The sequence below is a fragment of the Lysobacter niastensis genome (genome assembly GCF_015453285.1).
Lineage (GTDB): Bacteria > Pseudomonadota > Gammaproteobacteria > Xanthomonadales > Xanthomonadaceae > Lysobacter_J > Lysobacter_J niastensis.
In genome coordinates, this window is sequence record NZ_JADLZT010000002.1 from 454,235 (window position 1) to 503,427 (window position 49,193).

At 69.1% G+C, this 49,193-nt stretch carries 44 protein-coding genes (1 of these 44 cut by a window edge); 18 read left to right on the plus strand and 26 right to left on the minus strand.

Annotation, left to right across the window (positions count from 1 at the left end):
- Positions 1-1,209, minus strand: partial view of a DNA polymerase I gene (gene polA, locus IU514_RS04805; RefSeq protein ID WP_194929930.1) — the 5' portion only. Its footprint begins 1,581 nt before the window's first position; the window shows 1,209 of its 2,790 coding nt (coding positions 1-1,209); the start codon lies at positions 1,207-1,209; its stop codon lies beyond the left edge, outside the window.
- A gap of 82 nt (positions 1,210-1,291) precedes the next feature.
- Here polA and IU514_RS04810 point away from each other — a divergent pair, with 82 nt between their 5' ends.
- From IU514_RS04810 to IU514_RS04820, 3 genes are all read left to right on the plus strand, one after another.
- Entirely contained in the window at positions 1,292-2,215 is a 924-nt protein-coding gene (locus IU514_RS04810; RefSeq protein WP_194929931.1) for an aspartyl protease family protein, read from the plus strand.
- 86 nt (positions 2,216-2,301) lie between these two features.
- Entirely contained in the window at positions 2,302-2,607 is a 306-nt protein-coding gene (locus tag IU514_RS04815) for a DUF2782 domain-containing protein (RefSeq protein WP_194929932.1), read from the plus strand.
- A 10-nt stretch (positions 2,608-2,617) separates the two neighbouring features.
- The gene (locus IU514_RS04820) at positions 2,618-3,073 is read left to right on the plus strand and encodes a GNAT family N-acetyltransferase (RefSeq protein ID WP_194929933.1); all 456 of its coding nucleotides are present in this window, start codon (positions 2,618-2,620) and stop codon (positions 3,071-3,073) included.
- Positions 3,074-3,137: 64 nt separating this feature from the next.
- On the opposite strand, the gene IU514_RS04825 is transcribed toward IU514_RS04820, so the two are convergent.
- The 20 genes from IU514_RS04825 to uvrD all read right to left on the minus strand — a co-directional run bounded on the left by IU514_RS04825 (position 3,138) and on the right by uvrD (position 22,889).
- Entirely contained in the window at positions 3,138-4,010 is an 873-nt protein-coding gene (locus IU514_RS04825) for a hypothetical protein (protein ID WP_194929934.1), read from the minus strand.
- Positions 4,011-4,040: 30 nt separating this feature from the next.
- Positions 4,041-5,276: a beta-ketoacyl-ACP synthase gene (locus tag IU514_RS04830; RefSeq protein WP_194929935.1), complete on the minus strand. Its 1,236-nt coding sequence runs from the start codon at positions 5,274-5,276 to the stop codon at positions 4,041-4,043.
- Positions 5,273-6,022: a 3-oxoacyl-ACP reductase FabG gene (fabG, locus tag IU514_RS04835; protein ID WP_194929936.1), complete on the minus strand. Its 750-nt coding sequence runs from the start codon at positions 6,020-6,022 to the stop codon at positions 5,273-5,275. Before fabG ends, IU514_RS04830 begins: the two co-directional genes overlap by 4 nt.
- On the minus strand, positions 6,022-6,483 hold the full coding sequence (locus IU514_RS04840) for a hotdog family protein (protein ID WP_194929937.1): 462 nt from the start codon (positions 6,481-6,483) through the stop codon (positions 6,022-6,024). Before IU514_RS04840 ends, fabG begins: the two co-directional genes overlap by 1 nt.
- Position 6,484: 1 nt before the next feature.
- Positions 6,485-7,669 (minus strand): beta-ketoacyl-ACP synthase, encoded by a 1,185-nt coding sequence (locus tag IU514_RS04845; protein WP_194929938.1) that lies wholly within the window; start codon positions 7,667-7,669, stop codon positions 6,485-6,487.
- Positions 7,666-8,238: a DUF3261 domain-containing protein gene (locus IU514_RS04850; protein ID WP_194929939.1), complete on the minus strand. Its 573-nt coding sequence runs from the start codon at positions 8,236-8,238 to the stop codon at positions 7,666-7,668. The genes IU514_RS04845 and IU514_RS04850 overlap by 4 nt, the downstream gene beginning before the upstream one ends.
- Complete coding sequence (locus tag IU514_RS04855) at positions 8,226-9,479, minus strand: NAD(P)/FAD-dependent oxidoreductase (RefSeq protein ID WP_194929940.1); 1,254 nt, start codon at positions 9,477-9,479, stop codon at positions 8,226-8,228. Before IU514_RS04855 ends, IU514_RS04850 begins: the two co-directional genes overlap by 13 nt.
- Positions 9,480-9,551: 72 nt before the next feature.
- Positions 9,552-11,900 carry an MMPL family transporter gene (locus IU514_RS04860; RefSeq protein WP_194929941.1) on the minus strand — a complete coding sequence of 783 codons (2,349 nt, stop codon included), beginning with the start codon at positions 11,898-11,900 and terminating at the stop codon, positions 9,552-9,554.
- A complete protein-coding gene (locus IU514_RS04865; RefSeq protein ID WP_386760559.1) occupies positions 11,893-12,528 on the minus strand; it encodes an outer membrane lipoprotein carrier protein LolA in 636 nt (211 codons plus the stop codon). Before IU514_RS04865 ends, IU514_RS04860 begins: the two co-directional genes overlap by 8 nt.
- Complete coding sequence (locus IU514_RS04870) at positions 12,528-12,947, minus strand: acyl-CoA thioesterase (RefSeq protein ID WP_194929942.1); 420 nt, start codon at positions 12,945-12,947, stop codon at positions 12,528-12,530. The genes IU514_RS04865 and IU514_RS04870 overlap by 1 nt, the downstream gene beginning before the upstream one ends.
- A complete protein-coding gene (locus IU514_RS04875; RefSeq protein ID WP_228760476.1) occupies positions 12,937-14,490 on the minus strand; it encodes an HAL/PAL/TAL family ammonia-lyase in 1,554 nt (517 codons plus the stop codon). Before IU514_RS04875 ends, IU514_RS04870 begins: the two co-directional genes overlap by 11 nt.
- Entirely contained in the window at positions 14,471-15,430 is a 960-nt protein-coding gene (locus IU514_RS04880) for a lysophospholipid acyltransferase family protein (RefSeq protein ID WP_194929944.1), read from the minus strand. The genes IU514_RS04875 and IU514_RS04880 overlap by 20 nt, the downstream gene beginning before the upstream one ends.
- The gene (locus tag IU514_RS04885) at positions 15,427-16,167 is read right to left on the minus strand and encodes a glycosyltransferase family 2 protein (RefSeq protein WP_194929945.1); all 741 of its coding nucleotides are present in this window, start codon (positions 16,165-16,167) and stop codon (positions 15,427-15,429) included. The genes IU514_RS04880 and IU514_RS04885 overlap by 4 nt, the downstream gene beginning before the upstream one ends.
- Positions 16,164-17,846, minus strand: coding sequence for an ApeI family dehydratase (locus IU514_RS04890; protein ID WP_194929946.1), 1,683 nt, complete (start codon positions 17,844-17,846; stop codon positions 16,164-16,166). Before IU514_RS04890 ends, IU514_RS04885 begins: the two co-directional genes overlap by 4 nt.
- A complete protein-coding gene (locus IU514_RS04895; RefSeq protein WP_228760477.1) occupies positions 17,839-18,321 on the minus strand; it encodes a COG4648 family protein in 483 nt (160 codons plus the stop codon). Before IU514_RS04895 ends, IU514_RS04890 begins: the two co-directional genes overlap by 8 nt.
- A 106-nt stretch (positions 18,322-18,427) precedes the next feature.
- Positions 18,428-18,679, minus strand: a complete 252-nt coding sequence (locus IU514_RS04900; protein ID WP_194929947.1) for an acyl carrier protein — start codon at positions 18,677-18,679, stop codon at positions 18,428-18,430.
- A 19-nt stretch (positions 18,680-18,698) separates the two neighbouring features.
- Entirely contained in the window at positions 18,699-18,956 is a 258-nt protein-coding gene (locus IU514_RS04905) for a phosphopantetheine-binding protein (protein WP_194929948.1), read from the minus strand.
- Positions 18,943-19,719: a lysophospholipid acyltransferase family protein gene (locus IU514_RS04910; protein WP_194929949.1), complete on the minus strand. Its 777-nt coding sequence runs from the start codon at positions 19,717-19,719 to the stop codon at positions 18,943-18,945. The genes IU514_RS04905 and IU514_RS04910 overlap by 14 nt, the downstream gene beginning before the upstream one ends.
- Positions 19,712-20,449 (minus strand): beta-ketoacyl synthase chain length factor, encoded by a 738-nt coding sequence (locus IU514_RS04915; protein ID WP_194929950.1) that lies wholly within the window; start codon positions 20,447-20,449, stop codon positions 19,712-19,714. Before IU514_RS04915 ends, IU514_RS04910 begins: the two co-directional genes overlap by 8 nt.
- Positions 20,450-20,708: 259 nt before the next feature.
- Complete coding sequence (gene uvrD / locus IU514_RS04920) at positions 20,709-22,889, minus strand: DNA helicase II (RefSeq protein WP_194929951.1); 2,181 nt, start codon at positions 22,887-22,889, stop codon at positions 20,709-20,711.
- 51 nt (positions 22,890-22,940) lie between these two features.
- Here uvrD and IU514_RS04925 point away from each other — a divergent pair, with 51 nt between their 5' ends.
- Positions 22,941-23,948 (plus strand): M61 family metallopeptidase, encoded by a 1,008-nt coding sequence (locus IU514_RS04925; RefSeq protein ID WP_194929952.1) that lies wholly within the window; start codon positions 22,941-22,943, stop codon positions 23,946-23,948.
- A 24-nt stretch (positions 23,949-23,972) separates the two neighbouring features.
- Here the strand turns inward: IU514_RS04925 and IU514_RS04930 are convergent, their stop codons facing one another.
- Positions 23,973-24,578 carry a TIGR00645 family protein gene (locus IU514_RS04930; protein ID WP_194929953.1) on the minus strand — a complete coding sequence of 202 codons (606 nt, stop codon included), beginning with the start codon at positions 24,576-24,578 and terminating at the stop codon, positions 23,973-23,975.
- A 113-nt stretch (positions 24,579-24,691) separates the two neighbouring features.
- Between IU514_RS04930 and IU514_RS04935 the strand changes: the two genes are divergently transcribed.
- Both IU514_RS04935 and IU514_RS04940 read left to right on the plus strand, forming a co-directional pair.
- Complete coding sequence (locus IU514_RS04935; RefSeq protein ID WP_194929954.1) at positions 24,692-25,384, plus strand: glutathione S-transferase N-terminal domain-containing protein; 693 nt, start codon at positions 24,692-24,694, stop codon at positions 25,382-25,384.
- Between the two features lie 44 nt (positions 25,385-25,428).
- Positions 25,429-27,645: a S9 family peptidase gene (locus IU514_RS04940; RefSeq protein WP_194930009.1), complete on the plus strand. Its 2,217-nt coding sequence runs from the start codon at positions 25,429-25,431 to the stop codon at positions 27,643-27,645.
- Between the two features lie 81 nt (positions 27,646-27,726).
- On the opposite strand, the gene IU514_RS04945 is transcribed toward IU514_RS04940, so the two are convergent.
- The gene (locus IU514_RS04945; RefSeq protein ID WP_194929955.1) at positions 27,727-33,405 is read right to left on the minus strand and encodes an alpha-2-macroglobulin family protein; all 5,679 of its coding nucleotides are present in this window, start codon (positions 33,403-33,405) and stop codon (positions 27,727-27,729) included.
- A 157-nt stretch (positions 33,406-33,562) separates the two neighbouring features.
- Between IU514_RS04945 and IU514_RS04950 the strand changes: the two genes are divergently transcribed.
- The gene (locus IU514_RS04950; RefSeq protein WP_324187784.1) at positions 33,563-35,380 is read left to right on the plus strand and encodes a DUF885 domain-containing protein; all 1,818 of its coding nucleotides are present in this window, start codon (positions 33,563-33,565) and stop codon (positions 35,378-35,380) included.
- A 144-nt stretch (positions 35,381-35,524) separates the two neighbouring features.
- Entirely contained in the window at positions 35,525-36,772 is a 1,248-nt protein-coding gene (locus tag IU514_RS04955; RefSeq protein ID WP_194929956.1) for a cation:proton antiporter, read from the plus strand.
- Between the two features lie 4 nt (positions 36,773-36,776).
- On the opposite strand, the gene IU514_RS04960 is transcribed toward IU514_RS04955, so the two are convergent.
- Positions 36,777-37,271: a hypothetical protein gene (locus tag IU514_RS04960; protein ID WP_194929957.1), complete on the minus strand. Its 495-nt coding sequence runs from the start codon at positions 37,269-37,271 to the stop codon at positions 36,777-36,779.
- A 175-nt stretch (positions 37,272-37,446) separates the two neighbouring features.
- On the opposite strand from IU514_RS04960, the gene IU514_RS04965 reads away from it, so the two are divergent.
- The 8 genes from IU514_RS04965 (at position 37,447) to hemB (ending at position 45,656) form a co-directional block, all read left to right on the plus strand.
- On the plus strand, positions 37,447-38,460 hold the full coding sequence (locus tag IU514_RS04965) for a chorismate transformation FkbO/Hyg5 family protein (RefSeq protein ID WP_194929958.1): 1,014 nt from the start codon (positions 37,447-37,449) through the stop codon (positions 38,458-38,460).
- A 69-nt stretch (positions 38,461-38,529) separates the two neighbouring features.
- Positions 38,530-38,778, plus strand: a complete 249-nt coding sequence (locus IU514_RS04970; protein WP_194929959.1) for a hypothetical protein — start codon at positions 38,530-38,532, stop codon at positions 38,776-38,778.
- A 310-nt stretch (positions 38,779-39,088) separates the two neighbouring features.
- Positions 39,089-40,450, plus strand: coding sequence for an OprO/OprP family phosphate-selective porin (locus tag IU514_RS04975; RefSeq protein WP_228760479.1), 1,362 nt, complete (start codon positions 39,089-39,091; stop codon positions 40,448-40,450).
- Positions 40,451-40,454: 4 nt separating this feature from the next.
- A complete protein-coding gene (locus tag IU514_RS04980) occupies positions 40,455-41,504 on the plus strand; it encodes a sulfate ABC transporter substrate-binding protein (RefSeq protein WP_386760311.1) in 1,050 nt (349 codons plus the stop codon).
- 182 nt (positions 41,505-41,686) lie between these two features.
- Entirely contained in the window at positions 41,687-42,553 is an 867-nt protein-coding gene (gene cysT, locus IU514_RS04985; RefSeq protein ID WP_194929962.1) for a sulfate ABC transporter permease subunit CysT, read from the plus strand.
- Positions 42,554-42,581: 28 nt separating this feature from the next.
- Positions 42,582-43,433, plus strand: coding sequence for a sulfate ABC transporter permease subunit CysW (gene cysW / locus IU514_RS04990; RefSeq protein WP_228760480.1), 852 nt, complete (start codon positions 42,582-42,584; stop codon positions 43,431-43,433).
- Between the two features lie 115 nt (positions 43,434-43,548).
- Complete coding sequence (locus IU514_RS04995) at positions 43,549-44,589, plus strand: sulfate/molybdate ABC transporter ATP-binding protein (RefSeq protein WP_194929964.1); 1,041 nt, start codon at positions 43,549-43,551, stop codon at positions 44,587-44,589.
- Positions 44,590-44,660: 71 nt separating this feature from the next.
- Complete coding sequence (gene hemB, locus IU514_RS05000; RefSeq protein ID WP_194929965.1) at positions 44,661-45,656, plus strand: porphobilinogen synthase; 996 nt, start codon at positions 44,661-44,663, stop codon at positions 45,654-45,656.
- Positions 45,657-45,699: 43 nt separating this feature from the next.
- Here hemB and IU514_RS05005 read toward each other — a convergent pair whose 3' ends face one another.
- Positions 45,700-46,614: a TolB family protein gene (locus tag IU514_RS05005; RefSeq protein WP_194929966.1), complete on the minus strand. Its 915-nt coding sequence runs from the start codon at positions 46,612-46,614 to the stop codon at positions 45,700-45,702.
- Positions 46,615-46,660: 46 nt separating this feature from the next.
- On the opposite strand from IU514_RS05005, the gene aroE reads away from it, so the two are divergent.
- Positions 46,661-47,536 carry a shikimate dehydrogenase gene (aroE, locus tag IU514_RS05010; RefSeq protein ID WP_324187780.1) on the plus strand — a complete coding sequence of 292 codons (876 nt, stop codon included), beginning with the start codon at positions 46,661-46,663 and terminating at the stop codon, positions 47,534-47,536.
- 12 nt (positions 47,537-47,548) lie between these two features.
- On the plus strand, positions 47,549-47,803 hold the full coding sequence (locus IU514_RS05015; protein ID WP_194929967.1) for a YkgJ family cysteine cluster protein: 255 nt from the start codon (positions 47,549-47,551) through the stop codon (positions 47,801-47,803).
- 2 nt (positions 47,804-47,805) lie between these two features.
- Here the strand turns inward: IU514_RS05015 and IU514_RS05020 are convergent, their stop codons facing one another.
- Entirely contained in the window at positions 47,806-49,089 is a 1,284-nt protein-coding gene (locus tag IU514_RS05020; RefSeq protein WP_194929968.1) for a DUF58 domain-containing protein, read from the minus strand.
- Positions 49,090-49,193: the final 104 nt, after the last annotated feature.

The following is a 49,193-nucleotide window of genomic DNA, read 5'->3' on the forward strand; positions in this document are numbered from 1 at the left end:
CGCGAGCGAGCGCTCCTGGTCGAGCTGTGCCGGCGCACCGGCGTAGTCATGGCCCAGCGGCAGGTATGCGGCCTGGCCGGGCTCGGTCGAGAAGCTCACGCCGACGATGCGCGCCTGCATCGGATCGAGCGAGTCGGTCTCGGTGTCGAACGCGAACTCGTCCACGGCCTGCAGCCGCGCCAACCACGCGTCGAACTGCTCCTGCGTCAGGACCGTCTCGTACGTGCCCGCTGCTGCCAATGCCGGATCGGCCGGCTCGGCGGCCGCGGATGCGGCGCGTGCATAGCCGGCGGCGGTGCTGCGCAGGCCGACGTTGCGGCCGTCATCGGAGTCGCCACCTGATGCCGCGCCTCCTTCGAGCTCGCGCAACGCCTGCTTGAAACCGTAACGCGCATACAGCCGCCGCAGGTCGTCGGCATGGCGCTCACGCAGCACCAGGTCAGTCGGCGCGCGGCCGACGTCGAGGTCGGTGCGGATCGTCACCAGCGTGCGGTTCAGCGGCAGCCGGGGCAGCGCCGCGCGCAGGTTCTCGCCGATCTTGCCCTTCACCTCGCCGGCCCGCGCCATCACCTCGTCGAGCGTGCCGTACTCGCCCAGCCACTTCGCCGCGGTCTTGGGGCCGCACTTCTCGACGCCCGGCACGTTGTCGATGCTGTCGCCCATCAGCGCGAGGAAATCCACGATCTGGTCGGGGCGCACGCCGAACTTGTCGACCACGGTGGATTCGGAATCCAGCCGGCTGCCGCTCATCGTGTTCACCAGCGCAATGCCCGCGCCGTCCTGGGGCTCGCGCACGAGCTGGGCGAAGTCCTTGTCGCCGGTGGAGATGGTCACGTCGATGCCGGCGGCGGCCGCGTTCACGGCCAGCGTGCCGATCACGTCGTCGGCCTCCACGCCTTCCTGGCGCAGGATCGTCATGCCCAGCGCCTCCACGATCTCGCACATCGGCAGCACCTGCGCGCGCAGGTCGTCCGGCATCGCGGCGCGGTTGGCCTTGTACTCGGGGTAGAGCTCGTCGCGGAAGGTCTTGCCGGGTGCGTCGACGACAAAGGCGACGTAATCCGGCTTCTCCTTCAGCGTCGCACGCAGCATGTTGACCACGCCGAACAGCGCGCCGGTCGGTTCGCCGGCGTCGTTGCTCAGCGGAGGCAGCGCATGGAAGGCGCGGTAGAGGTAGGAAGAACCGTCGATCAGGACAAGGCGTGGCATGGGGAGATTCTAGGGAAAAAGGCCCTGCGACGTTTCGGGGCGGAGCCGCATCCATGAACTGGACGTCTTCGGAGAATCCTGCATGTCCGTCCCGCGCTTCCTCGTGCTCCTGCTGGCCGCGTGCTTCGCGGCGCCGCTGGTTGCCGCCCCGGCCGGCGAGTCTGCGGCCCAGACCATCAGCGTGGATCCGTCCCGCGATGCGCTGCTGCCCACGCGCACGCTGGACGGGCGCCCGCACCTGCTGGTGAAGGCCGCACTGGACGGACAACCGGAGGGCTGGTGGCTCGTCGATACCGGTGCGGCGGGCATGCGCATCAGCGCCGAGTACGCCGCCGCAGCCGGATTGGCGGACGCGGGCTCGGTGCGCGCGATGGCGATCGGTGGTGCGAGCGAGCGCCGGCGCTGGCGCGGCGGTGCGCTGCGGCTCGGGCAGGTCACGTTCCACGGACTGGACTACACCGAGATGCCCAAGCTTCCGGGCATCGAGGACGTCGTGGGCATCATCGGCACCGGCGCGATGTCGCAGGCGGTGTTCCAGTTCGAGCTGGTGCCCGGAGCCCCCAGGGTGCGCGTCTTCGCGCGGCAGTCTCCGCCACTCGCGCGCCTTCCGTGGAAGCCGGTGGCGCTCGATCCGAGGCAACTGGTCATCATCGACGCCATGGTCGAGGACAAGGCCACCGGAAAGTTCCGGATGGACCTCGGCGCAGGCACCGGATTGGCCATGCGCGCGCCGTTCCATGAGCGTCACGAGTTGCGCGAGGGAAGGGAGCTGACGCGACGCCAGGTCCGTGGCGGCGGCGGGCCCATCGATGTGGACGAAGGCCGTCTGGCCAAGGTGGAGGCGCTGGGGGTCTCGGTGGCCGATCTTCCCGCGTTGTTCCTCCCGGAAGCGACCGGCATGCCCGACTCGGGCCTGGACGGGGAGATCGGCATCAAGTTCTTCAGCGGAATGACGCTGTGGCTGGATCTCGGCCAGTCGAGGATGGCGCTGCAACGCAGTTCCTGATGCCGATGCGGCCGGCATGGTGGTGGCGCCATGCCGCCATCACGCGGGCGGCGCATAATGCGTGCATCCATTCCGGAGCCGATTCCATGCGCACCGCCTCCACTGCCTTGCTTGCGCTGCTGTTGCCGTTGACCTTCGCCGGCTGCGCGACGATGGGGGCGGGCGATGATCCGACCGCCGGGCTCGTGAACCCCGAGATTCGTTCGCAGACGCTCGAAGGTGGCGACAAGCTCGACGAATACCGCGTCGCCGGCCAGCTGCGCGTGGTCAAGATCACGCCCGTGCGCGGCCCGGTGTACTACCTCGTCGACAGCAACGGCGACGGCACGCTCGACGCCAGCAAGGGCGAGGGCACCATCTCGCCGGTGCAGTACAAGTTGTTCAGCTGGTGACCGCGGCCCGATGACCAGGCATGACCCGGCCCACGCCGGCCGCGACATCCGCATCCTGACCGCCGAAGCCGACCTGCGCGCCATCTGGCCGCTGGTGCAGCAGTTGCGGCCCGAGTTCGACGAGGACCGTTTCGTCGCGCAGATGCAGCGCCAGATCGGCGATGGCTGCCGCGCGACGGTGCTGTTCGACGAAGGCGGCGCGCCACGCGCGTTCGCGTGCTGGCGGGTGATGGAGATGCTGGCGATCGGCAAGCATGTCTATGTCGATGACCTGGTCACCGACACCACGGTGCGCAGCCGCGGTTACGGCAAGGCGATGCTCGACTGGCTCAAGGCGGAAGCCAAACGCCTGGGCTGCGTGCGCCTGCAACTGGATTCCGGTACGCACCGCCAGGACGCGCATGCGTTCTACCTGCGCGAAGGCCTGCGCATCGAGGCGTTCCATTTCGGCATCGCGCTGAAGTAACGACGCTGCAAAAAAGAAACGGCCCGCCGAAGCGGGCCGTCCTCGCGTCAAGAGCACGCGTCGCTTACTTGCCCGTCACCACGCCGACGCCGGCAGTGGGCTTCCAACCGGCGACGTCCTCGCCCAGTGCGCGTGCAACCTTCGCCATGGCGGAGCAGGCGGTGAAACCTCCCGCCGTCGTGGTGCGCTGCATTTCGAAGTTGTCCACCAGTTCGCCATCTCTCAACAAGCGTCCCTGGATACGCGCCCACTTGGGGCCGGAGAATCCGCCGCCGCCGACGGCGTGCATATTGATGACGGTGATTTCCAGCACCTGGCCGGATTGCCCGGAAAGCGACGAACCCACCGCCTTGATCTTGCCGTTGCTGTTGTCAACGATGCTGTCGCTCAACAGCCTGCCGAGGCTGCACTGCTGACGAAACTCCTCAGAGCCGATTCCGGGCGCGAGTGGAATGTCGGCGGCGATCAGAATCGGGCTGCCCGGGTCAAAAGCCTTGCGGGGCTTGGGGCTTGCCAACTGCTCCGACGGGAGCCACAGCTGCTGCGATCCCGTTATCCCGTTCGCGAGACGACGGACCCATTCGTTGTAGTTCCCGTGGATGTAATCCGTGCCCTTCTTCTTCACGTAGTCGAGATTCTCGCTGGACAGATACGTGATGCTGAAGCCCTTGGAATCGTAGTCGAGTCGCACGTTGGCCACGTGCGTCCGCGGCGCCAGTCGCAGGATCAATGCGCCGGGGCGTTCCTCGGTGATGGAGCCATGGAACGGGCCCAAGGCTTCAATGACGGCTGCCTTCACGTTAGCGGGAGCGGCCGTGCGCTGGCCCTCGCCATCGAACTGGCGGAAGCCCAGGTTCTCGACCGGAGCCAACTTGGCCTCCGCGGCGAAGCTCCCCAGCATGAACAGAACCATCAGCAGCAGTTTCTGCGTTCTCATCAATCGGTCCTTGTTGATGTTTGTGGTTGTTTACCAGCGGCGGAAGATCAACGAGGTGTTGATCCCACCGAAGGCGAAGTTGTTGCTCATCACGTACTCGGTCTGCAGCTCGCGGCCGCTGCCGGCGATGTAGTCGAGTTCGGCGCAGCGCGGATCGGGGTTGTCGAGGTTGAGCGTGGGCGCGAACCAGCCCTCGCGCATCATCTCGATGCTGATCCACGCTTCCAGTGCGCCGCAGGCGCCGAGCGTGTGGCCCATGTAGCTCTTCAGCGAACTGAAGGGCATGCGCGAGCCGAACACCTGCGCGGTCGCCGTCGATTCGGCGATGTCGCCGTGGTCGGTGGCGGTGCCGTGCGCGTTGACGTAGCCGATCGCTTCCGGCGGCAGTCCGGCATCTTCCAGCGCGAGCCGCATCGCCACCGCCATCGTCTCGGCACTGGGCTGGGTGACGTGCTGGCCGTCGCTGTTGGTGCCGTAGCCGACGAGTTCGGCCAGGATCCTGGCGCCGCGCGCCTGCGCGTGCTCCAGGTCTTCCAGGATCAGCGTGCACGCGCCCTCGCCGAGCACCAGGCCGTCGCGCGCCGCGTCGAACGGGCGCGGCGTCAGCGACGGCTCGTCGTTGCGCACGCTGGTGGCGAACAGCGTGTCGAACACCGCCGAGGCGGTGGCGTCCATCTGTTCGGAACCGCCGGCCAGCATCGCGACCTGCTTGCCGGCGCGGATGACTTCGTACGCTGCGCCTATGCCCATGCTGCCCGACGTGCAGGCGCTGGAGGTGGTGATGACGCGGCCGGTGAGCCCGAAGAACACGCCGATGTTCACCGGCGCGGTGTGGCTCATCATCTTGATGTAGGTGGTGGCGTTGATGCCGGCCGTGGTGTGCTCGTTGAGCATGCGGCCGAAGTCGCCGATCGCCGAATGCGTGCCGGCCGACGAACCGTTGGACACGCCGACGCGGCCGCTGGTGAGCACGGGGTCGCCAAGCAACCCGGCATCTTCCAGCGCCAGTTCGCTGGCGCGCACGGCCATCAGCGCGACCCGGCCCATGCTGCGCATGGTCTTGCGGTTGTAATGCGCCGGCAGCTCGAACGGCGCGGCCGGCGCGGCGAGCTTGGTGTTGAGGCCTTCGTAGATATCCCACTCGTCGATGCGCTGGACCGCGTTGCGGTAGCTGCGCAGATGGGCGCGGATCGACGCCCAGTCGTTGCCGAGCGGGCTGATGCCGTTGACGCCGGTGACGACGACGCGGCGGCTGGAGCTGCTCATCCGACCAGACCTCCGTTCACCGAGATCACCTGGCGCGTGATGTAGCCGGCCTGGTCGGACAGCAGGAACGACACGGCCGCGGCGACTTCCTCGGGCTTGCCGAGGCGGTTGGCCGGGATCAGCTTGAGCGCGTTCTCGACGACCTCGGCGGTCAGCATCTCGGTATCGATCAGGCCGGGCGCGACGCAGTTGACGGTGATGCCACGGCTGGCCAGTTCCAGCGCCAGCGCCTTGGTGGCTCCAATGATCCCGGCCTTGGACGCGCTGTAGTTGGTCTGGCCGCGGTTACCCACCAGGCCCGACACCGATGACAGCGTGACGATGCGGCCGGGCTTGCGCGTGCGCACCATCGGCATCACCAGCGGGTTGAGCACGTTGTAGAACGCGTCCAGGTTGGTGTGGACGACGCTGTCCCATTCATCGCCGGTCATCGCCGGAAACGCGGTGTCGCGGGCGATGCCGGCATTGCAGACCACGCCGTAGTAGGCGCCATGCGCTTCCACGTCCGCGTTCAGTGCGGCACTGGCGGCCTCGCGGTCGGAAATGTCGAACACCAGCACGCGTGCCTGGCGCCCGAGTTCGCGCACCTGCGCGGCCACCGCCTCGGCTTCCTGGACACGGCTGCGGCAATGCACGACCACGTCGAAACCGTCCTGCGCGGCGCGCAGCGCGATCGCCTTGCCGATACCGCGGCTTGCGCCGGTCACCAGCACGGTAGCAGCCTGGCTGGTCGAATCCCCGTTCATCAACTTTCGCTCTCCATGTAGGCCAACGCGTCGGGTGGCTCGAACACCGAGACGTTCGCCGTCGCAATCTCCCTCCCCCTGTCGTCGCCCGCGAGAATGCGGCAGGCGAAAACCCCCAGCCCATTGTCGCCCATCAGCTCGCGCCGCGCCTCCACCCGCAGCAGCGAGCCACTGGCGAACACCGGCACCGAGCATTCGTAGCGGCGCGTGCCGAGCAGGAAACCGATCGGCGGCGGCAGGTCCTGCAGCCGCGCCTGGCAGCCGGCCCAGCAGGCCACGGCCTGCGCCATGTACTCCACGCCGACCCACGCCGGCACGCCGTCCTCGACATGGAACGGGCTCTCGGCCGGCACGCGCAGTTCTACCGTCACGGCGTCGTCGCTCCAGTCGATCACGCGGTCGACCAGCAGCATCGTGCCGCGATGGGGAATGACGTCCTCGATGTCGAAGATGGCCGCCATCTCAGCCCCGTCCGAACAGCAGCGCGGCGTTGCTGCCGCCGAACGCGAAGGAGTTGCTCAGTACATGGCGCAGCGGTCCGGCGGCACGGCGGCCGGGCGCAATCAGGTCGAGCGGGGGCAGTTCCGTATCCGGCTCGCCGTCCCACCAGTGCGGCGGCAGCCGGTGCTCCGGATTGCGCGCCATCGCCAGCCAGCACAGGCCGGCCTCGAGCGCACCGGCGGCGCCGAGCGTGTGTCCGGTCAGCGCCTTGGTCGAACTGGCGGCAACCGCGCCGCCCAGCGTAGCCATCACCGCGCGGCTCTCCATCGCATCGTTCTGCGGCGTCGCGGTGCCGTGCAGGTTGACGTAGTCGACTTCATCCGCGGCAATGCCGCCGCGCGCCAGCGCCTGCTCGATCGCGGCGATCGCACCGGTGCCCTGCGGTTCCGGCGCGGACATGTGGTGCGCATCGGAGGTCTCGCCCCAGCCGGCCAGACGCACGGGGCCGGGTTCGCGCGTCATCAGGAACAACGCCGCGCCTTCGCCGATGTGGATGCCCGAGCGGTTGCCAGAGAACGGGTTGCAGCGCTGCAGCGATACCGCCTCGAGCGCGCTGAAACCGGAGACGGTGAACGAGCACAGCGAATCGGCGCCGCCGGCGATCACCGCGTCCGCCATGCCTGCACGCAGCAGGCGCGCAGCCGACGCCAGCGCTTTCGCGCTCGACGAGCATGCGGTCGAGATGGTCCAGGCCGGGCCGCGCGCGCCGCTCTCGGCGGCAAGGAAGGCCGACGGCGCACCGATCTCCTGCTGTGCGTAGTGGTAGCTCGATGGCCAATCGCCGCGCTCGCGGCGCTCCGGCAGCGCGCGTTCGGCCTCGCCGATGCCCGAGGTGCTGGTGCCGACGATCACCGCGACGCGGTGCGCGCCGAAGCGTTCGATCGCCGCGGCCACCGCGTCTCGGATCTGCGCGTGCGCCATCCGCAGCAGTGCGTTGTTGCGCGTGCGCATCGGCAGCACGCAGTCGGACAGGTCGGGCAGCGCGCCGGCGACTTCGCCGACCGCGAGTTCGCGGCCCGGTGAATACGTGTCGGTCATGGTCACGCCGCGCGGTGCGTCGTGCGCGAACAGCGACTGCGCGACCGCGTCCGGGCCATCGCCCAGTGCGCAGACGATGCCGAGTTCGTTGAGGTAGGCGGCACTCACGGGACTTCGACCTCCTGGCCCACGGATTCGATCTGCAGGCGATAACCCTCGGCGCGATTGTCGAGCAGGTAGCGCCCGGGGCCTTCGCGGTCGACCTGCAACCAGACGATGCCGTCGCGTTCGAGCCGGCGCGTGTGGCCGTCCTCGTTCAGCGTCCATGGCGCCGGCAACGCCGCGCGGATCGCGTCCGCCGGCCACAGCGTGAACTGCAGGTCGGACAGCACGCGCTCGCCACGCACGCTCGGCGGCAGCCACGGCGCGCGCTGTTGCTGCAATTCAGTGCCGTCCCAGCTCAGGCGCACGCCGGACTGGCCCAGCGCCTGCACCGCCAGCCGCACTTCCTGGGCGTCCACTTCGAGCAGTGCATCGAGGTCACGCTGCTGTTGTCCGAAACTGAAATGCAGGCGCTGCTGCACCGACAACTCATGGCCCAGCGCAGACGGCGCCAGCCGAAGTTCCGGCACGGTCACGGCCGCGCGTGGCGGCGCAGCAGCGCATGCCGCCAGCATCGTCGCCAGGATCGTCGCCAGGATCGGGGCTGGCGCGCGCAGTAGGTTCAGGCGCTGCATATCTCTTCCAGCACCGCCAGGCGGCGGCCGGTGTCGGCGACGTAGGGATTCTTCGCATCCCAGGCGTAACCGGCGAGGATCGAGCAGATCATGCGGCGCACGTCGGGCTGCTGCGTCTCGTGGAAGATGATCTTCTGGAAGCCGCCCGCGTACCACGACTCGACGAAACGGCGGAACGTCTGCACGCCGCCGCGCAGCGGGATCGCAAACTCGCGTTCCCAGTCGACGCTCTCGCCGGCGTAGTGGCGCGCCAGGCACTCGCTCGCCAGCTGTGCCGACTTGAAGGCGATGGTCACGCCAGAGGAGAACACCGGATCGAGGAACTCGCCGGCGTTGCCGAGCAGGGCATAGCCCGGGCCCCACAGCGACTTCACGTTGCTCGAATAGCCCATGATCTGGCGCACCGGCATCACGTCCCACTTCGCATTGGCGAGCAGGCGTGTCAGGTTCGGGTCTTCGCCGACGATCGCCTGCAGGCGTTCACGGTCGCTGCCCTGGTAGCGATCGAGGAAGGTCTTCTCGGCGACGACGCCGAGCGAGCAGCGGCCGTTCGAGAACGGGATCGTCCAGTACCACACGTCCACGTGTTCGGGATGCGTGGTAATCAGGATCTTGTTGCGGTCGAAGCCGCTGTCGAGCGGGATGTTGTCCTCGACGTGGGTGAAGATCGCGCCACGCGCCGGGAAGTTCGACGGGGCTTCCAGCTGCAGCAGGCGCGGCAGCAGGCGGGCGAAGCCGCTGGCGTCGAGGATGAAGTCCGCCTCGATCACGTACTCGGTGCCATCCGGGGCGCGCGCGGTGACGCGCGGCGTCTCACCCGGCTCAACCGACAGCACTTCGTGGCCGAAGCGCAGCTGCGCGCCCATGCGCTGCGCGCCCTTGGCCAGCACGTGGTCGAAATCGGCGCGCTGCACCTGGTAGGTGGTGCCCCAGCCCGGCGCGGTCGCATCGCGGAAGAAGCGTTCGCGGAAGTCGAACTCGGTCTGGCGTTCACCGCGCACGAACGAGGCGCCGTTCTTGTACTGGAAGCCGGCCTCGACGACGTCGCGCAGCAGCCCGGCCGCTTCGATGTACTCCATGCTCTGCGGCAGCAGGCTTTCGCCGATCGAGAAGCGCGGGAACTGCTCGCGCTCCAGGATCAGCACCTCGCGTCCCTGCTGGCGCAGCATCGCCGCGGCCACCGAGCCTGCGGGGCCGGCGCCAACGATCAGCACCTGGGTACGTTCCATCGACAGCGTCATGCGTTGATTCCTGGCAAGAGTGGCGTGGCGCCGGGCCACGGTGGAATGAAAGACAAGGGGTGTGCCGCGCGATCAGCCATGGGCGGCCTGCGCGTGCGGACGGAACAGCGGTGACAACAGCCAGACCAGGCCGATGCCGAACAACAGGGTCAGGCCGAACGCGCGCAGCGCCGGCGTTGCCGAGAGCGCGAGCAGGCCGAACGAGAGCCAGGTGCTGGCCGCGCCGACGCTGACCGCGAGCCAGGCCGAGGCATCGCCGCGGTGCTCCAGCAGGAAGATGCCGTAGTCGATGCCCATGCCGAGCAGCAACAGCAACGCCAGCACGTTGAACAGCTGCAGCGGCTGGCCGAGCCAGCCCAGCAGTGCGACCGTCAGCAAGCCCGCCAGCACGGTCGGCAGCATCGCGCGCCAGGCGTCGCGGCGGTAACGGAACCACAGCGACGCGAACACCAGCACGCCACCGGCAAGCAACAGGCCGAGCATCATCCGGCGGTAGTGGCCGAGCAGTTCGGAGAACTCCGCGGTGCGGTTAACCCAACGCACGCCGTCGATGCCCTGGGCTTGCGTCGAGAGCAGGCCGAGCATGTCGTCGCCGCCAGGCGCATCGACCATCACCACGCTGCCGACGCCGTCGCCGCTGCGGCCCAGCCACAGCGCGCGCAGCGGCTGCGAGGCCGGAGAGGCCAGCCATGCGTCCAGGGTCAGCGCCTGCGGCGCAAACGCCGGACGTGTGAACGACTCGCCTGTCGCGGCACCCACCTGCGTCAGCACCGCATTCTCGGCGCGCGCGGACAGCGCGGCATCACCGGTCTGCTGCTGCTGCGACGGCAGCCAATCGCTGATCGCGCGATAGCCGTGAATGCGGCCGTCGCGGGTCAGCGTCGCGAGGCGTGCGGTGAGCTGCTGCTCACGCTGCAGCAGCGTTTCGGCATCGGCTGCACGCACCAGGAAGAACTGGGCCGGGCTCGGCAGGCCGAGCACGCGGCTGACTTCGATCTGCTGGTCGATCAGAACCTTCGGCGAGGACTGCAGGTTGCGCAGGTCGTCGTTGCTGCGCAGTTGCCACAGGCCGCCGGCCGTCACAGCGGCGAGCAGGGTGGCAGCGATCCACCAGCGTACGTTCGAGCGTGCTTGCGGCCAGCGCGACATCCAGCCTTCCATCGCACGCGAGAGCGTGGACGGGCGCGGCTCGCCGCGATCCAGCCACGGGAACCAGCACACCACGGTGAGAAATGCGGCGCCGAGGCCCACCGCCGAGAACACCGCCATCTGCTGCAGGCCCGGGAACGGCGCGAGTCCCAGTGCGAGGTATGCGAGTGCGCTGGTCAGCCACGCCAGGAACATGCCCGGCAACAGCATCCGCAGCAGCGACCTGCGCGAGATGCGCGGATGGCCCTGTCGCGCGGCGAACCAGTGGATGCCGTAGTCCTCGGCGACGCCGACCAGGCTGGCGCCGAACACCAAAGTCAGCAGGTGTACCTGTCCGAACAGGATGGCCGTCACCGACAACGCGGCGGCGATGCCGACCAGCAGCGACATCGCCACCAGCACGATCGGGCTGAGCGAACGGAACGCCAGCCACACCAGCAGCAGCACCGCCGCCAGCGAGCCCAGGCCGATGATGTTGACCTCGCGGCTGGCCTGCACCGCCGCCGCTTCCGCGTGCAGTGGGACGCCCGCGCGCAGCTCGCGCACACCGGGCGCGGCGCGGCGCGCGGCCTCGGCCGCGTCGTCGAGCGCGGCATCGATCACGCGCTCGCCATCCAGCCGGAAAGCGGAACCGCGCGTCTCGAACTGCAACACCGCCCAGGTGAGCGCATGGCCCTGGGCATCGTCAGCCTGCAGCAGACCGTCGGCATCGAAGCGCATTCCAGACGCGGCTGCACGAGCCTGCCACCACTGCGGCCAGAGGTTGAGCGGATCCTCGCCGAACGACGTCATGCGCGGCGCGGCAACCGGGCCGTACAGCGCCGCCAGCGATTCTTCCGCCAGCGATTCGGGTGCGGTGTCGCGCAGGCGCTCACGCTGGGCGTCGGTAAGCAGGCGATCGCGCCAGGGTCGGTAGAACTCGCGCGTCGCCTCGAACCACCCGGAGACGGATCCCGATTCGACGAAGGGCAGGGGCGCGACCGCCTCGGCGCGCTGCAGCGATGCGCGATAGGCATCGGCGGCGGCGCGGGCCTGCTGCGCGTCGGCCGCGCCGAGCAGCACCACCATCTGCCGTGCGCTGGCATCGGCGATGCGCTGGGTCGCGTCGGCCAGCGCGGGGTCATGCGCGTCGTGCGGCAGCAACGCCATGACGTCGCTTTCCAGCCGCGACTCGTGCCAGAAGCGCCATTGGTGCACGCCCACCGCCAGCACGACGGCGAGCCACAGCCAGGCCAGGGCGCGCCAGCCGCGCCAGCGCGACGTCTCAGTCAAACCGGTGCGCCTCGTCCGTGGTCAGCTGCGCCGGCGCTTCGCTCATGCCAGAAAACTGCAGGCGGGTGTTGTCGCCGTTGCGCTCGTCGATGCCGACGCTGCGCACGTAGCGGTCGCCTTCCAGCGTGATCGCATTGAAGGCCTGCGCCATCGTGCCGGGCCTGGGCTTCAGCACCAGCTTCCAGCCATTGCCGGGCAGCGCCTGCGCCTGCACGTCGAAGCGTGCGGTCAGCGCTTTCACGTCGCCGCTCATCAGCGCGAACATCATCGCGTTGACCGAGCGCAGTGCCGGCTGCTGGCTGGCGTCCATCTCCACGCGCGTGCTGCCGTCGCGCTGGCGGCTGAGGATGCGCTCGCGGGTCAGCACCACTTCCGACGGAAACGGCTTCAGCGTGGTCCACACCACGCCCTTGTCGCGGGCGAGCAGGAAGCGGCCCTGCGAGCGCAGCGGATTCTTGAAGCCCTGGATGCGCTTTTCCTGGGTGAAATCGCCACGCAGCACCGGCACCTGGGCCACGCGCTGCTGCACGGTGGCCAGGTTGTCGGCAGCACGCGCGGACAGCGCAGGGACAGCCGACAGCATTGCCGCCAGCGCCATTGCACGCAGGGAATGCACGGCCGCGGACATCATGGCGCCGGCACTCCGAGCCGCTCCCACAACACCGGAGGGCTGACATAGAGCATCTCGCCCGATTCCACGCCCACGGCGACCTGGATGGTGTGGGCACGCGTGAGCACCTCGCCGCTGGCGGCGTCGCGGATCACGTACTCCAGTTTCAGGCGGTTCTCCCACTCGGTGATCGTCGCCTGCACCTTCAACGGCTGGGCAAAGCGCAGCGGGCGGATGTACTTCACCCGTGCGTCGACCACCGGCCACAGGTAGCCGGAGTCCTGCATCTGCGGGTAGTCGTAGTCGTAGCGCTGCAGCAGCGCGCAGCGTGCGACCTCGAAATACTTGAAATAGTGGCCGTGCCAGACCACCTGCATCGGGTCGCAGTCGTGGAAGGCCGGCGCCAGGTCGATCTCGATCGACAGGTTATTGCGCATACAGGCTCCAGCGGCGCACGCGCACGTCGTCCAGCAGCGCGCGCAGGTCGTGGTCCAGTGCGCGGTCCTCCTCGACCAGCGCGATGCGCTCGGACAGGTCGGCCAGCATCGCGTCCGGTTCGCCTTCGATCTTCGTCTCCGGCGCCACGCGGCCGCGCAGTGCCACGCCCTGGCGCGCCGCAATCAGCATCGCCGCGACGACCTGCTCGGTCAGCTCGATCACGCGCAGGCAATCGCGCGCGGCAATGGTGCCCATGCTGACCTTGTCCTGATTGTGGCATTCGGTCGAACGCGAGAACACCGACGCCGGCATGGTCAGCTTCAGCGCTTCGGCGGTCCATGCAGACACGCTGATCTGCAGTGCCTTCAGGCCGTGGTTGATCGCCGCGCGCGGGCCGGTGGCACCCGACAGGTTGGAGGGCAGGCCGTGGTTGAAGCGCGTGTCGACCAGCAGCGCGAGCTGGCGGTCGAGCAGATCGGCAAGGTTGGCGATCGCGTTCTTCAGGCTGTCCATCGCGAAGGCGATGTGGCCGCCGTAGAAATGGCCGCCGTGCAGGATCTGCTCGCGGTCGGGATCGACCAGCGGGTTGTCGTTGGCGCTGTTGAGTTCGTTCTCGATGAACTGGCGCAGGAACGGCAGCGCATCCTCCAGCACGCCGATCACGTGCGGCGCGCAACGCAGCGAATAGCGGTCCTGCAGACGTTGCTCGTTGCGCGACGGACGGTCGCTGTGCAGGTCGGCGCGCAGTCGCGCGGCGACACGCATCTGGCCCGGATGCGGCTTGGCGGCGAACAGCACCTCGTCGAAGTGGTGCGCGTTGCCGGCGCTGGCGACGACGTTGAACGCGGTCAGGCGCGTCGCGAGGCGGCCGAGGTATTCGGCGCGCTCGTAGGCCAGGCAGGCCAGCGCGGTCATCACCGCGGTGCCATTCATGATCGCCAGGCCTTCCTTCGGCCGCAGGCGCAGCGGCGTCAGTCCGGCTTCCGCCAGTGCCTCGGCGGCGGGGCGGCGACGGCCGTGATGCATCACCTCGCGCTCGCCGCACAGCACCGCGGCGACGTACGACAGCGGGGTGAGATCGCCGCTGGCGCCGACCGAACCCTCAGCCGGGATCAGCGGCAGGATGTCGTGGTGCAACAGCGCGGCCAGGCCTTCCAGCAGCGGCAGGCTCACGCCCGACATGCCGCGCGACAGCGACGTCAGGCGCGTCGCCAGCACTGCGCGCGTCTCCTGCTCGTCGAGGAATCGGCCGAGGCCACAGCCGTGGTAGGCGAACAGGTGGTGCGGCAGTTCCGACAGCAGATCCGGCGGGATCACGACCGTGCAGGAATCGCCGTAGCCGGTGGTGACGCCGTACACCACGCCATCCTCGCGCAACAGCCGGTCGAGGAACTCGGTGCCGCGTGCGATGCGGGCGCGGAACGCCGGATCGGAGGACAGCACGGCGCCGCGTTCGCGGCGTGCCAGTGCGGTCACGTCCTCGATGCGCAGGGGCGCGTCGCCGAACGACAGCGGCGTGGGCTCAACGAGGGGAAGCGTCATGGCGATCCTGTGGGTGTTGCTGATCCCAGAACGGGAAGAAATTGAACCAGTCGTACGGAGCATGGCGGACCTGCTCCTCCAACCAGGCGGAAAAGCGCGCCGCCTGTTCGGCCAGCGCGGCATCGCGAGCATTGCGCGGCAGCACCACACGCTCGCTGAACTGCTCGAAGCGGACGCGGTAACCGTCGCCTTCGTGCGTGCAGGCCATCGCGTACAGCGGGCAGCCGATGGCGGAGGCCAGCACATAGGGGCCGATCGGGAATGCGGCAGGCGCACCGAGGAAATCGGCGCGGACGCTGCGCGCGCTGCCCACCGGCACGCGGTCGCCGGCGATCGCGATGAACTCGCCGGCGGCAACGCGACGGCCGAGTTCCATCGCCATCGCGGCATCGAGCTGGGTGACCTGCAGCAGTTCGACGCGGCTGTCGGGATTGAGACGCCGGAGCAGGCGATTGAAGTCTTCCGCATGGGCGGTATGCACCAGCGCGGTCAGGTGGAAGCCGGGAACTTCATCGGCCAGCGCCTGGCACAGCTCCAGGCAGCCGATGTGCGCGGTCACGATGACGCCGCCCTGGCCGCTGGCGATCCGATGCATCATCACGTCGCGCTGCAGTCGCACGCGTCCGGACGGATAGCGGCCGCCGGTGGCCAGCAGCTTGTCGAGCAGCGTTTCGGCGAAAGTGGCGAGGTGGCGCAGGCTCTGGCGCCAGCCCGGCGCCGCGTCGAACACGCGATGCGTGTCCTGCAGGCGCGACAGGTACTCCAGCGAGGCGCGGCGCGCGGTGCGATTGAGCAGCCAGTGCGCCAGCACCACCGGATACAGGCAGAGGCGGAAGGGACCGCGGCCGAGCCAGCGATCGATCGCGCACAGGAAGGCGATGCCGCCGACCGAAGTCGACTCGCCGATCTGCGCCCAGTGCTGGCTTCGTGCGTGCGTCATCGCCACGCGTTCCAGGCGATGCGCGGAAAGCGCAGCAACATGCCGAAGAACAGGCGCGTGTGCATGCGGCTGATGCGCACGTTGTCGCGCCAGACGTCGAAGTGCGAAACGCCGTCGCTCGGGTAGCGCACCGGCGTCGGCAGGTTCTGCACCTCGATGCCGCGCCAGTGCATCCGCACGATGATCTCCGGATCGAAGTCCATGCGCTGACCGATCGTTTCCTCGTCGATGACCTTCAGCGCCGGCGCCAGCGGATAGACGCGGAAGCCGCACATGGAATCTCGGATCTCGAACGACAGCGTGTTGATCCACACCCAGACGTGGGTGAGGTAACGGCCGTACAGCCGGCCCTTGGGCACGCTGGCATCGTAGACGGGCGCGCCGTTGATGATGGCATCGGGCGAATTGTGCGCGGCTTCGATGAAGCGCGGGATGTCGCGGGTGTCGTGCTGGCCGTCGGCATCGATCTGCAGCACGTGGCTGGCGCCCAGCCGCGCGGCTTCGCGGAAACCGGCGATCATCGCGCCGCCCTTGCCGCGGTTGATGTCCAGGCGCAGCAGCCGCACGCCGTCGCGCGTGGCCTGGCGGCGCAGTTCCGCCGCGCAGGATTCGCGCGAGCCGTCGTCGACCAGCAGGCAAGGCAGGCCGCACGCGAGCACGCCATCGACCATCGCGCCGATCGCGTGTTCGTGGTCGTAGACCGGGATCACCACCAGCGGATTGAACGTGGCGCTCATACCGCCTCCTCGCCGAAGACCACGCGGCCGCTGGCATGGGCGCCATGTTCGGACTCGTAGCGGAAGCCCAGCGCCGACTTGGCCTGCAGCCATTCCAGGTGCAGGCGCACGCGCGCACCGGGGCGCAGCACCCGCTGGAACTTCAGCATCTCCATGCGCAGGAAACGTGGTGGCAGCGCGAACGCCTCGCGACCCCAGCGCACCGCCCAGTCCAGCTGCGCCACGCCCGGCAGGATCGCGATCTGCGGGAAATGGCCATCGAACACGGCCAGTTCCGGATCGAGCACGATCTCGAGCTCGGCGCTGGTGTCGCTGCGTGACAGCCACTGCGGCTGCGGCCGTTCGGGGCGGAACAGCGCGCGCAGGTCGGCTTCGCGGACCTTGCCTTGTGCGTTCATCGGCAACGCATCGACGAAGCGCCAGCGGCGCGGACGCGTCACCGCATCCTGCGCATCGGCTAGCCCGTCGTTGAGCGCACGCGCGAACGCGCGACGGCCTTCATTGGCCAAGCGCGCCGCGCCGTCGCTGCTCGGCACCACGACGGCCGCCAGCTGGAGACGGGCTTCCGGCAGCACCACCACGCGCACTTCGGCGACCTGCGGCAGCGACGCCAGCTGGCGTTCGAGCGCGCCGAGCGATACGCGGCGTTCCTCGATCTTGACGATGCGGTCGGCGCGGCCGGTGAGGCGGAAGCCCTGCGCGCCATCCGCCTCGGCGCGGTCCTCGCTGCGCCACCAGTCGCGCGTCGGCAGGTGTGGCGATGACACTTCGAGGTGTTCGTCGGCGATGCGCCACTCCACGCCCGGCAGCGCGCGCCACGGCGGCGTGGCGCCGCGCCATTGTCGCCACGCGATGCCACCGGTCTCGCTGCTGCCGTAGATCTCGGTCGGCGCCAAGCCCAGCAGGTGGCCGGCTGCTGCGGCAGCGTCCTGCGGCAATGCGCCGCCGGAACTGAACACCGCGCGCAGGTGCGTGCGCGCATTCGACCAGTCGAGCGTGTCGGGCATCCGCTTCAGGTGCGCGGGGCTGCTGACCAGCAGGGCTGGGCGGTCGAGCGCGGCGACGATCTCTTCGTGGAAGAACAAGCGCGGCGCGATCGGACGGCCCGACGCCAGCGGCCAAAGCAGGCGGAACAGCAGGCCATAAATGTGCTGGTGCGACACCGTGCCGTGCACGATCGCGTCACCCAGCGTGTCGCCGAACGTCGCCTGCAGCGCCTCGACCTCGCGCGCCAGTTGCGACAGCGTCTTGCCGATCGCGGTGGCGTCGCCGGTCGAGCCGGAGGTGAACACCATCAGGTGCGTGGCGTCCTCGTCGAGCGGCGGCCATTCGGCTGCGGCATGCGGAGCGCCTGCAGTCAGGACGTCTTCATTCGCGAAGTCGCCGGCGAATCCATCGACTTCGGCACGCAGGCGTGCGACGGTCTCCGGCAGGTTGTCGCCGCACAGGTAGACGGCCTTGCCGGTATGCCAGGCACCGAACAACGCCGCGGCGAACGCGGCCGTGTCATCGAAATACAGGGCCCAGCGCGAACCCGGCGCAGCCTCGAATGCGCTGCGCCAGCGCGAGGCCTCATCGCGGAACGCGGCATGATCGAGCGCGCGTCCATTCGCCAGGGCGACGGTGCGGCCGGGCAGCGGCCGCGAGGCGATCCGGTCGAGGCCGATCCACTCAGTCATCGCTGCGCGCCTTGACGCGCTGCCGTACCAGCCACTCGCCGGCGAACAGCGTGCCCATCATGACGTAGGCGATCAGGCCGTTGTACAGAGCCCAGACGCGCTCGGTGGCCCACAGCGCGGTGATCACCGCGATGCCGCCGTTGAGGATGAAGAACCCGCACCACATCTGCGTGACGCGCCGCGTGTACGCGACCGCGCCAGGCGGAAGATCGGGATCCTGCAGGCGAGCGAGGCGTTCCACCACCGTCGGCGGAAAGCGCAGGCTCAGGCCGAACAGCAGCAGCATCGCCGCGTTGACCAGCGCCGGATACAGCTTGAGCGGCAGCGCGGCGTTGAAGGCCGTCGCCCACACGGCCAGGGCGGCGGTGCCTACCGCGGCGAACAGCCAGATGCGTTCGCGCGTGGCGAAGGCACGCAGCAGCGCCAGCACGCATAGCAGCACGGCCAGCCAGCGCGGCTCGAAGCGGCCGAGCATGAAGTAGACCGCCAGCGGATAAGCCAGCGATAGCGCGAGCAGGGCGAGGGCGCGGGCGCGGCTCAGGGTGCTGCCGATGCGTCAGGTCGAAGCCGTCGGCGAAGCCTCAGGCGGCTTCGCGGATCAGGCCGTGCAGCACGTCCACCACGTCCTGCACGGTGCGCACGGACTTGAAGGCGTCTGGCTGCAGGCGGGCGCCGAGCAGCGGCTTGAGCTGCACGATCAGGTCCACGGCGTCGATGCTGTCGATGTCCAGGTCGCCATGCAGCTGCGCGTCCGGCGTGATCTTCCTGTGGTCGATCTCGAAGGTGTCGTGCAGGATGGTGCTGATGCGTTCGAAGAGTTCGTGTTTGGTCATGGTGAGTTCCTGCGTCGCCTCAGTTCCGTTGGGCGGCGACGAAACTCGCCAGCGCGTCGACGCTGGCGAAGTGCTGGCGGGTTTCCTGCGAATCGGCGGACAAGGTCACGCCGTAGCGCTTCTGCAGCGCCAGTCCGAGTTCCAGGGCATCGATCGAATCCAGGCCGAGGCCGTCTCCGAACAGCGGCGCCTTCGCATCAATGTCGTCCGGGCCGATGTCCTCCAGGGACAACGACGAGATGATCAATTCCTTGATCTCAAGCTCAAGTGGCTGCACGCAGGCCCCCTCCCGCGAAATAAGCGGTCAAATGTTCTGTCAGGTGTCGCGCGGCAAGGGCTTCGCCCTGCACTCCGTTCAGGAACGGCGCTATCTCGATGTCTTCCTGAACGTCGACGACGACATGGAACCGGCGCGCCGGAACACGATACCACTTCTCGCCTTTGCCCAGCGTCATGGGCTGGCAGCTAAGCCGGACCGGGGTGACGTTCAGTTTCCCGCGTACGGCGATGTTGGCGGCGCCGCGCTGGAGGCGCGGGGTTCCCTCGCGCGGAGAGCGGGTGCCTTCGGGGAAGATCACCAGGTTTCCACCGCCGTGGACGGCCTGGATGCAGTCGTCGACCAGGCCGGCGCCGTCGTCGTTGAAGACATAACCGGCCCCCCGGACGGCGCCGCGGGTGAACGGGTTGCGGGCCAGCGCCGACTTGACCACGCAGTCGGCATTGGGGAGCAGCGACACCAGGAACACCACGTCGATCAGGGTCGGATGGTTGGCCAGGATCAGCAGGCCCTCGCGCTGCAGGCGGTCGCGCCCGCGCACTTCATAGGTCAGCACGCCGAGCCGCCGCATCAGTTCGATGTGGGAGGCGAAGCTCAGCTGCACCAGCCGACGCGCCCAGCGCCGGCGCCTGGCCCGATGGCGCACCAGCAGGTTGATGGCCGGGAACACCAGCAGGCCCAGCAGCAGCCCGCCGACCCCGAAGGCCAGGAAGCTGATGCCGGTACCGAGCACGCGCCAGGCGCGGTTGAGACGCTCAAGCATGGCGGCGCCAGGTCCAACCCACGCCGTCGGCGCAGTGTTGCAGTTCGGCGTCGCCCGACAGCAGGAAGCGCATCACGTCGAGGCCATGGGGCAGGACTGTGGCCTCGCGGTCGCCATCGGCCGGGGCGCTGGCCAGGCTGATGCGGGCACCGTCGCCATGGCCGGCGGCGCGCACGCGCCAGCTCCAGGCATAGAACGGGTCGGGCTCGTCGAGGAAGTTCGCGTAGACCTCTGGCGGCTGTGCGTCGTAGACCACGACCAGCACCTCGGGCGCGCCGTCGGCCAGCAATCCGGCGGCCTCGACCATCGCCGCCTCGGCGGTGGAGCGGCCGGCGGCCAGCGCGGTGTAGTTGCCGCGTTCGCCGCGGATGATCGTATAAAGCGCGGCGATCGCGTTGTGTACCGACAAACCGAAGTGTGTCGGCGACATCGGCTCGCCACGGGTCAGGTTGTCCAGCAGCTCGAACGAGCGCTGCACGTCGCCGTGACGCGAGGCGAACACCAGCGGAACCTCGCCGGATTGCGATGCGGGCGCGCACCAGCAGGCCACCTGAACGGCCATGCGTCCGAGGCGTTCGATGCGCCGGCGTTGCATGGCCGGTACTTCGGACAGTGCCGGGGTGTCGTCGCCTCGCGGCAGCGTGGGCTGCAGCGCCCAGGCCTGCCAGTCTTCGCGTTGTTGCAGACCGGGCGCCCAGGCGGCCCAGTCAGCTACGGTGAACTCGATCATCCCGACTGCCGTTGATGGATAGCGCGAGCCATCCTGACCCGCCAGCGCCGAAGGCGCCGGTCGCGGGATTCTAGCGGGGGAAACCGGCCGGCGCCGACTTCGCCAGCCGGATGTGATTCAGGCTATGCCCGTCGCTTCGTTCAGTGTTGCGGCTTCATGCCGGCGACAGGTTGGCGTAGGCCGCGCCGTGGACCAGCAAGGCGCCGCCCGCGAATCACGCGGCGCACCGCGTGGGGTAGCGTCCGCCATCGTGTCGCATTTACGCAGGCTGCAGATTGGCGTAGGCAAGCACCAGCCACTTCGAACCGGCATCGTCGAAGTTGACCTGCACGCGCGCGTGCGAGCCGCTGCCTTCGTAGTCGGTGACGGTGCCCAGGCCGAACGAGGGGTGGCGCACCTGCGAGCCGAGCTTCACCGCCGGCGTCTCGATTGCCGCATGGCCGAAGTCGCGGCGCGGCTGCGAGGAGTACATCGGCCGCGATACCTGCACCTTGGGCCGCACCTCGTTCAGCAGCGCCGGCGGGATCTCGCGCAGGAAGCGCGACGGCACGCCGTACATGTCCATGCCGTGGATGCGCCGGGTCTCGGCGTAACTCAGCACCAGTTTCTGCCGCGCGCGGGTGATGCCAACATAGGCTAGGCGTCGTTCTTCCTCGAGCCGTCCCGATTCCTCGGTCGACTTGCCGCTCGGGAACACGCCTTCCTCCATGCCACCCAGGAACACCAGCGGGAATTCCAGGCCCTTGGCGCTGTGCAGCGTCATCAGCTGCACGCCCTCCTCGCCGGCCTGCGCCTGGCCCTCGCCGGCTTCCAGCGCGGCGTAGCTCAGGAACGCGACCAGTTCCGGCATCGCTGCGGCGTCTTCCTCGTCGTTGCGGGTGAAGCGCGAGGCCACCGACACCAGTTCGTCGAGGTTGTCGACGCGCGAGTCGAGCTGGCCGCGCGATTCGTTGAAGTAATGCTCGCGCAATCCGGAGCGGATCAGCGCGTGGTCGATCTTCTCCTGCAGCGGCATCGACTGCACTTCGTTGTCGATGTCGTCGATCAGCGCCAGGAAACCGGCGACGGCATTGCGCGAGCGCGCGGCGAGCCCATTCTCGGAGACGATGCGGCGCGCTGCTTCCCACAGCGCGATGCCGTCGGCGCGGGCGCGCTTGCGCACCTCGTCCAGCGTGCGCTCGCCGATGCCGCGCGCCGGCGTGTTCACCGCGCGCTCGAACGCGGCGTCGTCCAGCCGCGAGGCGATCAGGCGCAGGTAGGCGAGGGTGTCCTTGATTTCGGCGCGTTCGAAGAAGCGCTGGCCGCCGTAGACGCGGTACGGGATCTGGTCGGACAGCAGCGCCTCTTCGAAGGCGCGCGACTGCGCGTTGCTGCGGTAGAGGATCGACACCTCGCCGTAACTACCGCCGTCGCGCACCCACTGGCGCAGGCGCTCGATGACGAAGCGCGCCTCGTCCATCTCGTTGTAGGCGGCGTACAGGTCGATCGCCTCGCCTTCACCGGTATCGGTCCACAGCTTCTTGCCGAGGCGGTCCGGGTTGTGGGCGATGACCGCGTTGGCGGCGTCGAGGATGTTGGCGCTGGACCGGTAGTTCTGCTCCAGGCGGATCGTGCTGGCGCCAGAGAAGTCCTTCAGGAAGCGCTGCATGTTCTCGACCTTGGCGCCGCGCCAGCCGTAGATCGACTGGTCGTCGTCACCGACGACGAAGACATGCCCGCTGTCGCCCGCCAGCACGCGCACGAACGCGTACTGGATCGCGTTGGTGTCCTGGAACTCATCGACCAGGATTTCGCGGAAACGGTGGCGGTAGTGCGCCAGCAGCGCCGGGTTGTCGCGCAGCAGCTCGTGTGCGCGCAGCAGCAGCTCGGCGAAGTCGACCAGGCCGGCGCGTTCGCAGCGTTCCTGGTAGGCGGCGTAGGCCTTCTGCATGACCTCCGACCACATGTCGCCGCTGGCGGTCTGGATGTTCTGCGGGCGCCGGCCCTCGTCCTTCTGCGCGTTGATCCACCAGACGATCTGGCGCGGCGGGAAGCGCGTTTCATCCAGCTCGAGCCCCTGGACGACGCGCTTGACCAGGCGCAGTTGGTCGTCGGAGTCGAGCACCTGGAAACCTTCCGGAAGCTTGGCCTCCTGCCAGTGCAGGCGCAGCAGGCGGTGCGCCAGGCCGTGGAAGGTACCGATCCACATGCCGCGCGCGCCGTGGCGCAACTGTGCGTCGACGCGCGCGCGCATCTCGCCGGCGGCCTTGTTGGTGAAGGTCACCGCGAGGATGCCGTGGGTCGGCACCTGGAAGACCTCGTTGAGCCAGGCGATGCGGTGCGTGAGCACGCGCGTCTTGCCGGAACCGGCGCCGGCGAGGACGAGGTAGTGACCGGGCGGGGCGCTGACGGCCTCGCGCTGCGCCGGATTCAGCGCGTCGAGCAAATGGGAGACATCCATGCGGCTATTGTAGCGGGGGCTTCACGAATCCTTTCCCGGCCGGCGGCTTCCATGGCGACCATGTCCGTGCGCGCGAAAACGGGGATATGGCTGGCAATGTCGATGGCGGCGGCGTGCGCCGCGGTCCCGCCGTCGGCCGCGCAGGGGCCGCTCGCCACGGAAACGGCGGACAACGCGCTCGATGAACGCGCCCTCCATGCGGGCGGCAACGAGCTGCGCATCGAAGTGGTGGGCATGCCCCGGGGCGCACGCAGCGACGAACTGCAGCGCTGGGCTGCGGAGGCGGCCAACGCCACCCTCACCGCGTTCGGACGGTTTCCGCTGCCGAACGCCACGGTGCGCGTCGAGCAGATCGACAGCCGCGATCCCAGCCCGGTGCCGTGGGGGCAGACCCTGCGCCGCGACGACGTGTCGGTGCTGCTCTACGTGCGCCGAAACGCCGGACTGGAGGAACTGCGCGAGGACTGGACCGCGGTCCACGAGCTCTCGCACCTGTTCCATCCTTTCCTGGGCGGGCAGGGCCGGTGGCTCGCCGAAGGCCTGGCCAGCTATTACCAGAACGTGCTGCGCGCCCGCGCCGGATTGATGACGCAGGCCGAAGCCTGGAAGGAACTCGACGCCGGATTCGGCCGTGGCCGCCGCGAGCGCAGCGGCGAGCGCCTGGATGAACTCAGCCGCCGTCATCGCGGCACGATGCGCGTGTACTGGGCCGGCGCCGCGTTCTGGCTGGAAGCCGACCTGACGCTGCGCCATCAAGGCAGCAGCCTCGACGCGGTGCTGTCGAAGTATTCCGCCTGCTGTCTGCGTGGCACCGGCCAGACGCAGCCGGAGGATTTCGTCGACGCACTGGACCGCGCCGGCGGCGGGGGCGTGTTCCGTGGGCTGTTCGACCGTTATGCGGGTTCGCGCGAGTTCCCGGCGCTCGACGGCGCGTATCGCGAGCTGGGCCTGCAATCGGGCGAGAACGGCCTGGTCTACTCGCGCAAGCCGGAAGCCGAACGGCTGCGCCGGGACATCATGGGCGCCGGCAGCTCCTCGCGGGAAGCCCGCGCGCGCTGAGCACGCGGGCCGGGGGGCCTTGCCTCAGTGGCCGTTCTTGCCGTTCTTGACCACCACCTGCGCCATCACGCGGTCGGTGTAGGCGATGCCGATCGCCGACAGGATGAACACGCAGTGGATGATGGTCTGCCACATCACGCCGGCCTCGGTGTACACGGTCGGCGGGGTGCCGGTCGTGGCGAGGGCAGTGGCGGCGGCCTCCGTGACCGGCCCGCCGAGCGAACCGATCGCGATAAAGGTCTTCAGCAGGTGGATCGAGGAGATGCCGATGATCGCCATCGCCAGCTTCACCTTCAGCACGCTGGCGTTGACGTGGCTCAGCCACTCCGGCTGGTCGGGATGGCCCTCCAGCCTCAGGCGCGAGACGAAGGTCTCGTAGCCGCCGACGATCACCATCACCAGCAGGTTCGAGATCATCACCACGTCGATCAGGCCCAGCACCATCAGCATGATCTGCTGCTCGCCCCATTCGGTGGCGTGCGTGATCAGGTGCCACAGCTCCTTCAGGAACAGCACCACGTACACGCCCTGGGCGATGATCAGGCCGAGGTACAGCGGCAGCTGCAGCCAGCGCGAGCTGAAGATCAGGGAGGGCAGCGGGTTGAGGGCTCGTTCGGAAGTTTGCGACATCGGGCGGCAGGCGGCAGATCGGGGCCGGCTAGGGTAACGGCCCGTTCGCGGCACCGCCAACCCGGGCCGCCGGCCCGCTTACACTTGGGGTCCAACCCCGGCAGGCGCACACGATGATCGATCTGTATTACTGGCCGACCCCGAACGGCCACAAGATCACGATCTTCCTGGAAGAGGCCGGCCTGGCCTATACGATCCACCCGGTCGACATTGGCGCCGGCGACCAGTTCCGCCCCGACTACCTGGTCATCTCGCCCAACAACAAGATGCCGGCGATCGTCGACCAGGCGCCCGCAGACGGCGGCCTGCCGATCAGCGTGTTCGAGTCCGGCGCGATCCTGCAGTACCTCGGCGACAAGAGCGGCCGTTTCTATCCGCGCGACACGCGTGGCCGCGCCGCGGTCGACCAGTGGCTGTTCTGGCAGATGGGCGGGCTCGGGCCGATGACGGGCCAGTACGGCCACTTCCACGTCTATGCGCCGGAGCCCATCGATTACGCCCGCGACCGCTACGAGCGCGAGGTGCTGCGCCTGCTCGGCGTGCTCGACCGCCAGCTGGAGGGTCGCGAGTTCATCGCCGGCGACTACAGCATCGCCGACATGGCCACGCACCCGTGGATCAATCCCTACACCAAGGCGCCGCTGGACCTCGCGCCGTTCGCCAACGTGCGCCGCTGGCACGCGGCGGTCGCTGCGCGTCCGGCGGTGCAGCGTGCCTATGCGTTGTCGCAGCAGTACGGCGCGCAACGCGAAATGACCCCTGAAATGCGCAAGATCCTCTTCGGAACCCCGTCGCCCAACGCATGAAAAACCTGACCGTCCGCCGCACCGTCGCGGCCTGCCTGCTCGCCATGACCGTTACCGCATTCGTTCCCGCCATCGCCCAGAACGCTCCGCAAAAGCTGACGCTCGAAGCGTTGGCCGGCGACGCGCCGCTGTCCGGCCCGAGCCTGACCAAGGCCAAGATCGCGCCCGACGGCAGCCGCGTGACCTTCCTGCGCGGCAAGGAGAGCAACAAGAACCGCCTCGACCTGTGGGCCTACGACATCGCCAGCGGGCAGACCTCGCTGCTGGTGGATTCGGACGACATCCAGCCTGGCGAGGAAGTACTCAGCGACGCCGAGAAGGCGCGCCGCGAGCGCCAGCGCATCGCCGCGCTGAGCGGCATCGTCGATTACCAGTGGGCGCCCGACAGCAGGACGCTGTTGTTCCCGCTCGGCGGCGAGCTGTACCTGTACGACCTCACGAAGTCGGGCAAGGCCGCGGTGCGCAAGCTCACCCATGGCGAAGGTTTCGCCACCGATCCGAAGCTCTCGCCGAAGGGCGGCTTCGTCAGCTTCGTGCGCGACCGCAACCTGTGGGTGATCGACCTGGCCAGCGGCAAGAGCGTGCAGCTCACCCGCGACGGCAGTGCGACGATCGGCAACGGCGTCGCCGAGTTCGTCGCCGACGAGGAAATGGACCGCCACACCGGTTACTGGTGGGCGCCGGACGACTCCGCGATTGCCTTCGCCCGCATCGACGAAACCCCGGTGCCGGTGCAGAAGCGCTACGAGGTGTACCCCGACCGCACCGAAGTGGTCGAGCAGCGCTATCCGGCCGCCGGCGACCACAACGTGCTGGTCAAGCTCGGCGTGATCAAGCCTGCGGCCGATGCCGCGGCGCAGTGGGTCGATCTCGGCAAAGGCGATCCGACCAAAGGCACAGACATCTACCTCGCCCGCGTCGACTGGCGCGATCCGCAGCACCTGACCTTCCAGCGCCAGTCGCGCGACCAGCACAAGCTCGAACTGATCGAGGCCGAACTGGCGTCCGGCAAGCAGCGCACGCTGGTCACCGAGACCAGCAAGACCTGGGTGCCGCTGCACAACGACCTGCGCTTCCTGAAGGATGGCAGCATCCTGTGGAACAGCGAGCGCAGCGGTTACGAACACCTGTATGTGCTGTCCGCCGACGGCGGCAAGCCGCGCGCGCTGACCTCGGGCGACTGGCCGGTCGACGGCGTGCTCGCGGTGGACGAGGCCGCCGGCTTCGTCTACTTCGCCGCCGGCAAGGATTCGCCGCTCGACGCCCAGGTGTACCGCGTGCCGCTCGCCGGCGGCGCCATCGAACGCCTGTCCAAGGCCGATGGCGTGCATGCGGCCAGCTTCGCCAACAACGCCAGCGTCTATGTCGACAACTGGTCCAATCCGGCGACGCCGCCGCAACTGGAACTGTTCCGCAACGACGGCACGCGCATCGCTTCGCTGGTGAAGAACGACCTCGCCGACGCGCAGCATCCGTACGCGAAGTTCGCCGCCGCGCAGCAGGCGATCGAGTTCGGCACGATCAAGGCCGCCGACGGCAAGACCACGCTGCAGTACAGCGTACTCAAGCCGGCCGGCTTCGATGCCGGCAAGCGCTACCCGGTGGTGGTGATGGTGTACGGCGGCCCGGCCTCGCAGACGGTCAAGCGTGCGTGGGCTCCTGACTTCAACCAGTACCTCGCGCAGCACGGCTACGTGGTGTTCTCGATCGACAACCGCGGCACACCGCGCCGCGGCGCCGCGTTCGGTGGCGCGCTGTACGGCAAGCAGGGCACGGTGGAAGTGGCCGACCAGCTCAAGGGCGTGGAGTGGCTGAAGTCGCAGTCGTGGGTCGATGGTTCGCGCATCGGCGTGTACGGCTGGTCCAACGGCGGCTACATGACGCTGATGCTGCTGGCCAAGGCCTCCGACGAGTACGCCTGCGGCGTCGCCGGCGCGCCGGTCACCGACTGGGGCCTGTACGACACGCACTACACCGAGCGCTACATGGGCCTGCCCGCAGGCAACGTCGAGGGCTACCGCGAGGCGCGCGTGCTGCAGCACATCGACGGCCTGAAGTCGAAGCTGCTGCTGATCCACGGCATGGCCGACGACAACGTGCTGTTCACCAACTCCACCGCGCTGATGAGCGCGTTGCAGAAGCGTGGCCAGCCGTTCGAGCTGATGACCTACCCGGGCGCGAAGCACGGCCTGAAGGGCGCGGACAACCTGCACCGCCTGCGCCTGACCGAAGACTTCTTCGCGCGCTGCCTGAAGCCCTGATCGACCCTCGCCTTCGCACCAACAAAGAAGCCCGGCGCAAGCCGGGCTTCTTGTTGGTGCCTGCCGCGTGCGCGGATGCGGCTACGGCGCGTTGCCGAGTACTTGCAGTCGCGCCGACGCGGTGCGGGCGCTGCTGGCGCCGCCGTACATCAGCTCGGCGACCGCGGGCGCCGCGAGGTAGTCGCCGGCGTTGCCGGCCACGGCGAAGTAGTGCACTTCGTGGCGTCCCGGCGACAGGTACTCGGCGTAGAACTTCGGCGCGCGCGCATCGAGCCGGCGCGTGGCGAACTCCGTGCTGCCGGTGCTGGAAGCGCGCTGGATGTCGCGTACGACGACACCCGACAGGCTCAGGTCGGTGGGACGCAGTCCGCCCGGTGCCTGGTCGGTCACTGCGACGAAGCGGCGCGGTGCGCTGTTGTCGATCGTCAGCGTGATCCTGACCCAGTCGCCGGTGCGCACCGCCACCGAACGCCCGACCGGCCGCCATTCGCCGTTGCGGAACACCTCATAGCGACGACCGATCGCCAGGCCGATCGCGGAGGGCTGGGCCATGCGCGCGTCTTCCTGGTAGTGCATCTCGGCGACGAAGCTGGTCGGTACTTCCGCGGCGGGCGAGGGCCCGGCGGCCATCCGCAGCTGCGTGGCGGCTTCGAGCGGTGCGCTCCACTTCGCGGCGCGCTGGCCCGGATCCAGTTGCAGCCGGCCGCGCGCAGTGCCCAGTTCGAGGTCGACGGCGGCCCCGTCGCCGCCTTGGCCGGCGTCGTCGGACAGAGCCATCAGGCAGGTCGCGCCGCTTTGCGTGTCGACCGACACGCCGCCACCCGCATACAGGTCGGTCAATCCGGCAATCAGCGCCGGCCGCGCCTTGTCGGCATCCAGTCGTGGCTGCTCGCCGAACAGCGCGATCAGGCTGCATTGCTCGCGCAGGCTCGAACTCATCCATTCGTCGTGTCGCCGCGGCAGGCGTAGCACCCGCGCCGGGCCACGCGTCGCGGTCACGGCGACCAGGCGCTTCGTCGCTTCCTGCGCGGCAGGATGGCCGTTCACCGCCAGCGCACGCGCGGTGGCTACCTGCGCCGGCAACGGCAGTCGATCCCACCGTTGCCACAGCGGGTCGAGCTCGACCGCGGCGACGTCGTGGCGTGCGGCTGCCGCATAGGCAAACTGCACCAGCGCATCGCTTGCGCCGGCCACGTCGCCGGCCGGCTGCACCGCGGGCTTGGCGACCTTGGCGAGGAAGTCCTTCGCGTGCTGTTCGATGTCGGCATCGACCGGGTGTCCCAGCCGGCGCAGCAGCGCGAACGCCTCCACCGTGTAGGCGGTCAGCACGACGCTGGAGTCGCCGGACCAGGCATCGCCGCCGGTGAAGTAGCGGAAACCACCATTGCCCTGCTGGAAGACCGCGGCGTTGTCCAGCGCTTCGCGAACCACCGCTTCGGCATCGCCCCAGCGCTTGTCGCCACGCTGCAACGCGAGCGCCGCTGCCACCGCGCGGCTGAGGATCTGCTCCCAGCAGCGGTGCGGATAGGCCTGCATGTAGACGGTCCAATCGTCGACCAGACCGGCCACGCCATGCTGGATCGACACGTCCACGCGGGCATCCGACGCGCCGGCCGGCAAGGCCGGCACGTCCAGCGCGAGCGGCGTCTCGCCGATCCAGCCCGCCAGCGTCTTGCGTGCGGCGATCCGCGGCGAGGCCACCTCGATCGGCTGTGCCACCGCGTCGCCGCCGATGTTCGCCGATGCCCTCGCCACCACGGTCAGCAGGCCTTCGTGCTGCGGAGCGATCACGCTGGCGAAGCGGCTCTGGCCCTTCGCCTCCAGCGACATCGTGCCGCGCCGTTCGGCCGGTGCATCGGTGCCCTGGAATTGCAGCATCGCCTCGGCCTGCGTCGGGTGCTCGCCGTGCTGGCGCACGTGCACGACCAGTTGCGACTGGTCGCCCGGATACAGCCGCACCGGCGCCTGCAGTCTCGCTTCGAGCGGCAGGCCGGTTTCCAGCGTGGCCTCGGCCATGGCGAATCCGTCATGCGCGTCGCTGCTCCAGGCCACCGCGCGCCAGCGGGTCAGGTTGTCGGGCAGCGTGATCTCGATCGTGCGTGTCTCGCCGGGCGCGAGGCGCAGTTCGGGATGCCACGCGGCGGTGTCGGCGAAGCGCGTGCGCACGCGTGCCAGCGCCCGCACTTCGTCCGCCCCGGCCTCCTGGCCGTCCTCGCGTGGACGCAGCCCCGGGTCCGGCGCCTTGGCTTCGCGTGATTCGAGGTCGACCGCGCGGATCCGCGAGCCGGTGACTTCGATGCGGTCGAGCACGGTGCTTTCGGCGAACCCGTCGAGCGGCGCCGGCTCGTCGACCACGACCGGAGGTTCTTCCGGGGGCGGCGGAGCGGCGGCTGCGGGTGCGGCCAAGGGCTTGGCTGGCTCCACGCCGTCGGAGTCGGGTTCGTCCGGCCACGGCAGCAGGCTGCGCCACGGCGACTCGTCGGCGAAGTCGTCGAATCCGCGCACACCGAGAAGCTGGCGCGGGCGCTTCAGCCGGCCGAGCAGGCTGTCCCCGTGCGGGTCTGCATAGTCGAGCCAGCGCTGCGCGAGAGAACGCAGTGCGTCATCCATCACCGACACGACCACGTCGCGCGCGGTGTCGCTGTCGTTGTGCAGCACCAGTCGCGCCTGCACGCCCGGCGCGGAGCGCACCGGCTCGAAGCGCACCGACACCGGCGACGCGACGATGGCGTCGTCGACCGTCTGCAACGAGGCCTCGGCCTCGACGACCTTGGCGGGTGTGCGGAAGCCGTCGTTGACCCGAGCGGCCTCGCTGGCCGAGGAGCGTACGAACACCTGCAGCCGCTGCGACACACGATCCGCCGGCGCCACCAGCTCGAACTCGCGGACGTTGCCGGTGACCGGCTCCACGCGATGGCCGTCGATGCGGTCATGGCTGGAGAACACGAACAGCGCGCGGCCGCGGGCGAACGGCTGTCGCAGCGTGGCGTGCAGTGGTGCCGCCGGATCCGTGGGCGTAGCCACGGTGAGCTCGGGCTCCTGGATGTCGGCCACCACCGCGGAATCGTTCGGCCACAGGTAGAACTCCACCTGCGTCGGCGCGGCATCGCCGCTGCGCGCGGTGAAGCGATACAGGCCGTTGCCGGGACGACGGAAGTCGCAGCGTTCGCCGCGTCCGGCGTGCAGCGTGCACTGGCCGATGCGCTCGGCCTTGCCGACGCGGCCCGGCACGAAGTCGATGTCGACGGTGATCGCGGCATCGTCCAGCGCGCGGCCGTGGGCATCGACGACGATGCCGTGCAGTTCGATCGGCGATCGTGCATCCGGCCATGCCGGATCGGTGCGCAACCCGACGAAGGCCGGATAGCGCGCATAGCGGGTGGCCGAATCGATGGCGACGGTGCCTTCGCGGCCGTCGGGTGCCACTTCGGCCGAGATCACCACCGAGCCGAACGGCGGCCGCGAAGGCTGCTTCGACGGCATCGTCGCCTGAAGGCGTGCGCTGCCCTCGCGGTCGAGCTGTTCAGACGCGTCCTTGCGGTCGCCGAGCGGGGACACCTCGACGTCGATGCTGTCGTAGGCATCGTCGAACGGGTCGATGAACTCGTAGCCGAGGTGCTGCGGATAGGCCTCCGTGAACGCCATGGGCTCGACCGCCACTTGCAGGCGGCTGATGTCGACGCCCGCCGCGGCACCACCGGAGTAATAGCCGGCCTTGAGCGCGGCGACCAGGCGCTGGCCGTCGCGCAGCACGCCTCCGGGACTTTCCAGTTGCGCCCACAGATCCTGGGCGCGGTACGTGCCGACGAAGAAACAGGCGCCGTCGGTGGTGTAAAAAAAGCCTTCCCTGCCGATGCAGTAGGTGCCGTCGGTCAGATGTCGCGGCAGTTGCAGCTCACCCGCAACGTCGCCGGCCTGCGACGGCGAGGCCTGCCACTGCAACACGGTCTTGTCTTCGCCTTCGTCTTGCAGGCGCAGCGCCAGTGGCGCGACGTCGCCGATCGCCTGCAGGCGGTCGCCGTTGCGATCACGCTGCCACAGGCGATATCGGACGGTGTCGCCGGCGTGGTACATCGGGCGGTCGCTGACGCCCCAGGTCACGCGATCGAGCCGCTGGCCCAGCCGCATCCACTGGCTGCTGGCTCCCAGGGGCAGCACGGCGCGGCCGCGCGCGTCGCTTGCGCGCACCAGCCACATCGATTGCGCCAGACGGTCATTGTCCTGGGGCAGGGTGACGTCGTCGGGCAGTCGCAGCAGCGCCACGCCGTCCGCTCCGGTGGTGCCGCGCGCGACGACACGCAGCTTCGCACCGTCGGCTTCGCGCAGCAGCAGTTCCACGTCGGCGCCGGCAACCGCGGCATCGCGTTCCCACTCGTTGGCCCAGACCAGCACTTCACGCAGGCCGTGGACGGCGTACAGGTCGAAGGCGGGTGCGGCGAACTGCACCGGCCCGAACCACTGGCCGCGTGCGCGCTCGTCGGCCTCGAGCGCCGGCACCCAGCGCGTCCAACCGCCCTGCGCGAGCGCGCGCCGGGCGGCCGACGACCTGACCGGATTCGCCACGCTGTCGCCCGCATTGCGCACACGCACGGTCTGGCGACTGTCGCCGGTGCCCACCGCGTCCACGTCGATCCTGGCATCGGCGTTTATCGACTCGACCAGTGCCGGCACGCGCGCAGGATCGGCCAGCAGCGCTGAGGTGTGGGCGGCGCGCAACTGCGGCGGAGTCTTGCCGGTCTGAACGCCGATCCGCACAGGCGCCAAGCGCGTCCCATCCGCCGCCTGCAGCGCATCGAGCACCAGGTCGTAAGCGTGTTGCGGATTTTCCGCCTCGATGACCAGAGAGCTTCCACCGGCGCGATGCAGCCGGTCGGGCGCGCGTACGTTGGGCCACCAGTGCTGCTCGCCGGCCACCTTCCACCCGACAGGCGGGTACTGAGCGAACCAGTTACGGGCCTTGTCGGAAAGCGGGCGCGAGAACTCCAGCCGGATCGGCATCCCCGGCAGGCACTGCGCAGTGACGGTGCCGTTGCGGTTGACGGCCAGGTGGTCGCCGCCGCGTTGCCGGCACGCCAGGCTGCGCAGCTGGAACGGCTCGTTGGCCAGCAACTTCAGCAGCGTGCCCTTCTGCGTACCCGGCAGCGGACCAGCCAGGCTGCGCAGCTGCGGCAGCACGTCCAGCCGCACGATGCGGTTGGCGCCGTCGACCGTCGGCAAGTCCAGCCGGTAGTAGGCGTTGCCGCCCCAGCTCCGTGGCAGCAGCGTCGGCAGCGGCACGTCGAACGGCACGTCGTCGATGCTCAGGCGCAGCGCCGAGCGCAGCTCTTGCGGCGCGACCGGCATGTTGGTCTGCAGTTCGATCACCGGCATGCCGCCCTGCCAGTCGTGGACCGACGCGCTCACGCTCGGTCGCGGCGTCTCCGCGAACAGCACCTGCGCCGGCAGCGCGGTGCCTTGCTGAGTCTTCAGCCCGGGCACGTCGATCCGGTAGTGCGTGGCCTTGGCCGCGTCGCGATCGAACCGGCACGCCAGGCGCGTGTCGCTGGCCCAGTGGCAGCTGCGCGGCAGATCCGGTTGCAGCGCGATCAACGACCCGCCGACCGGGTTGTCCCAGGTCTGTATCGACTCGGCGAAATCGACGACCAGCGAGCGCGTGCCGTCGAAACGGGCCTCGGTGGGCGCGGACTGTGCGTGCGCGGACGCGCTGAGTGTGAGGGCCACGGCGGCGGCGCCGCTGGCCAAGGTCCTGCGAAGCGTCATGCGCCTCCATGCTGCCGGCGGCCCGGCTGTTTATCCCCGTGCGCACCTTAGCGCATCGCGCCAGCCTGACCCGAAGGGCGCCGTGACCTTCGGCGGATGGTCCGGGTGCGGCGGAGCGGCCATGCTCGCCGCGTCCCCAAACCTCGCCTGGACCATGATCAAGCCGCTCGCACTCGCCATTGCCCTGACCCTCGTCGCGGGCGCGCCCGCCATCACCCAGGCGGCCCAGCCCTCCGCCAAGGCCGCGACCGCGGCACCGGCGTCGCCGGCGTGGGTCACCACCAGCAACCAGTACGCGCAGATCCTGCTGAAGTCGCAGGCCGAGTTCTCGCCCGAGACGATGTCGTTCTTCGGCGTGCCGGGTTACGACGACCGCGTCACCGACCTCAAGCCGGACGTGTCCAAGCGCTTCCGCGAATCCACCGCCAAGGCCAAGGCCGAGCTGCAGGCCAAGCTGCAGGTCGAGCGCGATCCGAACGTGCGCCAGGACCTGGAGATCATGATCCAGGCGGCCGACGACAACATCGAGACCAGCGCGCTCAACGAGCGCCTGACGCTGCCGTGGGTCGACATCGGCCAGCTGGAGTTCACCGGCCTGCAGGGCCTGCTTTCCGACCAGACGCCGGCCGAGCGCCGTGCCCGCGCGCTCGATCGCCTGAAGGCCTACACCGGCCAGGCACCGGGCACGACCCCGATCACCGAACTCGCCAAGGCGCGCTACACCGAGCGCATGGGCGACAAGGCGCTGCTGCGCCCGACCAAGCTCGAGGTCGAGCAGGCGCTGGGCAACATCGACACCTACATCGCCGGCATCAAGCAGCTGTTCGCCAAGTACAAGGTCGAAGGCGCCGACGCCTCGCTGGCCGCGATGGACACGCAGTTGCGCGACTACGGCAAGTGGGCGCGTGCCACCGTGCTGCCGGAAGCGCGCACCGATACGAAGCTGCCGCCGGAGCTGTATGCCAATGCGCTCAAGCAGTTCGGCATCGACATCGATCCGCAGTTGCTGATCCGTCGCGCCCAGGTCGAGTTCATGGAGACGCGTGCGGCGATGCGCCAGCTCGCGCCGCTGGTCGCCAAGGACAAGGGCCTGAAGGTCGCTGACCAGAACGACTACATCGCCGTGATCCGCGCGCTGAAGCAGCAGAGCATGCCCAACGCGCAGCTCGAGTCGCGCTACCGCACCGTCATCGATGCGATCGACCCGATCATCCGCAAGGAGCGCATCGTCGACGTGCCGAACCGGCCGATGGTGATGCGCCTGGGCAGCGAGGCCGAGTCGGCTGCGCAGCCGGCACCGCACTTCCTCCCGGCGCCGCTGATCGGCAACACCGGCCAGCAGGGCCAGTTCGTGCTGCCGGTGTCGGTGCCGACCACCGACGGCAAGGCACTGTCCTACGACGACTTCAACTTCGATGCGGTGCGCTGGACGCTGTCGGCGCATGAAGGCCGTCCGGGCCACGAGCTGCAGTTCACGGCGATGGTCGAGCGCGGCGTGTCGCTGGCGCGCACGATGTTCGCGTTCAATTCGGTCAATGTCGAAGGCTGGGCGCTGTACGCCGAGGCCGAGATGGTTCCGTACGAGCCGCTCGACGGCCAGCTGATCGCGTTGCAGTTCCGCCTGATGCGCGCCGCGCGCGCCATGCTCGACCCGATGCTCAACCTCGGCATGATCGACCGCGAGCGGGCCGGCAAGATCCTGACCGACAAGGTCGGCCTGTCTGAGGCGATGGCCAAGCAGGAGCTGGACCGCTACACGTTCAACGCCCCGGGCCAGGCCGGCAGTTACTTCTACGGCTACAGCCGCATCCTCGAGCTGCGCATGGAGACCGAGATCGCGCTGGGCGACCGTTTCGACCGGCTCGCGTTCAACAACTACCTGCTCGACCAGGGCCTGCTGCCGCCTGGCCTGCTGGCCAAGTCGGTGCGCGAGGACTTCGTGCCGGCGCAGAAGAAGACCGTCGCCGCGAAGTAAGGACTGAAGCCGCGCCGGCCAGCGCCCTCCTGTCGGAGGCGCGACTGCCGGCGCGGCGTTCCGCCTCGCGAAAAGCAGGCGCAGTGCGCGTCTGGGCGGCCGGTGCGGCGCTAAAATGGCGAACAATCCAGCAGGGGAGCTTGGATGCATTCGCCTTTGTTGCTGCAACTGGTCGTCATTCTTTCGGTCGCGCGCCTGTGCGGCCTGCTGCTCAAGCGTTTCGGACAACCTGCCGTGATCGGCGAAATGGCCGCGGGCATCCTGCTCGGGCCGATCGTGTTCGGTGCGGCGCTCCCGCAGGCGCACGCGGCGCTGTTTCCCGCTGACTCGCTGGCCGGGCTGACGTCGCTGTCGACGCTGGGCCTGGTGCTCTTCATGTTCGTGGTTGGCGCCGAGCTGCGCACGCCCGACGGCGTGCGCGCGCAGTTGCGCGCCGCCGGCTGGGTCAGCGCGCTCAGCGTGGTGCTGCCGTTCGGCGGCAGCCTGGCGGTCGCGCCGTGGCTGTATCCGCAACTGGCGCCGGCCGGCGTGGGCTATTGGCCGTTCGCGCTGTTCCTCGCCACCGCGATGTCGATCACCGCCTTCCCGGTGCTGGCGCGCATCCTCAAGGACCGCGGCATGACGCGCTCGCGCGTCGGCCAGCTCGCGCTCGGCTCAGCGGCAATCGCCGATGCGGCGACGTGGATCGGGCTGGCGCTGGTGGTCGCGCTGGTCGGCCAGGGCGGAGAAGGCGGCGTCGCGCGCGCCCTGATCGGTCTGTTGGCACTGACCGCGCTGGTGTTCGGCCTGCTCAAGCCGCTCTATGCGTGGCTGCTGCGCACCCATGCCCGCGATGGCGAGCCCTCGGCGATGGTGCTGGCGGCGCTGCTGGTCGGCCTGCTGTCCTGCGCGGCGCTGACCGAATGGCTGGACCTGCACGCGGTGTTCGGCGCATTCGTGTTCGGTGCCTGCCTGCCGCGCGACGACCGTCTGCTGCATGCGCTGACCGCACGGCTGGAGCACGTCGCGGTGGTGCTGCTGATGCCGATCTTCTTCGCGCTGGCGGGCCTGCGCACCACCGGCGATGCGTTCACCGGCACCGCGCTCGCCGCGATGGCGGTGATCCTGGTGGTGGCCGTGACCGGCAAGATCGTCGGCGGCGCGGCCGGCGCGCGCCTGTCCGGTCACGACTGGCGCGACAGCTTCGCCACCGGCGCGCTGATGAACGCACGTGGCCTGATGGAGTTGATCGTGCTGAAGGTCGGGCTCGACGCCGGGCTGATCGGCCCGCAGGCCTTCACGATGCTGCTGGCGATGGCGATCCTGACGACGGTGATGACCGGGCCGCTGCTGGGCCTGTTCGCTGGCCGCGCGCAGGCCGCCGGCGACGGCCTGGCGCGCAACCGCGCCTGAGCGGTTACTTGGTCGGCGTCGGTGCCGGTTGCGGCGCCGTCGCCGGAGCCGGGGCTTCCGGCGGCGGGTTGGGCACGTAGATCGCGAGGCCGCGAGCGAACTTCTGCGTCGGCGAAATGCTGAAGCCGACGCCGCCGGAGCTGAAACCGCTGCCGCCGTAATTGCCGCCGCCGGCGCCCACGCCGATGCTGCTATTGCCGTAGCTGTTCTCGGTGCCGATGAACAGCACGCCGTTGGCGCCGAGCTTGGCGGCCTCCGCCTTCAGCTTGGTGATCACCGAGTTCATCTTGTTCTGTTCGCCATAGGTGAAAGAGCCGCTGGAAGTCTCCAGCTGGGCGATCTCCTCGAAACCGCCCGGCGGCGGAGTGAAGTAGACGCGGACCTGGGCGGGGTCGACCGGCGGACGGGTCTGGCCGGTGACCAGATGCGAATTGGTGGAGCAGGAGGCCAGAAGCGCCGTCAGCATTGCGGTCAGCAGGATCAGGACGAGGCGTGTCATCGCGAGCTCCCTAGGCTGGCTTTGATGGGCCGATGCTAACTCCACCGCGGGGCGGTGCGGCATCAGGCGGGATTCCGTACATCGGAGGTTGCCCTTGGCGGCCACGGTATCATTTGCGGATGACTTCCCCCGCCACCGCGACCGGCGCGGCCCCTGCAGGCCGTCAGGCCAGGTTATGAGCGCGCTCGAATCCGATCTTTCCGTCCTGCCTCGGCTGCAGGTCGACTACGTCGACGGCGAGCCCGGCCCGGCGCTCGCGCAGGCCGGCGTCCTGGCGGTGTTCGCGTTCGGTGCGGCCGCGGCCCGGCATGACGACCCGCGCTACCTGCGCATCGCGCTGGATCCGCAGGGCCCGGCCCCGCTCGAGGTCTGGCGTGGCGTCGGTCAGGTGCGGCATGGCCGCAGCGATGGCATCGCCTGGTCCGAGGACGGCGCACTGCAGTTCGGCGCGATCGAGATCGACGAGACCGGCGGCGCCGGCATCGAGCTCGCCGCCGAAGACGCCTACCGCCGGCTGGCCGCGTTCGTGGCCTCGCACGGCTACCCGCACGTGCTGCGGATGTGGAACTACTTCGACGGCATCACCGACGGCGAAGGCGACGACGAGCGTTATCGCCGCTTCTGCGTCGGCCGCGCCCGCGCGCTGGGCGAGGTCGACCCGGCCACGCTGCCCGCCGCCACGGCGATCGGCCAGTGCCGCGGAGACGATGCCGGGCACCACCGCCTGCAGGTCTACTGGCTGGCCGCGCGCACGCCCGGCACGCCGATCGAGAACCCGCGCCAGGTCAGCGCCTACCGCTATCCGCGCCAGTACGGCCCGCAGGCCCCGGGCTTCGCCCGCGCGATGCTGCCGCCGCCCGGCAGTGCGATGCCGTTGATGCTGTCGGGCACCGCCGCCATCGTCGGCCACGAATCGCAGCATCGTGATTCGGTGGAGGCGCAGCTGGACGAAGTGCTGGCCAACCTGGACAGCCTGGTCGGCCGCGCACGCCTGCAGCGCGAAGGGCTGCCGGAGCACTTCGGCGCCGGCACGCGCCTGAAGGTCTACGTGCGCGACCGCGACGACGTCCCGCGCGTGCAGGCGGCGCTCGCAACGAGGCTGCCTGCGCAGGTGCCGCGCATCGTGCTGCACGCCGCCGTGTGCCGGCGCGAGCTGCGCGTCGAGATCGACGGCGTCCACGGCGCCTGACCCACACGCGGCCGCCTGCGGCATGATGGGCGCTTCGGCGCCCCGCGCCACCGTCATGGAGACAGGGTCATGGGTCTGATCAGCCTGCTGTGGGGCATCGTCGCGATGATCTGCATGGTCGTGGCGCTGATCCCGCTGCTCGGATGGAGCAACTGGTTCCTGATCCCCTTCGCCGCGGTCGGGGCGATCATCGCCGCGCTCGGCATCCTGTTCTCCAGCCCGGGCAACCGGGGCCGCGCCAAGACCGGCCTGGTGCTCAACGGCATCGTCATCCTGGTCGGCATCGTCCGGCTCGGCATCGGCGGCGGCGTGATCTGATCGGCATCGTCCGCCACGGGAGTGGCGGCGGCTTGACCTGAGTCCTTGAAATCGCACTTGCGCCTTCCGTGGCCGGCCGGAGGGAAGGGGCTGCGCGTACGCTTCCGCATGTTGCTCAGATGCCCGTTTGGCATGAGGACATGCTGACTGGGATCTTCCCTCGTGCCCGACGCGCAGTCACATTCCCCTCATCCAATCGAGCCCCGATATGACACCCCGACCTTCCGGCAGTGCCACGAAACCGCGCGCCCTCCGCCACTCTCGTCTTGCGCTCGCTCTGATCCTCGCGACGTCACCGATGGCATCGGCGATGGCGGGCGAAGTCACCGTCGAGGAACTCGCCCGTCGCCTGCAGGCGATCGAGCAGCGGCTCGGCACTGCGCCCGCGACCACCGACCCGGCCCAGTCCGGCCTGGCCGACCTCGACCAGCGCCTGCGGGTGATCGAGCGCAGGCTGGAGCTGCAGGAAGAGGAAGCCGCAAACCGCGCCGCCAACACGCCCACCGTGACGCTCAGCGCCGCCAAGGGTCTTTCGGTTAAATCGCCGCCGCCGGGCGACGTCGAGCTCAAGTTCAAGGCGCTGGTGCAGGGCGACGGACGTTTCTACATCGACGACGACGAGCGTCCGCAGAACGACACCTTCCTGTTGCGCCGCTTCGAACCGACGCTCGAGGGCACGTGGGGCCCGCTGCTGGCGTTCCGCCTGCAGGCGCAGCTGGCGGGCGACAGCGCCACAGTCAACGATGCCTATCTCGACCTGCGTTTCGATCCGCGTGCGACCGTGCGCCTGGGCCGATTCAAGGTGCCGGTCGGACTGGAACGCCTGCAGTCCAGCAGCGCGAACGCGATGGTCGAAGGCGGCCTCGCCGGCGAACTGGCACCGTCGCGCGACCTCGGCGTGCAGTTGCAGGGCGAGTTCGGCGGCGGCGCGCTCGGCTATCAGTTCGGCGTGTTCAACGGCGCGCCCGACGGCCGCGACGGTTCGACGACCAATCCCGACAACGATTTCGAACTGGCTGCGCGCGTGTTCGCCGAGCCGTGGAAGAACGCCGGCAACGCGTGGTCCGGCCTCGGCTTCGGCATCGCCGGCACCAGCGGCGACAAGCAGGGCGCCGGCAACAGCTTCCTGCCGCGCTACCGCACGCCGGGTCAGGTGCAGTTCTTCAACTATCGCGCCAACGTCGTCGCCGATGGCGAGCACACGCGCTGGACGCCGCAGGCCTACTTCTATCGCAACACGTTCGGCCTGCTCGGCGAATACATCAGTTCGAAGCAGGAAGTGGCGCTGCCCACCGGACAGCGCGATGCACTCGACAACCGCGCCTGGACGCTTACCGGCGGACTCGTGCTGACCGGCGAGGATGCGAGCTACAAGGGCGTAACGCGGCCTAACCAGCCTTTTACGGTGGGCGGTGCAGGCTGGGGTGCCTGGGAACTGGTGGCGCGCTATGGCGAGCTCGACATCGACGAGGATGCATTCCCGCTGTTCGCCGATCCCGCCAGCGTGGCCAGCCATGCCACGTCGTGGGGGCTGGGCGTGAACTGGTACCTCAACAGCAACTTCAAGCTGGTCGCCAATTACACGCAGACGCAGTTCGACGACGGCGCGCCGGCCGGTGCCGACCGCGAGGATGAAAAAGCGTTCTTCACGCGCGCGCAGTTCGTGTTCTGACGTGATGAGTACACCGACTCTCTCCTCCCCCAAGGAAAGCGCCATGACTTCGTTTCTCCGTAATGCCGTCCTGTGCCTGCTGCTCGCAGCGGCCAGCGCCGCTGCCCAGGCCAAGGATGTCGAGCTGCTCAATGTCTCCTACGACCCGACGCGCGAGTTCTACGCCGAGATCAACCAGACCTTCGCCGCGCAGTGGAAACAGCAGACGGGCGAGACGCTGAAGATCCGCGCCTCGCACGGCGGCTCCGGCAAGCAGGCGCGTGCGGTGATCGATGGCCTGGAAGCGGACGTCGTGACGCTGGCGCTGGCCGCCGACATCGATGCGATCGCCGCGAACGCGAAGTTGCTGCCGGCGAACTGGCAAACGCGCCTGCCGCACAACAGCTCGCCGTACACCTCGACGATCGTGTTCCTGGTGCGCAAGGGCAACCCGAAGCAGATCCGCGACTGGGGCGACCTGGCGAAGGACGGCGTGGCGGTGATCACGCCCAACCCGAAAACGTCGGGCGGCGCGCGCTGGAACTACCTCGCGGCGTGGGCCTGGGCGTCGCAGGAGTATCGCGACGGCGACAAGGTGGTCGATTTCCTGACGAAGCTGTTCAAGAACGTCCCGGTGCTCGACACCGGCGCGCGCGGCGCGACGACGACGTTCGCCGAGCGCGGCATCGGCGACGTGCTGATCGCGTGGGAGAACGAAGCGCTGCTGACGCTGTCGGACGCCGACACGCGCGGCAAGTTCGAGGTCGTCGTGCCGAGCCTGAGCATCAAGGCCGAGCCGCCGGTGGCGTGGGTCGACAAGAACGTCGATCGCCACGGCACGCGCAAGCAGGCCGAGGCCTACCTGCGCTTCCTGTACACGCCCGAGGGCCAGCGCCTCGCCGCCAAGCACGGCTACCGCCCGGCCGAAGCGGACAAGGTGCCGGCGGCGGAGTTGGCGCGCTTCCCGCAGGTCAAGCAGGTGACCATCGATTCCGCGTTCGGCGGCTGGAAGAAGGCACAGGCCGAGCATTTCGCCGATGGTGGTTTCTTCGACAAGATCTATCGGCCGCGTTGAGCGATGAACGTGGCTGCTGCCAAGGCCTGCGATCCATCACCGTTCGCCCTGAGCGTAGGCCACAGGCCGAAGTCGAAGGGTGAGCGAGGCGGTTCTGCAGCGGACCCGTCCATCCTTCGACTCCGGCGCGTTGCGCCTACGCTCAGGACGAACGGCATCCGGATGTTCGCGCCGAACCTGCCATGAGCAGCGTCGCACTCCCATCGCTGGGTCCCGCCCGCCGCGGTCGTGCACCGCTGCCGGGCTTCGGCCTCAGCCTCGGTCTCGGCCTGGCGTGGTTGAGCGTGGTCGTGCTGCTGCCGCTGGCGGCGCTGGCGATCCGCGCCGCCGGGCTTGGCATCGATGGCTGGCTGCGTGCGATACAGGACCCGCGCGTGCAGGCCTCGCTGAAGCTCAGCTTTGGTGCATCGCTGGTGGCCTCGCTGGTCGCTCTGTTCGCCGGCGCGCTGGTGGCGTGGGTGGTGGTGCGTTACCGCTTCCCGGGACGCCGCCTGCTCGACGCGCTGGTCGACCTGCCGTTCGCGCTGCCGACGGCGGTGGCCGGCATTGCATTGACCGCAATCTATTCGGCCAACGGCTGGGTCGGGCGCTGGCTCGAACCGCTCGGCCTGAAGATCGCCTACACGCCGATCGGCATCGTCATCGCGCTGGTGTTCATCGGCCTGCCGTTCGCGGTGCGCACCGTGCAGCCGGTGCTGGAAGCGCTGGGCCGCGAGCAGGAAGAGGCCGCCTCATCGCTCGGCGCCTCGCGCTTCACCACGCTGCGCCGCGTCGTCCTGCCGGAGCTGCTGCCTGCGCTGCTGACGGGCTTCTCGCTGGCATTCGCGCGCGCACTCGGCGAGTACGGCTCGGTGATCTTCATCGCCGGCAACCTGCCGTTCAAAACCGAGATCGCGCCGCTGCTGATCACGATCCGCCTGGAGGAGTACGACTACCCGGGCGCGGTGGCGATCGCGGCATTGCTGCTGGCGGCGTCGTTCGTGTGCCTGCTCGCGATCAACGCGATCCCGTCGCTGTTCGCGCATGAAAAGCGGAGGCAGGCCCGGTGAATACCTCGATACGCAGAGGAGCGCATGCATGAGCCGTCGCCACGATGAACTCGACGAGCCCGCGTGGCTGCGCTGGTCGCTGATCGCGCTGGCCATGCTGGTGATGGCCGCACTGGTGGTGCTGCCGCTGCTGATGGTGCTGGGCGCGGCATTCGCCAAGGGCGTGGGTGTGTGGTTTGCCGCGCTCAACGAGCCTGATGCGCGTGCCGCGCTGAAGCTGACGCTGTTTACCGTCGCGATAGTGGTCCCGGTCAACGCGGTGTTCGGCATGCTGATGGCGTGGGCGGTGACGCGCTTCGAGTTCCGCGGCAAGCAACTGCTGCTGTCGCTGATCGACCTGCCGTTCGCGGTGTCGCCCGTCGTGGCCGGCCTCTGCCTGGTGTTGTTGTTCGGTTCGCAGGGCTGGTTCGCCGAACTGCTGCAGCGCTACGACATGAAGATCCTGTTCGCGCGGCCGGGCATCGTACTGGCGACGTTGTTCATCACGTTCCCGTTCGTCGTGCGCGAGCTGATCCCGCTGATGCAGCAGCAGGGCGCCGACGAGGAGCTCGCCGCGCGCTCGCTTGGCGCGGGCGCCTGGACCATGTTCACCCGCGTCACGCTGCCCAATATCAAGTGGGGCCTGCTGTACGGCGTGCTGCTGTGCGCCGCGCGCGCAATGGGCGAGTTCGGCGCGGTGTCGGTGGTGTCGGGCCACATCCGCGGCCTGACCAACACGCTGCCACTGCACATCGAGATCCTCTACAACGAGTTCGACAGCACCGCCGCGTTTGCCGCGGCGTCGCTGCTGGCCGGGCTCGCGCTGATCACCCTGATCCTGAAGTTCTGGCTGGAGGCCCGCCACGGCGACGCCCTGGCGCAATCCCACAGGCGGCACTGAGATGAACGCTGTAAGAGTCGAACCCGCACGCACCTCCCTGCGTGCCTCCGAACCGTCACGGCCCGCTTCGCCGGCGATGGTTCATGATGGCGCCTCGTCCCGGACGCGGCGTGGAATGGACCTGCACATCCGCCAGCTCAGCAAGCGCTACGACGGCGTCGCCGCGCTCGACCGGGTCGACCTCGACGTCGAATCCGGAGAACTGGTCGCGCTGCTCGGCCCATCTGGCTCGGGCAAGACCACGCTGCTGCGCGTGATCGCCGGCCTGCTTCATCCCGACGATGGCCGCGTGCTGTTCGGCCAGGACGACGCCACGCGACTGAGCCTGCGCGAGCGCAATGTCGGCTTCGTGTTCCAGCATTACGCGCTGTTCAAGCACATGACCGTCGCCGAGAACATCGCGTTCGGCCTGCGCAGCCGGCCCCACAGCCGCCGTCCCGACAAGGCATCGATCGCGCGCCGCGTGCAGGAGTTGCTGGGCCTGATCCAGCTGCCGGACTTCGGCAAGCGCTATCCCGAGCAGTTGTCGGGCGGACAGAAGCAGCGCGTGGCGCTTGCGCGTGCGCTGGCGATCGACCCGAAGGTGCTGTTGCTGGACGAGCCGTTCGGCGCGCTCGACGCGAAGGTGCGCGTGGAGCTGCGGCGCTGGCTGCGCGACCTGCACGAGCAGACCGGCCAGACCACGCTGTTCGTCACCCACGACCAGGAAGAAGCGCTGGAGCTTGCCGATCGCGTGGTCGTGCTGCGCGACGGCCGAATCGAGCAGATCGGCACGCCCGACGAGATCTACAGCGCACCGGCGTCGGCCTACGTGTTCGACTTCATCGGGCGCGCCAACCGGCTGGAAGGGCGTGTGGAGCACGGGCAGTTCCGCGTCGACGGACACGCGCTGCCGCTGCCGGCCGGCGTCGCCGATGGCGCGGCGCACCTGTACGCGAGGCCGCACGATCTCGCGCTGGGCGAGGCCGGTGACGGCTTGCCTGCGCGGGTGCTGAGCGCTTACCGGCTGGCCGACCGCATCACGCTGGAGCTTGCCATCCCCGGCCAGACGCGGCCGCTGGAACTGGATATCGTGGCCACGCCCGACGTCAGCACGCCGGCTCCGGGAAGCACGGTCGGGCTGAAGCCTTTGCGGTATCGGGTGTATCCGGCCTGATATCCCTGCCCCCTCTCCTGGGCCGCCGCAGCGTGCCGGGAGAGGGGAAGCGGGGCGTACAATGCCGCGCCATGAGCAGCTACCCCTACGTACGCCCGCGGCGGATGCGCCGCGATGAGTTCTCGCGCCGCCTGATGCGCGAGTCCGTCCTCACCACCAACGACCTGATCTATCCGGTGTTCGTGCACGAGCGCGACGGCCGCGAGCCGGTCGCCTCGATGCCGGGCGTGGAACGGTTGTCGATCGACGAGCTGTTGCGCGAGGCCGAGAAGGCCAGCGAGCTGCGCGTGCCGGCAGTGACGTTGTTCGGCGTGCCCAACGGCGAGCGCAAGACCGCCGACGGCGCGATCGCGTGGAGCGAGGACGGCATCATCCAGCGTGCCGTGCGCGCGCTGAAGCAGCGCTTCCCGGAGCTTGGCGTCATCACCGACGTCGCGCTCGATCCGTACACCACGCACGGCCAGGATGGCCTGATCGACGACACCGGCTACATCCTCAACGACGACACCGTCGATGCACTGGTGAAGCAGGCGCTGTCGCACGCGCAGGCCGGTGCCGACGTGGTCGCGCCGAGCGACATGATGGACGGCCGCATCGGCGCGGTCCGCAACGCGCTGGAAAGCGAAGGCCTGATTAACACGCGCATCCTTGCCTACAGCGCCAAGTACGCCAGTGCGTTCTATGGTCCGTTCCGCAGCGCGGTCGGTTCCGCGGCCGCGCTCGGCAAGGGCAACAAGTACACGTACCAGATGGACCCGGCGAACTCCGACGAGGCGCTGCAGGAAGTCGCGCTCGACCTCGCCGAAGGCGCCGACATGGTGATGGTGAAGCCGGGCATGCCGTACCTGGACATCGTGCGCCGCGTGAAGGACGAGTTCCGCGTGCCGACCTACGTCTACCAGGTCAGTGGCGAGTACGCGATGCTCAAGGCCGCCGCGCATAACGGCTGGCTCGACGAGCGCATGACGGCGATGGAATCGCTGCTGGCGTTCAAGCGCGCCGGCGCCGACGGCGTGCTGACCTACTTCGCGCTCGACGCCGCGCGCTGGTTGCGCGAGATGCAATGACGGATGGCTTCCCTTCTCCCGCTTGCGGGAGAAGGGCTCGAACTCACAGGCAGCCTGATTTTCCGCTCGCTGCCGGTGCCTTCATCCGGTAGATGTCGAGCTTGCCGGCGCGCGGAGCCTTCGCCACACCGGTGACCAGCATCTCGCCCGGCTTGTTCCAGTCCAGCGCGGGGCCGAAGGTGCTGCCGTCCTCGGTGTTGAACGACAGCGCCAATGGCGCGATGCCCGAATACTCGCGGCCGTCGCATTGCGCGATGAACAAGCGCACCGGCTGCGTGTCCACGTCCTTCGAGCGTGTGAATACGACCGTCTTGCCGTCGCCGAGCCAGGCCGCGTCGAACTCGTCGTCGGCGCTGTTCACGCCAGGCAGCGCACGCGGCTCAACGAACGCCTTGCCGTCCCAGCGCGCCACGAACAGGTCATGGCGGCCTTCGCCGCCCAAACCGTCGCTGGCGAACATCAGGTGGCGGCCGTCGCGACTCGGCGTCGGCGCCCATTCGTCGCCGCGGCTGTTGACACCGAGACCGAGGTTCTCGGGCTTGCCGAAACCGCCGCCGGGCAGCACGGCGGCGCGGTAGAGGTCGTCACCGCCGATGCCGCCGGGACGATCCGAAAAGAAATAAAGCCATTGCCCGTCCGCGCTGAACAGCGGATCGAAATCCTTGGACTTGCTGTTGATCGGCAACGGTTTCGCGTCCTGCCAGCGGCCGTCCTTCAACGTCGCCTGCCACAGGTCCCAACCGCCCGCGCCGCCTTCACGGTCCGTACTGCCCCAGACGATACGCTGTCCATTCGGACTGACGCTGCCGCGGATCTCGCTGGCGCGCGTGGACACCACGCCCATGCCCTCGATTCCGAACTCGGAGATGAAGGCGGCCGCCGGACCGGACAGGGCCCAAGCGCCCAGTGCCAGCGCCGGGAGTAGACTCGATCCGGGCAAGGCCGTTGCGCGTCGCATCGTGCGTCTCCTGTCTTAGCGAACTCCAGTCTATGCGAGGGATCCCGTGTCGAACTTCGCCGCTGTCGCAAATCCTGCCGTCGTCAAACGATTCGCCGTGATCGGCCATCCGGTCGCGCATTCGCTGTCGCCGCGCATCCATGCCGCGTTCGGCAAGCAGACCGGCATCGCGCTGCAGTACACGGCGATCGACGCAGAACCGGCGCAGTTCGACGCGAGACTGGCGGAGTTCGCGGCCGAAGGCGGCATAGGTGCCAACGTCACGCTGCCGCACAAGGCCCGCGCCGCGGCGCTTTGCACCGTGTTGACCGAGCGCGCGCGCCGCGCCGGCGCGGTCAACACGCTGATCCGGACCGCAACCGGCTGGGAAGGCGACAACACCGACGGTGTCGGGCTGGTGCGCGACCTCACCGAGCGCCACGGTCTGGACCTGCGCGAACGCCGCACGCTGCTACTGGGCGCGGGCGGTGCCGCGCGCGGCGTGGCACCGGCGCTGCTCGATGCCGGCATCGGCGACCTCTTCATCATCAACCGCACGCCCGAACGTGCGGACGCGCTGGCCGACTCGCTGGGCCAGCCCGGGCGCATCCATCCGCGCTACTTCAGCGACGTCTCGTCGATCGGCACCTTCGACCTGATCGTGAATGCGACGTCGGCCACCCGGGTCGCGGGATTGCCGCAATTGCCGGTCGCGCTGGCGGGACCGCGCACGGCCGCCGTCGACCTGAGCTACGGCGAAGTCGCCATTCCGTTCCTGGCCTGGGCGCGCGCCGCCGGTGCGCATGACTGCGTCGATGGCCTGGGCATGCTGGTCGAACAGGCGGCCGAGAGCTTCCTGAGCTGGCATCATGTGCGTCCCGAAACCGACGGTGTCTACGCCGAGATCCGCGCGCACAACGACGCGCTGGTGACGGCCGACTGAGATGAACTGCTGATGGAATGCCGCGCCCGCTGCGGCGCGTGCTGCATCGCGCCGTCGATCAATTCGCCGATTCCCGGCATGCCGCATGGCAAGCCGGCGGGCATGCCGTGCGTGCAACTGGACGACGACTACCGTTGCCGCCTGTTCGGCAAGCCGGAGCGGCCGGCATTCTGCGCGTCGCTGCGCCCGTCGATGGAGATGTGCGGGAGCAGCCGCGAGGAAGCGATGGTCAGCCTGTCGTCGCTGGAGGCGATGACCAGGCCCTAGGGTCAAAGCAGCCCGTCGCGTTTCACTGCCAGGTACTTGTCCACCAGCGACGCGGCCAGCTCCTGGCAGGCCACGTCCAGCACCATCACGCCATGGCTGCGCAGCGCTTCATGCGCGGCACGGCGCTGCTCGAGGTAGCGCGCGGCCGCACCCGCGCGGATCGCGCCCGGCAGGTCAGAGACGTCTTCGCCGAGCGCGGTGTCGAGCGAGTCCTCGCGCAGGCTGGCGACGCAGACCAGATGGCGCTTGCGCAGCATGCCGACGGCGGCGAGCAGGTCGTCCATGTCCTCGTCGCGCAGGTTGGTCACCAGCATCACCAGCGCGCGGCGGCGCTGGCGCAGCGAGAGTTCGGTCGCGGCGGCCAGGAAGTCCGTCGCCACCGGCTGCGGCTGCAAGGCGTAGCTGGCGCGCAGCAGTTCGTCGATCGTGCCGACGCCGCGGCGCGGCGGTACCCACGCCGAGGCGCCGCCGGTGGCGTGCAAGCCCACCGCATCGCCCTGGCGCAGCGCGAGGTAGGCCACCACCAGCGACGCATCGAGCACGTGGTCGAAGTGCGCCAGCGATCCATCGCGCGCCATCAGCCGGCGCCCGGTGTCGAGCATCAGCACCAGCTGCTGGTTCTTCTCGTCCTGGTACTCGCGAGAGATCAGGCGGCGTGCACGCGCGGTGGCCTTCCAGTCGATCTGGCGCAGGCTGTCGCCGATGCGGTACTCGCGCATCTGATGGAAGTCGGTACCCTCGCCGCGACGGCGCTTGACGTGCGCACCGACCAGGCGCGAAGCCTGTTCCGCACTGAACATCGCGAAACGCGCGAGCGGAGCGAAGTTCGGGAACACGCGCACCTTCTGCGCGGCACCGGCGATGCGCGATTGCCGCCATAGCCGCCACGGCGAGTGCAGGAGCAGTTGCACGCCGTCGAAGCGGAAGTCGCCGCGCTCGTGGGCGCACAGGTGGTAATCAAACGACGCGCTTTCGCCCGGCAGCAGTTCGAGCGCGCGCGGCAGCCCCTGCATCGTCCATCCGCCGGGATGGAGGTCGAACACGTCCAGCGGCTGGCGATGCGACGCGGTCTCCAGCGTCAAGGTCACCTGCCGCTCGACACCGATAGGCCAGGTGTCGGCGAGCTGCCGGTGCACGCTCGGCGTAGGACGCCGGGCGACGCGCAGGCCATCGAGAAGAGCCATCACCAGCAGCACGCCGCCCATCGTCCACCACGACGCGGCCGGCCACCAGCCGAGGCTGGCGCCGAGGCCGAGCATGCCCCACAGCGCCAGCAGCCCGAGCATCGCTGGAGCAGGGCGCGGCCATGCATGTCGGAGTGCGGAGGATGAGTCCATGCAGCGCTACCGGAGTGGGAGCCCCCTCCCCCGCTTGCGGGGGAGGGTTGGGG

Bases quoted from the DNA above. Each gene is read 5' to 3' on its own strand.
- IU514_RS04810 (WP_194929931.1), top strand. From the start codon at position 1,292: ATGTCCGTCCCGCGCTTCCTCGTGCTCCTGCTGGCCGCGTGCTTCGCG.
- IU514_RS04815 (WP_194929932.1), top strand. From the start codon at position 2,302: ATGCGCACCGCCTCCACTGCCTTGCTTGCGCTGCTGTTGCCGTTGACC.
- IU514_RS04820 (WP_194929933.1), top strand. From the start codon at position 2,618: ATGACCAGGCATGACCCGGCCCACGCCGGCCGCGACATCCGCATCCTG.
- IU514_RS04825 (WP_194929934.1), bottom strand. From the start codon at position 4,010: ATGAGAACGCAGAAACTGCTGCTGATGGTTCTGTTCATGCTGGGGAGC.
- IU514_RS04830 (WP_194929935.1), bottom strand. From the start codon at position 5,276: ATGAGCAGCTCCAGCCGCCGCGTCGTCGTCACCGGCGTCAACGGCATC.
- fabG (WP_194929936.1), bottom strand. From the start codon at position 6,022: ATGAACGGGGATTCGACCAGCCAGGCTGCTACCGTGCTGGTGACCGGC.
- IU514_RS04840 (WP_194929937.1), bottom strand. From the start codon at position 6,483: ATGGCGGCCATCTTCGACATCGAGGACGTCATTCCCCATCGCGGCACG.
- IU514_RS04850 (WP_194929939.1), bottom strand. From the start codon at position 8,238: ATGCAGCGCCTGAACCTACTGCGCGCGCCAGCCCCGATCCTGGCGACG.
- IU514_RS04855 (WP_194929940.1), bottom strand. From the start codon at position 9,479: ATGACGCTGTCGATGGAACGTACCCAGGTGCTGATCGTTGGCGCCGGC.
- IU514_RS04865 (WP_386760559.1), bottom strand. From the start codon at position 12,528: ATGTCCGCGGCCGTGCATTCCCTGCGTGCAATGGCGCTGGCGGCAATG.
- IU514_RS04870 (WP_194929942.1), bottom strand. From the start codon at position 12,947: ATGCGCAATAACCTGTCGATCGAGATCGACCTGGCGCCGGCCTTCCAC.
- IU514_RS04875 (WP_228760476.1), bottom strand. From the start codon at position 14,490: ATGACGCTTCCCCTCGTTGAGCCCACGCCGCTGTCGTTCGGCGACGCG.
- IU514_RS04880 (WP_194929944.1), bottom strand. From the start codon at position 15,430: ATGACGCACGCACGAAGCCAGCACTGGGCGCAGATCGGCGAGTCGACT.
- IU514_RS04885 (WP_194929945.1), bottom strand. From the start codon at position 16,167: ATGAGCGCCACGTTCAATCCGCTGGTGGTGATCCCGGTCTACGACCAC.
- IU514_RS04890 (WP_194929946.1), bottom strand. From the start codon at position 17,846: ATGACTGAGTGGATCGGCCTCGACCGGATCGCCTCGCGGCCGCTGCCC.
- IU514_RS04895 (WP_228760477.1), bottom strand. From the start codon at position 18,321: ATGCTCGGCCGCTTCGAGCCGCGCTGGCTGGCCGTGCTGCTATGCGTG.
- IU514_RS04900 (WP_194929947.1), bottom strand. From the start codon at position 18,679: ATGACCAAACACGAACTCTTCGAACGCATCAGCACCATCCTGCACGAC.
- IU514_RS04910 (WP_194929949.1), bottom strand. From the start codon at position 19,719: ATGCTTGAGCGTCTCAACCGCGCCTGGCGCGTGCTCGGTACCGGCATC.
- IU514_RS04915 (WP_194929950.1), bottom strand. From the start codon at position 20,449: ATGATCGAGTTCACCGTAGCTGACTGGGCCGCCTGGGCGCCCGGTCTG.
- uvrD (WP_194929951.1), bottom strand. From the start codon at position 22,889: ATGGATGTCTCCCATTTGCTCGACGCGCTGAATCCGGCGCAGCGCGAG.
- IU514_RS04925 (WP_194929952.1), top strand. From the start codon at position 22,941: ATGGCGACCATGTCCGTGCGCGCGAAAACGGGGATATGGCTGGCAATG.
- IU514_RS04930 (WP_194929953.1), bottom strand. From the start codon at position 24,578: ATGTCGCAAACTTCCGAACGAGCCCTCAACCCGCTGCCCTCCCTGATC.
- IU514_RS04935 (WP_194929954.1), top strand. From the start codon at position 24,692: ATGATCGATCTGTATTACTGGCCGACCCCGAACGGCCACAAGATCACG.
- IU514_RS04940 (WP_194930009.1), top strand. From the start codon at position 25,429: ATGACCGTTACCGCATTCGTTCCCGCCATCGCCCAGAACGCTCCGCAA.
- IU514_RS04945 (WP_194929955.1), bottom strand. From the start codon at position 33,405: ATGACGCTTCGCAGGACCTTGGCCAGCGGCGCCGCCGCCGTGGCCCTC.
- IU514_RS04955 (WP_194929956.1), top strand. From the start codon at position 35,525: ATGCATTCGCCTTTGTTGCTGCAACTGGTCGTCATTCTTTCGGTCGCG.
- IU514_RS04960 (WP_194929957.1), bottom strand. From the start codon at position 37,271: ATGACACGCCTCGTCCTGATCCTGCTGACCGCAATGCTGACGGCGCTT.
- IU514_RS04965 (WP_194929958.1), top strand. From the start codon at position 37,447: ATGAGCGCGCTCGAATCCGATCTTTCCGTCCTGCCTCGGCTGCAGGTC.
- IU514_RS04970 (WP_194929959.1), top strand. From the start codon at position 38,530: ATGGGTCTGATCAGCCTGCTGTGGGGCATCGTCGCGATGATCTGCATG.
- IU514_RS04975 (WP_228760479.1), top strand. From the start codon at position 39,089: ATGGCGGGCGAAGTCACCGTCGAGGAACTCGCCCGTCGCCTGCAGGCG.
- IU514_RS04980 (WP_386760311.1), top strand. From the start codon at position 40,455: ATGAGTACACCGACTCTCTCCTCCCCCAAGGAAAGCGCCATGACTTCG.
- cysT (WP_194929962.1), top strand. From the start codon at position 41,687: ATGAGCAGCGTCGCACTCCCATCGCTGGGTCCCGCCCGCCGCGGTCGT.
- cysW (WP_228760480.1), top strand. From the start codon at position 42,582: ATGAGCCGTCGCCACGATGAACTCGACGAGCCCGCGTGGCTGCGCTGG.
- IU514_RS04995 (WP_194929964.1), top strand. From the start codon at position 43,549: ATGGACCTGCACATCCGCCAGCTCAGCAAGCGCTACGACGGCGTCGCC.
- hemB (WP_194929965.1), top strand. From the start codon at position 44,661: ATGAGCAGCTACCCCTACGTACGCCCGCGGCGGATGCGCCGCGATGAG.
- IU514_RS05005 (WP_194929966.1), bottom strand. From the start codon at position 46,614: ATGCGACGCGCAACGGCCTTGCCCGGATCGAGTCTACTCCCGGCGCTG.
- IU514_RS05015 (WP_194929967.1), top strand. From the start codon at position 47,549: ATGGAATGCCGCGCCCGCTGCGGCGCGTGCTGCATCGCGCCGTCGATC.
- IU514_RS05020 (WP_194929968.1), bottom strand. From the start codon at position 49,089: ATGCTCGGGCTGCTGGCGCTGTGGGGCATGCTCGGCCTCGGCGCCAGC.